This window comes from Nonomuraea sp. B208, from assembly GCF_057536035.1.
This window is the reverse complement of sequence record NZ_BAAJOU010000007.1, coordinates 1-57,671: the sequence shown is the minus strand read 5'-3', so window position 1 is coordinate 57,671 and position 57,671 is coordinate 1. Positions and strand designations below refer to the sequence as shown.

At 69.7% G+C, this 57,671-nt stretch carries 48 protein-coding genes and 1 pseudogene (1 of these 49 running past the window's edge); 26 read left to right on the top strand and 23 right to left on the bottom strand.

Annotation, left to right across the window (positions count from 1 at the left end; all coding sequences use genetic code 11):
• Positions 1-1,085: the 3' portion of a proline--tRNA ligase gene (locus tag AC27IY_RS03565; RefSeq protein WP_364450551.1), read on the top strand. The gene continues 661 nt to the left of window position 1, outside the view; 1,085 of the gene's 1,746 nt are visible here — the last part of the coding sequence; its start codon lies off the left edge, out of view; it ends in the stop codon at positions 1,083-1,085.
• 37 nt (positions 1,086-1,122) lie between these two features.
• Here AC27IY_RS03565 and AC27IY_RS03560 read toward each other — a convergent pair whose 3' ends face one another.
• Both AC27IY_RS03560 and AC27IY_RS03555 read right to left on the bottom strand, forming a co-directional pair.
• Positions 1,123-1,581 (bottom strand): ferritin-like domain-containing protein, encoded by a 459-nt coding sequence (locus AC27IY_RS03560; RefSeq protein WP_449942929.1) that lies wholly within the window; start codon positions 1,579-1,581, stop codon positions 1,123-1,125.
• A 26-nt stretch (positions 1,582-1,607) separates the two neighbouring features.
• Positions 1,608-2,111 (bottom strand): hypothetical protein, encoded by a 504-nt coding sequence (locus tag AC27IY_RS03555; RefSeq protein WP_449942931.1) that lies wholly within the window; start codon positions 2,109-2,111, stop codon positions 1,608-1,610.
• A gap of 222 nt (positions 2,112-2,333) precedes the next feature.
• Here AC27IY_RS03555 and rimP point away from each other — a divergent pair, with 222 nt between their 5' ends.
• From rimP to truB, 8 genes are all read left to right on the top strand, one after another.
• Complete coding sequence (gene rimP / locus AC27IY_RS03550; RefSeq protein WP_344205075.1) at positions 2,334-2,819, top strand: ribosome maturation factor RimP; 486 nt, start codon at positions 2,334-2,336, stop codon at positions 2,817-2,819.
• A 12-nt stretch (positions 2,820-2,831) separates the two neighbouring features.
• A complete protein-coding gene (gene nusA, locus AC27IY_RS03545; protein WP_091092351.1) occupies positions 2,832-3,836 on the top strand; it encodes a transcription termination factor NusA in 1,005 nt (334 codons plus the stop codon).
• On the top strand, positions 3,820-4,128 hold the full coding sequence (locus tag AC27IY_RS03540; protein WP_364450561.1) for a YlxR family protein: 309 nt from the start codon (positions 3,820-3,822) through the stop codon (positions 4,126-4,128). Before nusA ends, AC27IY_RS03540 begins: the two co-directional genes overlap by 17 nt.
• 112 nt (positions 4,129-4,240) lie before the next feature.
• Positions 4,241-7,381, top strand: coding sequence for a translation initiation factor IF-2 (gene infB, locus AC27IY_RS03535; RefSeq protein ID WP_423445356.1), 3,141 nt, complete (start codon positions 4,241-4,243; stop codon positions 7,379-7,381).
• 120 nt (positions 7,382-7,501) lie between these two features.
• A complete protein-coding gene (locus AC27IY_RS03530) occupies positions 7,502-7,798 on the top strand; it encodes a DUF503 domain-containing protein (RefSeq protein ID WP_329583269.1) in 297 nt (98 codons plus the stop codon).
• A gap of 40 nt (positions 7,799-7,838) precedes the next feature.
• Positions 7,839-8,324, top strand: a complete 486-nt coding sequence (rbfA, locus tag AC27IY_RS03525; RefSeq protein WP_364450568.1) for a 30S ribosome-binding factor RbfA — start codon at positions 7,839-7,841, stop codon at positions 8,322-8,324.
• Entirely contained in the window at positions 8,321-9,352 is a 1,032-nt protein-coding gene (locus AC27IY_RS03520) for a DHH family phosphoesterase (RefSeq protein ID WP_344205070.1), read from the top strand. The genes rbfA and AC27IY_RS03520 overlap by 4 nt, the downstream gene beginning before the upstream one ends.
• Positions 9,353-10,222: a tRNA pseudouridine(55) synthase TruB gene (truB, locus tag AC27IY_RS03515; protein WP_364450572.1), complete on the top strand. Its 870-nt coding sequence runs from the start codon at positions 9,353-9,355 to the stop codon at positions 10,220-10,222.
• Positions 10,223-10,233: 11 nt separating this feature from the next.
• Here truB and AC27IY_RS03510 read toward each other — a convergent pair whose 3' ends face one another.
• Positions 10,234-11,265 carry a TRM11 family SAM-dependent methyltransferase gene (locus tag AC27IY_RS03510; RefSeq protein ID WP_423473692.1) on the bottom strand — a complete coding sequence of 344 codons (1,032 nt, stop codon included), beginning with the start codon at positions 11,263-11,265 and terminating at the stop codon, positions 10,234-10,236.
• Between the two features lie 81 nt (positions 11,266-11,346).
• Here AC27IY_RS03510 and AC27IY_RS03505 point away from each other — a divergent pair, with 81 nt between their 5' ends.
• The 6 genes from AC27IY_RS03505 to AC27IY_RS03480 all read left to right on the top strand — a co-directional run bounded on the left by AC27IY_RS03505 (position 11,347) and on the right by AC27IY_RS03480 (position 18,161).
• The gene (locus AC27IY_RS03505; protein ID WP_449942947.1) at positions 11,347-12,273 is read left to right on the top strand and encodes a bifunctional riboflavin kinase/FAD synthetase; all 927 of its coding nucleotides are present in this window, start codon (positions 11,347-11,349) and stop codon (positions 12,271-12,273) included.
• Between the two features lie 180 nt (positions 12,274-12,453).
• Positions 12,454-12,723 (top strand): 30S ribosomal protein S15, encoded by a 270-nt coding sequence (rpsO, locus tag AC27IY_RS03500; protein ID WP_091092336.1) that lies wholly within the window; start codon positions 12,454-12,456, stop codon positions 12,721-12,723.
• Positions 12,724-13,015: 292 nt separating this feature from the next.
• On the top strand, positions 13,016-15,364 hold the full coding sequence (locus AC27IY_RS03495) for a polyribonucleotide nucleotidyltransferase (RefSeq protein WP_364450581.1): 2,349 nt from the start codon (positions 13,016-13,018) through the stop codon (positions 15,362-15,364).
• Positions 15,361-16,671 (top strand): M16 family metallopeptidase, encoded by a 1,311-nt coding sequence (locus AC27IY_RS03490; RefSeq protein ID WP_487177100.1) that lies wholly within the window; start codon positions 15,361-15,363, stop codon positions 16,669-16,671. The genes AC27IY_RS03495 and AC27IY_RS03490 overlap by 4 nt, the downstream gene beginning before the upstream one ends.
• Positions 16,672-16,760: 89 nt before the next feature.
• Positions 16,761-17,498 (top strand): 4-hydroxy-tetrahydrodipicolinate reductase, encoded by a 738-nt coding sequence (gene dapB, locus AC27IY_RS03485; protein WP_487177099.1) that lies wholly within the window; start codon positions 16,761-16,763, stop codon positions 17,496-17,498.
• A 180-nt stretch (positions 17,499-17,678) separates the two neighbouring features.
• Positions 17,679-18,161, top strand: coding sequence for a GNAT family N-acetyltransferase (locus tag AC27IY_RS03480; RefSeq protein WP_423445341.1), 483 nt, complete (start codon positions 17,679-17,681; stop codon positions 18,159-18,161).
• A 283-nt stretch (positions 18,162-18,444) separates the two neighbouring features.
• Here the strand turns inward: AC27IY_RS03480 and AC27IY_RS03475 are convergent, their stop codons facing one another.
• Positions 18,445-19,167 (bottom strand): AAC(3) family N-acetyltransferase, encoded by a 723-nt coding sequence (locus AC27IY_RS03475; RefSeq protein WP_487177098.1) that lies wholly within the window; start codon positions 19,165-19,167, stop codon positions 18,445-18,447.
• Between the two features lie 410 nt (positions 19,168-19,577).
• Between AC27IY_RS03475 and AC27IY_RS03470 the strand changes: the two genes are divergently transcribed.
• On the top strand, positions 19,578-20,861 hold the full coding sequence (locus AC27IY_RS03470; protein WP_364450596.1) for an MFS transporter: 1,284 nt from the start codon (positions 19,578-19,580) through the stop codon (positions 20,859-20,861).
• A gap of 51 nt (positions 20,862-20,912) precedes the next feature.
• Here AC27IY_RS03470 and fxsA read toward each other — a convergent pair whose 3' ends face one another.
• Positions 20,913-21,098, bottom strand: a complete 186-nt coding sequence (gene fxsA / locus AC27IY_RS03465; RefSeq protein ID WP_344205055.1) for an FxSxx-COOH cyclophane-containing RiPP peptide — start codon at positions 21,096-21,098, stop codon at positions 20,913-20,915.
• Between the two features lie 162 nt (positions 21,099-21,260).
• On the opposite strand from fxsA, the gene fxsT reads away from it, so the two are divergent.
• Positions 21,261-23,774 carry an FxSxx-COOH system tetratricopeptide repeat protein gene (gene fxsT, locus AC27IY_RS03460; RefSeq protein ID WP_371252461.1) on the top strand — a complete coding sequence of 838 codons (2,514 nt, stop codon included), beginning with the start codon at positions 21,261-21,263 and terminating at the stop codon, positions 23,772-23,774.
• 6 nt (positions 23,775-23,780) lie between these two features.
• Here the strand turns inward: fxsT and AC27IY_RS03455 are convergent, their stop codons facing one another.
• The 8 genes from AC27IY_RS03455 to AC27IY_RS03420 form a co-directional block, all read right to left on the bottom strand.
• A complete protein-coding gene (locus AC27IY_RS03455) occupies positions 23,781-25,025 on the bottom strand; it encodes an aKG-HExxH-type peptide beta-hydroxylase (RefSeq protein ID WP_487177097.1) in 1,245 nt (414 codons plus the stop codon).
• Positions 25,022-26,254: an FxsB family cyclophane-forming radical SAM/SPASM peptide maturase gene (locus AC27IY_RS03450; protein WP_344205050.1), complete on the bottom strand. Its 1,233-nt coding sequence runs from the start codon at positions 26,252-26,254 to the stop codon at positions 25,022-25,024. Before AC27IY_RS03450 ends, AC27IY_RS03455 begins: the two co-directional genes overlap by 4 nt.
• Before the next feature lie 157 nt (positions 26,255-26,411).
• On the bottom strand, positions 26,412-27,128 hold the full coding sequence (locus AC27IY_RS03445; protein WP_487177096.1) for a GAF and ANTAR domain-containing protein: 717 nt from the start codon (positions 27,126-27,128) through the stop codon (positions 26,412-26,414).
• Between the two features lie 78 nt (positions 27,129-27,206).
• Positions 27,207-28,217 (bottom strand): adenosine deaminase, encoded by a 1,011-nt coding sequence (locus tag AC27IY_RS03440; protein ID WP_487177095.1) that lies wholly within the window; start codon positions 28,215-28,217, stop codon positions 27,207-27,209.
• 23 nt (positions 28,218-28,240) lie between these two features.
• Entirely contained in the window at positions 28,241-29,116 is an 876-nt protein-coding gene (locus AC27IY_RS03435; RefSeq protein WP_487177094.1) for a 1,4-dihydroxy-2-naphthoate polyprenyltransferase, read from the bottom strand.
• 21 nt (positions 29,117-29,137) lie between these two features.
• Positions 29,138-29,626, bottom strand: coding sequence for a GNAT family N-acetyltransferase (locus tag AC27IY_RS03430; RefSeq protein ID WP_020545748.1), 489 nt, complete (start codon positions 29,624-29,626; stop codon positions 29,138-29,140).
• Positions 29,627-29,790: 164 nt separating this feature from the next.
• Positions 29,791-30,306, bottom strand: a complete 516-nt coding sequence (locus tag AC27IY_RS03425) for a CGNR zinc finger domain-containing protein (protein ID WP_487177093.1) — start codon at positions 30,304-30,306, stop codon at positions 29,791-29,793.
• A gap of 67 nt (positions 30,307-30,373) precedes the next feature.
• A complete protein-coding gene (locus tag AC27IY_RS03420) occupies positions 30,374-31,792 on the bottom strand; it encodes an aminotransferase-like domain-containing protein (RefSeq protein ID WP_487177092.1) in 1,419 nt (472 codons plus the stop codon).
• Between the two features lie 118 nt (positions 31,793-31,910).
• On the opposite strand from AC27IY_RS03420, the gene AC27IY_RS03415 reads away from it, so the two are divergent.
• The 3 genes from AC27IY_RS03415 to AC27IY_RS03405 are packed head-to-tail and all read left to right on the top strand — an operon-like array spanning position 31,911 to position 34,343.
• Positions 31,911-32,843, top strand: a complete 933-nt coding sequence (locus tag AC27IY_RS03415) for a DMT family transporter (protein WP_487177104.1) — start codon at positions 31,911-31,913, stop codon at positions 32,841-32,843.
• Between the two features lie 48 nt (positions 32,844-32,891).
• Positions 32,892-33,914, top strand: coding sequence for a hypothetical protein (locus tag AC27IY_RS03410; RefSeq protein WP_423473678.1), 1,023 nt, complete (start codon positions 32,892-32,894; stop codon positions 33,912-33,914).
• 27 nt (positions 33,915-33,941) lie between these two features.
• Positions 33,942-34,343 (top strand): ASCH domain-containing protein, encoded by a 402-nt coding sequence (locus tag AC27IY_RS03405; RefSeq protein WP_344205039.1) that lies wholly within the window; start codon positions 33,942-33,944, stop codon positions 34,341-34,343.
• Positions 34,344-35,146: 803 nt separating this feature from the next.
• On the opposite strand, the gene AC27IY_RS03400 is transcribed toward AC27IY_RS03405, so the two are convergent.
• The 4 genes from AC27IY_RS03400 to AC27IY_RS03385 form a co-directional block, all read right to left on the bottom strand.
• Positions 35,147-35,632: a GntR family transcriptional regulator gene (locus AC27IY_RS03400; protein ID WP_344205038.1), complete on the bottom strand. Its 486-nt coding sequence runs from the start codon at positions 35,630-35,632 to the stop codon at positions 35,147-35,149.
• Between the two features lie 41 nt (positions 35,633-35,673).
• The gene (locus AC27IY_RS03395) at positions 35,674-36,150 is read right to left on the bottom strand and encodes a GntR family transcriptional regulator (protein WP_344205036.1); all 477 of its coding nucleotides are present in this window, start codon (positions 36,148-36,150) and stop codon (positions 35,674-35,676) included.
• A gap of 1,592 nt (positions 36,151-37,742) precedes the next feature.
• Positions 37,743-38,399 (bottom strand): RadC family protein, encoded by a 657-nt coding sequence (radC, locus tag AC27IY_RS03390; protein ID WP_364450901.1) that lies wholly within the window; start codon positions 38,397-38,399, stop codon positions 37,743-37,745.
• A gap of 926 nt (positions 38,400-39,325) precedes the next feature.
• On the bottom strand, positions 39,326-40,042 hold the full coding sequence (locus tag AC27IY_RS03385; protein ID WP_344205032.1) for a GntR family transcriptional regulator: 717 nt from the start codon (positions 40,040-40,042) through the stop codon (positions 39,326-39,328).
• A 1,778-nt stretch (positions 40,043-41,820) separates the two neighbouring features.
• Here AC27IY_RS03385 and dapA point away from each other — a divergent pair.
• Both dapA and AC27IY_RS03375 read left to right on the top strand, forming a co-directional pair.
• Positions 41,821-42,738 carry a 4-hydroxy-tetrahydrodipicolinate synthase gene (dapA, locus tag AC27IY_RS03380; RefSeq protein WP_344205030.1) on the top strand — a complete coding sequence of 306 codons (918 nt, stop codon included), beginning with the start codon at positions 41,821-41,823 and terminating at the stop codon, positions 42,736-42,738.
• A 54-nt stretch (positions 42,739-42,792) separates the two neighbouring features.
• A complete protein-coding gene (locus AC27IY_RS03375; RefSeq protein WP_364450909.1) occupies positions 42,793-44,478 on the top strand; it encodes a ribonuclease J in 1,686 nt (561 codons plus the stop codon).
• Positions 44,479-45,322: 844 nt separating this feature from the next.
• Here AC27IY_RS03375 and AC27IY_RS03370 read toward each other — a convergent pair.
• The 3 genes and pseudogenes from AC27IY_RS03370 to AC27IY_RS03360 all read right to left on the bottom strand — a co-directional run.
• A complete protein-coding gene (locus AC27IY_RS03370; protein ID WP_423473673.1) occupies positions 45,323-46,099 on the bottom strand; it encodes an ABC-2 transporter permease in 777 nt (258 codons plus the stop codon).
• A 606-nt stretch (positions 46,100-46,705) separates the two neighbouring features.
• Positions 46,706-46,870, bottom strand: a complete 165-nt coding sequence (locus tag AC27IY_RS03365; protein WP_487177091.1) for a hypothetical protein — start codon at positions 46,868-46,870, stop codon at positions 46,706-46,708.
• Positions 46,871-47,014: 144 nt separating this feature from the next.
• Positions 47,015-47,668 (bottom strand): annotated as a pseudogene (locus AC27IY_RS03360) (ABC transporter ATP-binding protein); the annotation flags it as partial.
• A 113-nt stretch (positions 47,669-47,781) separates the two neighbouring features.
• Here AC27IY_RS03360 and AC27IY_RS03355 point away from each other — a divergent pair.
• Together AC27IY_RS03355 and AC27IY_RS03350 are read left to right on the top strand one after the other, a co-directional pair.
• Positions 47,782-49,596: a sensor histidine kinase gene (locus AC27IY_RS03355; protein WP_487177090.1), complete on the top strand. Its 1,815-nt coding sequence runs from the start codon at positions 47,782-47,784 to the stop codon at positions 49,594-49,596.
• Positions 49,593-50,234 (top strand): response regulator, encoded by a 642-nt coding sequence (locus AC27IY_RS03350; RefSeq protein ID WP_364450921.1) that lies wholly within the window; start codon positions 49,593-49,595, stop codon positions 50,232-50,234. Before AC27IY_RS03355 ends, AC27IY_RS03350 begins: the two co-directional genes overlap by 4 nt.
• Positions 50,235-50,470: 236 nt before the next feature.
• Here the strand turns inward: AC27IY_RS03350 and AC27IY_RS03345 are convergent, their stop codons facing one another.
• Entirely contained in the window at positions 50,471-50,785 is a 315-nt protein-coding gene (locus AC27IY_RS03345; RefSeq protein ID WP_344205020.1) for a hypothetical protein, read from the bottom strand.
• A gap of 703 nt (positions 50,786-51,488) precedes the next feature.
• Here AC27IY_RS03345 and AC27IY_RS03340 point away from each other — a divergent pair.
• Positions 51,489-51,962, top strand: coding sequence for a TspO/MBR family protein (locus AC27IY_RS03340; protein WP_344205019.1), 474 nt, complete (start codon positions 51,489-51,491; stop codon positions 51,960-51,962).
• A gap of 544 nt (positions 51,963-52,506) precedes the next feature.
• Here the strand turns inward: AC27IY_RS03340 and AC27IY_RS03335 are convergent.
• Both AC27IY_RS03335 and AC27IY_RS03330 read right to left on the bottom strand, forming a co-directional pair.
• Entirely contained in the window at positions 52,507-53,634 is a 1,128-nt protein-coding gene (locus tag AC27IY_RS03335) for a hypothetical protein (RefSeq protein ID WP_487177089.1), read from the bottom strand.
• Positions 53,635-54,305: 671 nt separating this feature from the next.
• Entirely contained in the window at positions 54,306-55,562 is a 1,257-nt protein-coding gene (locus tag AC27IY_RS03330; RefSeq protein WP_487177088.1) for a glucarate dehydratase family protein, read from the bottom strand.
• 105 nt (positions 55,563-55,667) lie between these two features.
• Here AC27IY_RS03330 and AC27IY_RS03325 point away from each other — a divergent pair, with 105 nt between their 5' ends.
• Entirely contained in the window at positions 55,668-57,143 is a 1,476-nt protein-coding gene (locus tag AC27IY_RS03325; RefSeq protein ID WP_487177087.1) for an aldehyde dehydrogenase (NADP(+)), read from the top strand.
• Positions 57,144-57,671 lie beyond the last annotated feature (528 nt).

Here is a 57,671-nt window from a genome sequence, read left to right as displayed (position 1 = left end):
ACACCTTCGTGGCCTGCCACTCCTGCGGCTACGCCGCCAACGCCGAGGCCGTCACCACGACCGCGCCCGCCGCCCGCGCCTACGACGACCTGCCCCCGCTCACCGTCATGGACACGCCCGACACCCCGACCATCGAGTCGCTGGTGTCGTACGTCAACGAGCACCACGGCCTCTCCGTCACCGCCGCCGACACCCTGAAGAACGTCGTCGTCAAGGTCACCACCCCCGGCTCCGACAAGACCGAGACGCTCGTCATCGGCGTCCCCGGCGACCGCGAGGTCGACTTCAAGCGCCTGGAGGCCGCGCTCGCCCCCGGCGAGCCCGCCATCTTCGAGGCCGCCGACTTCGCCAGGCACCCCGGCCTCGTCCGCGGCTACATCGGCCCGCAGATCCTGCGCGAGCTCGGCATCCGCTACCTCGTCGACCCGCGCGTGGCCACCGGCACCTCCTGGGTGACCGGCGCCAACGAGCCCGGCAAGCACGCCGCCAACGTCGTCGCGGGCCGCGACTTCACCCCCGACGGCACCATCGAGGCCGCCGAGATCCGCGCCGGCGACCCCTGCCCCCGCTGCGGCGCCGAGCTGTCCATCGACCGCGGCATCGAGATCGGCCACATCTTCCAGCTCGGCCGCAAATACGCCGACGCCGCCGGCCTCGACGCCCTCGGCCCCGACGGCAAGCCCATCCGCATCACCATGGGCTCCTACGGCATCGGCGTCTCGCGCGCCGTCGCCGTCATCGCCGAGCAGGCCCACGACCAGCTCGGCCTGGTCTGGCCGCGCGAGGTGGCGCCCGCCGACGTGCACATCGTCGGCACCGGCAAGGACAACCAGGTGGAGGCCGCCCTGGAGCTGGCCGGCGAGCTGGAGTCGCGCGGCCTGCGCGTGCTCGTGGACGACCGGCCGCAGGTCTCGCCCGGCGTCAAGTTCAAGGACGCCGAGCTGCTGGGCGTCCCGACCATCGTGGTCATCGGCCGCGGCCTCGCCCAGGGCGTCATCGAGCTGCGCGACCGCGTGAGCGGCGAGAAGGCGGAGATCCCCCTCGCCGAGGCCGCCGACCGCATCGTCGCGACCGCCACCGCCTGACCGTCGCCGTGAGGTGCCCTGCCGGTCAGGGCACCTCTCAGCTGCCGCCCTGGGCGGTGGGCGTGGCGGGCGCGGGAGCCGCCGGCATGCCGGGGAACGCGGCCGGCTGGGCCGGGCGGAAGGCGTACGAACGGGTGACGGCCTGCTGCATGGCCAGAGCGGCGAACCTGCGCAGCGCGGCGTCCTCGGCCGCCACCAGTTCGAGGTAGGCGGCCGTCACCCCGCCTTCGAGGTGTTCCGCCAGCCGGGCCGCCAGCTTCGCGTCGGAGGGGAAGAACGGCAGCGCGTACGACGCCTCCGCCTCCACCGGCTTGCCGCCGCGCGCCGTGATGAGCGAGCGGACCTGGTCGCGCCGCGCCCGATGGGCGTCGTAGGCCGCGCTCATCCGCTCCCTGAGCTCCCCCGACGTCCGCGCCCCCAGCAGCCCGTACGCGAACAGCGCGGCGTGCTCGGCCGCCAGCGCCTTGCGCAGCTTCTCCAGATCGTCCCCGTTCACCGCCACCCCGTTCACAGCGACCCCGTTCACAGTGACTTCGGCAGGGCGACGACGTGCGCGGCCTCGCAGGCGCCGATGCTGGCGATGAGCTGCGCCATCCCGGGGGAGATGCCCGCGAGCTGCTTGGGCCGCAGCGCCGCCGCCTTGCGCTCCAGCTCGCGCAGCCGCGACAGCGACGGCTTGTCCGGCTCGGCCGAGCCGGAGGGAGCGGGCGAGCCCGAGGGGGCGGGGGAGCCGGACGGGCCAGGGGCGGGGGTGCCGAGGCCGGTGACGTGCTTGCGCAGCTCGTCCAGGTGCGCCTGGTGACGGTCGCGGAAGGGCGCGAGCCGCTCGCCGCCGTCGGCGATCACTGCCGAGTAGAGCGCGATCGTCCGCTCCTTCTCCGCGATCAACTGCTTCACGAGAACCGTCTCGGGCGAGTCGGGGGCGGGCGTGGCCGGCTGCCGGGCCGGCCCGGAGGCGCTGCAGCCGGCGAGCGCGGCCACTCCGCCCGCCAGCAGGCCACGACGGGAGAGGTGACGCGGGCGCACGAGCGGGAACCTCCTGTTGTCACTGACGCAGATAGCATCGTACGGTCTGAGCCCGCGAACGCCGCCAGGCGACGCTCCGCCATTCGGCCGTGACGAGTGGCGCTCTTTCTGTGCCCTCGTACGGATAGGGTGTCAACTGTCGTCGCTGGCCCGAGCGGCCGGGCGACGGGGAGCCAGTGGCGAGGTCCGCCCGGCTGAGACTTGACAATAGGGGAGGTCGATATGGGCAGCGCATCACCCCGCGACCACCTGATGAAGCTCCTGGAGCCCGTGGTCAGCGCGGAGGGCCTCGATCTGGAGGACATCACGGTCACCCAGGCGGGCAGGAGACGCGTGCTGCGCGTGATCGTCGACCGCGACGGCGGCGTGAGCCTCGACGACATCGCCGACGTGAGCCAGGCCGTCTCCGAGGCGCTGGACGACGACGACGCGATGGGGCAGGCGGCGTACACGCTGGAGGTCTCCTCGCCGGGCGTCGACCGCCCCCTCACCGAGCCGCGCCACTGGCGTCGCGCGGCCAGGCGTCTGGTGAAGGCGGAGCTGCGCGACGGCAGCGTGGTGGAGGGCCGGATCACGGCCGCGGACGACGCCGGCGTCGATCTCGACGTCGAGGGCGCGCCGCGCCGGCTTGAGTACGAGGACCTGGCCCGCGGACGGGTGCAGGTGGAGTTCCGCCGCATCGACGACGTCGACGGCGACGAAGGCTAAGGGGGAGCCGTCGTGGACATCGACATGAGCGTCCTGCGCAGCCTCGAACGGGAGAAGGACATCTCCTTCGACCTGGTGGTCAAGGCGATCGAGGACGCGCTGCTGATCGCGTACTTCCGGACCGAGGGCGCGGCCTCGAAGGCGCGGGCCGAGCTCGACCGCGCCAGCGGTCACGTCACGATCTGGGCCGCGGAGCTCGGCGACGAGGGCGAGGTGGTCAGGGAGTTCGACGACACCCCTGGCAACTTCAGCAGGATCGCCGCCACCACCGCCAAGCAGGTCATCCTGCAGCAGCTCCGCGACGCCGAGGACGAGATCAACTTCGGCGAGTTCGCCAGCCGTGAGGGTGAGCTGGTCTCGGGCGTCATCCAGCAGGGCAAGGACCCTCGCGTGGTGCTGGTCGACCTCGGCAAGATCGAGGCCGTCCTGCCGCACGCCGAGCAGGTGCCCGGCGAGGACTACGTGCACGGCGAGCGCATCCGCGCCTACGTCGTGCAGGTGAAGAAGGGCCACAAGGGCCCCTCCGTCACCCTCTCGCGCACGCACCCCGGCCTGGTGAAGAAGCTGTTCGCGCTGGAGGTGCCGGAGATCGCCGACGGCACCGTGGAGATCGCCGCCGTGGCCCGCGAGGCCGGCCACCGCACCAAGATCGCGGTACGGTCGCGCAAGCCCGGCGTCAACGCCAAGGGCGCCTGCATCGGCCCGATGGGCTCGCGGGTGCGCAACGTGATGACCGAGCTCCACGGCGAGAAGATCGACATCATCGACTGGTCCGAGGATCCCGCCGAGTTCGTGGGGAATGCCCTGTCTCCCGCGCGTGTTTCCCATGTCGAGGTTCTCGATCTCGACGGCCGGGTCGCGCGGGTGACCGTGCCCGACTACCAGCTTTCCCTGGCCATCGGCAAAGAGGGGCAGAACGCCCGGCTCGCGGCGAGGCTCACGGGCTGGCGGATCGACATCCGGCCTGACACCCAGGCGGAGGATGCCGCCGGTTCCGTAGATGCGTCAAAGCGGTAAGCTGGAATATGGTGGCCGTAGGGGTCCTCAGCGCACGTGTGTGGGCTGCAGGGTTCGCACGGCCAAGTCCGAGCTGCTCCGCCTGGTGCTGGTCGGAGACCACGTGGTCCCCGACCTGCGAGGACGGCTTCCAGGCCGAGGTGCGTCGCTGCATCCGGCCTTGAGCTGTCTGGAGCTCGCCGAGCGGCGGCGGGCGTTCCTGCGCGCGTTTCGCGTGCCGGGTCCGCTCGACGTCTCGCCCGTGCGGGCACACCTGGAGGAGAACCCCATGTCATGTAGGACGCCGAGTTGATGGGCGGAGTCAGATTGCTATGAGCGCCTGATGAGCACGCGGCGATGAAGACGTCAAGGTAGCGACGGTCCGGACGGCACAGCCAGCCTCCCGGGCCGAGTAAGGGAGTGCAGTGGCGAAGGTCCGGGTATACGAGCTCGCTAAGGAGTTCGGCGTCGAGAGCAAGGTCGTCATGGCCAAGCTCCAGGAAATGGGGGAGTTCGTCCGTTCGGCGTCCTCCACCATCGAGGCGCCGGTGGTCCGCAGGCTCACCGAAGCTCTGGGCGCATCGAAGGGTGGGCCCTCCAGGGGCGGCGGACAGCCGTCCAACAGGCCGCAGCCGCCAAGGGCTGCGCACCGGCCGGCCGAAGGCCAGGCCGGCAACGGCACGGGGCAGGCTCCGGTGCCTGCTCCTCCGCGTCCGGGCCCGCGGCCCGGTCCGCGTCCGGGTCCGCAGAGCGGCCCGCAGGTTCCTCAGGCTCCGCAGGGGCCCCAGGGCCCGCAAGGTCCGCAGGGCCCGCAAGGTCCTCAGGGCGGTCAGTCCCGCCCGCCGGTTCCCATGCCTCACCAGCAGCAGCCGCAGGCCGCGCGCGGTGAGGCGTCCCAGGCTCCGCAGGCGCGCTTCGAGAGTGGCGCGCCGGCTCGGCCGACCCCGGGTCCGCGTCCCGGCCCGGCTCCGCGCCCGGCTCCCGGCCCCAAGCCGGGTCCGCGTCCCGCCCAGCAGGGCGGTGGCGGTGCGCAGGCGCCGCGTCCCGGCGCGCCCGCAGGCGGCGGCCCGCGTCCCGGCCCCAAGCCGGGCCCGCGCGGCCCGCGTCCCGGCAACAACCCGTTCTCGTCCAACGCCAGCGGCATGGGCCAGGCGCCCAGGCCGCCGCGTCCGGGCGGCGGCCAGCGTGACGGGGGCCCCGGCCCGCGTGGCGACCGCCGTGACGGCCCGCCGCGCGACGGCGCGATGCCGCGTCCCCCGCAGGGCCGCGGCGGCGACCGGCCCACTCCCGGCCCGCGTCCCGGTCCGCCCCCCGGCGGTCCGCGTCCGGGTCCCGGCGCCGGTGGCGCCGGTGGTCCGCGTCCCGGTGGTCCGCGTCCCAACCCGATGATGATGCCGCAGGGCCGTCCTGCCGGTCCCGGCGCCGGCCGTCCCGGCGGTGGCCCTGGCGGCGGCGGCGGTCGTCCCGGTGGCGGCGGTGGCCGTCCCGGTGGCGGCGGCGGTCGTCCCGGCGGCGGCGGGTTCGCCGGCCGTCCCGGCGGCGGTGGCGCGGGTCCGCGCACCGGCACCGGTGGTCCCGGTGGCGGCGGCGGTGGCTTCGGCGGCCGTCCCGGCGGCGGTGGCCGTGGTCGTGGCGGCGGCACCGCTGGTGCCTTCGGCCGTCCCGGTGGCCGTCCGGCCCGCGGGCGCAAGTCGAAGCGGCAGAGGCGCCAGGAGTTCGACAACATGTCGGCGCCGTCGATCGGCGGCGTGCAGGTCGCGCGCGGCAACGGCGCGACGATCCGCCTCCCGCGCGGCGCGTCGCTGTCCGACTTCGCCGACCGCATCGGCGCCAACCCCGCCTCGCTCGTGCAGATCATGCTGCACCTCGGCGAGATGGTGACCGCCACGCAGTCGGTCAACGAGGAGACGCTGCAGCTGCTCGGCGCCGAGCTCGACTACGACATCCAGGTCGTGAGCCCGGAGGAGGAGGACCGCGAGCTTCTCGAGGCCTTCGACATCGAGTTCGGCGAGAACGAGGGCGACGAGGACGACCTCGCCGCGCGTCCGCCGGTCGTGACCGTCATGGGTCACGTCGACCACGGTAAGACCAGGCTGCTCGACGCCATCCGCAACACGAACGTGGTGGCGCGCGAGGCGGGTGGCATCACCCAGCACATCGGCGCTTACCAGGTCGCCGCCGAGCACGAGGGCGAAGAGCGCAAGATCACCTTCATCGACACCCCGGGTCACGAGGCGTTCACCGCCATGCGTGCCCGAGGCGCGAAGTCGACCGACATCGCGGTGCTGGTGGTCGCGGCCGACGACGGCGTCAAGCCGCAGACGATCGAGGCGCTCAACCACGCCCAGGCGGCCGACGTGCCGGTCGTGGTCGCGGTCAACAAGATCGACAAGGAGGGGGCCGACCCCAACAAGGTGCGGGCCCAGCTCACCGAATACGGCCTGGTCGCCGAGGAATACGGCGGCAGCACGCTGTTCGTCGACATCTCGGCGAAGAACGGCATCGGCATCGAGAACCTCCTCGAGGCGATCCTGCTGACCGCCGACGCCGAGCTCGACCTGCGGGCCAACCCGACGATGGACGCCCAGGGCATCGCCATCGAGGCGCACCTCGACAAGGGCCGCGGCCCGGTCGCGACCGTCCTGGTCCAGCGCGGCACGCTGCGCGTCGGCGACTCGATCGTCTGTGGCGAGGCCTTCGGCCGCGTCCGGGCGATGCTCGACGACACCGGCGAGCCGGTCGACGAGGCCACGCCGTCGCGTCCGGTCCTGGTGATGGGTCTGACGGCCGTGCCGAGCGCCGGTGACAACTTCATCGTCGTCACCGACGACCGGATGGCCCGGCAGATCGCCCAGCAGCGCGCGGCGCGCAAGCGCAGCGCCGAGATGGCGAAGTCGAGCCGTCGCCGCACCCTCGAGGAGCTGTTCAGCGACCTCGAGAAGGGCCGCGTCGACGAGCTCAAGCTCATCATCAAGGGTGACGTGTCCGGTTCGGTGGAGGCCCTGGAAGACGCCCTGCTCAAGATCGACGTCGGCGACGAGGTCAGGCTCCGTGTCCTGCACCGCGCGGTCGGCGCCATCACCGAGTACGACGTCAACCTGGCGGTCGCCGACGACAACGCGGTCATCATCGGCTTCAACGTGCGGCCCGAGCCGCGGGCACGCGACCTGGCCGAGCGCGAGGGCGTCGACATCCGCTACTACTCGGTCATCTACCAGGCGATCGAGGAGATCGAGGCGGCCCTCAAGGGCATGCTCAAGCCGGAGTTCGAAGAGGTCCAGATGGGCACCGCCGAAGTCCGCGAGGTCTTCAAGGTGCCGAAGATCGGCAACATCGCCGGTGCTCTGGTCCGCTCCGGTCTGATCGTCCGCAACAGCAAGGCCAGGGTGATCCGCGATGGCGTCGTCATCGCCGACAACCTGACCGTCTCGTCCCTGCGTCGCTTCAAGGATGACGCGACCGAGGTCCGCGAGGGCTTCGAGTGCGGCATCGGTGTCGGCTACAACGACATCAGGATCGACGACGTGATCGAGACGTTCGAGATGCGGGAGAAGCCGCGCGTGTGACACGCGGCCGGGCGCCCGGCGGGACCTCCGCCGGGCGCCTCTCGCGCGCCCTGGCCTGCTCCCCACCGCAGCAGGACGGGCGCGCGCTCAGCACACCAGGCCAAGCGGTGGTGACCAACGATGTATGTGGGTGCTCTGACCCTGGACATCCTGCTCGGCGACGTGCGCTCGCTGAAGCAGAAGCGCTCCGTCGTACGGCCGCTGATCGCCGAGCTGCGACGCCGTTACCCCGCCATCGCGGTCGCCGAGACCGGGTGCCACGATCTTCATCGCAGAGCCGAGGTCGGCATAGCGGTGCTTTCCGCCTCCGCGGGTAACTGCAAAGAGGTGATGGACGCCTGCGAGCGGATGGTGGCCTTCCGTCCGGAGATCGAGCTGCTGTCGGCCAGGCAGCGTCTGTACCACGACGAGGATTGAACGACTAGCACGGCCAGATCGTGCGTGAGGGGGAGCCAACATGGTGGATGCCGCACGAGCGCGTAAGCTCGCCGACCGCATCCAGCAGATCGTCGCCGAGATGCTGGAGCGACGGATCAAGGACCCGCGTCTCGGCTTCGTCACCGTGACCGACACGCGCGTCACCGCTGACCTGCGCGAGGCGACGGTCTTCTACACGGTCTTCGGCTCCGAGGCCGAGCGGGCCGACAGCGCGGCCGCCCTGGAGAGCGCCAAGGGGATCATCCGTTCCGAGGTGGGCCGCCAGACCGGTGTGCGCTTCGCCCCGACGCTGACCTTCAAGCACGACCCGCTGCCCGACAGCGCCCGCCACCTGGACGACCTCATCAACGCGGCGCGGGCGCGCGACGCCGAGGTGGCCAGGCAGGCGCAGGGCGCCTCCTACGCCGGCGAGCCCGACCCCTACCGCAAGCCCGACGAGGAGGACGACGACGAGCTCGCCGACCTCCAGGGGAGCGAGCGCGCGGCCGGGGACGACCAGGCGTGACGCCGGACGTACGCGACCGGGCCGAGCGGCCGCCGCGGGCCCGGGCGGGCGCGGGCCACGGCATCCCCGAGAGCGCGTGGAAGCGCGCGCTGCGGCTGATCGACTCGGCCGACGAGATCGGGCTGGCCTGCCACGTCACGCCCGACGGCGACGCGCTCGGCTCCATGCTGGCCGTGGCGTTCACGCTGCGCGCGATGGGCAAGCGGGTGCGGGCGTCGTTCGGCGACCGGCACTTCGCGGTGCCGCGCCTGCTGCGGTTCCTGCCGGGGCAGGAGATGCTGGTGCCGCCGGCCGAGTTCCCTGCCGCGCCCGAGCTGGTGATCACCTTCGACTCCTCGACGTTCGAGCGGCTGGGGCTGCTCAGCGGCAACACCGCGCGGGCGGCCGAGGTCATCGTGGTCGACCACCACCCGGCCGGCGCCGGGTTCGGCACGCTGGGGCTCATCGACGCCCACGCGGCCGCCACGGCGATGCTGGCCGAGCAGCTCATCTACCGGCTCGGCGGGCGGCTCGACCGCGACATCGCCACGTGCCTCTACGCCGGCCTGGTCACCGACACCGGCTCGTTCCGCTACTCCTCCACGACGCCCGCCGTGCACGAGATGGCGGCCCGGCTGGTGGCGACGGGGCTGCGCACCGACGAGATCGCCCGCGAGCTGTGGGACCGCTCACCGTTCGGCTACCTCAAGGTGCTGGCGGCGGCGCTCGACCGGGTGCGGCTGGAGGACGGCCTGGTCTGGACGTACGTCACGCGGGTCGACCGGGCCGCGCACGGCCTCCCGTACGCCGAGATCGAGGGCATCATCGACGTCGTGCGCCGCACCGACGAGGCCGAGGTGGCGGTCGTGCTCAAGGAGGACGACGAGGGCGCCTGGCAGGTGTCCACCAGGTCCAAGGGCGCCGTCGACGTGGGCGCCGCGTGCGCGGCCCTGGGCGGCGGCGGCCATCACAACGCGGCCGGCTACACCTCGCACGACGGCGTCGAGGACACCATGGCCGCACTCAGGAGAGAGCTGGGAAAGGCGTAGATGGCCGAGAGCGGTCTGATCATCGTCGACAAGCCGGGCGAGTGGACCTCGCACGACGTGGTGGCCAGGATGCGGCGCCTCGCGGGCACCCGCCGCGTGGGCCACGCCGGCACGCTCGACCCCATGGCGACGGGCGTGCTGGTGGTCGGCGTGGAGAAGGCCACGCGGCTGCTCGGCCACCTGACGCTGACCGAGAAGGTGTACGAGGCCACCATCCGGCTCGGCGTCACCACCAACACCGACGACGCCGAGGGCGAGGTCACCGCGACCGCCTCGGCGGCCGGCGTCACCGCCGAGGAGATCCGCAAGGGCGTCGAGGCGCTGACGGGCGCCATCATGCAGGTGCCGCCGCAGGTCAGCGCCATCAAGGTCAACGGTCAGCGGGCCTACAAGAAGGCCCGCGCGGGCGAGGAGGTCGAGCTGGCCGCCCGGCCCGTCACGGTGCGGGCCTTCGATGTGCTCGGCGTGCACGCCCATGACGACGTGGTGGACGTGGACGCCGTCGTCACCTGCTCCAGCGGCACCTACATCCGCTCGCTGGCCCGCGACCTCGGGGCCGCGCTCGGCGTCGGCGGCCACCTGACGCGGCTGCGCCGCACCCGCGTCGGCCCGTACGACCTGTCGCTGGCCAGGACGCTCGACGAGCTCGCCGAGCGGTGCGTGATCCTGCCCATCGGGGAGGCGGTCGCCGCGGCGTTCCCGCGCAGGGACGTCACCGCCGAGGAGGCGAGGATCATCGGCCACGGCGGGCGGCTGCCCGCGGCCGGGCTGGGGGAGGGGCCGATCGGCGTGTTCGGACCGGACGGCACGCTGCTGGCGCTGGTCGAGGAGCAGGGCCGGACGGCCAGGCCGCTCGCGGTCTTCGTCTAGGCCGGCTGCGTCTAGGCGGGCTTGCTCGCGACGATGACGTCGCGCACGATCGCCTGGTCCACCCAGTGCTCGAAGTCGGGGTAGTCCACGACCTCCAGGCCGGCGGCGGTCAGGACGGCGGCGAGCTCCTCGCGCTTGCCGCCGTAGGTGTTCCAGGCGATGCCCATGGCCCCGCCGGGCCGCAGCAGCTCCGCCCAGATCGGCACCGCCCGGCGCAGCAGCTCCAGCGGGCTGCGCGACAGCCCCGAGCCGCCCTTGCTGCCGTGCTGGACGCCGTAGGGCGCGTCGGTCACCACCAGGTCGAACGAGCGCGGCTTGAAGAACTCCCTGCTGCGCAGCGTGTCGCCGTTGACCACGGCGAGGTGCTGCACGTCGCCGGCCTTGACCGCCTCCTTCGACGTCCCGAACGTGACGTTGAGCCGCCGCCCGGCGAGCGCCCGCTCCCGGCGCACCGGCACGGTCTCGGCGGTGTGCTTGAGCCGCTTGTTGCGCAGCCAGGTCTTGATGAAGCCGGTGTAGGCCTCGAAGTCCTTGGCGTCGACGTCGAGGCCGTAGGCGTCGTAGCCGTACATGAGGGCCTGGTTGAGCGTGGTCCCCCGGCCGCAGAGCGGGTCGAACACCGACAGCCGCTCGCCGAGGCCCTTGGCCGAGGCCAGCGCGGTGACGTTGAGCAGCAGCTTGGTGAAGTGCTCGTTGGTCTTGCCGGCGTATTTCTGGATGGTGATGAGGTCGCTGCTCAGCCGGTCGAGCGGCCGTACGGGCAGCGGGCGCAGCAGCGGCTCCTCGCCCTCACCTTCGACGCCGAAGAGCGCGTAGACCGACGACAGGTTGGACAGCAGCGCCACGTCCCGCTCCGCCAGCGGCGCGGCCGTCTCGAACGTCACGTAGGGGACGCCGCCGAACACGTGCTCCTCGCTCCCGGAGAGCTCCGCCCGCAGCCCGCGCGCGCCGAAGACGGCCAGCTCGCTCCTCGTCAGCCGGACGGAGCTGTCGGCGTAGACCCGGTTGAACGCAGGCAGGATCAGAAGCGCGTATCGAGGCATGATGGCCGAGTGTAGCCCCCTCGATTGGAGGTCACGGCCAGGCGCGTGGCAGGCTTGTGTGGTTCGATCCGCGACGAGCGAATGGGGTCCGGCGTGCAGGGTTCGGGTAGGTCTGTCGTCACCGTCGGCGTGTACGACGGAGTGCACCGGGGCCACCAGCGTGTCCTCGGGCGGGCCGTCGCCGTCGCGCGCGAGCGGGGGCTCCCCGCCGTGGCCGTCACCTTCGAGCCGCATCCCGACGAGGTCGTGCGTCCAGGCACGCATCCGGCCCGGCTGACCGGTCCCCGGCGGCGCGCCGAGCTGCTGCGCGCGCTCGGCGTGGACGAGGTCGAGGTCCTGCCGTTCACGCTGGAGCTGTCGCGCGTCGACGCGGCCGAGTTCGCGCGGACGGTGCTGGCCGAGCGGCTGCGGGCGGCGGCCGTGATCGTGGGGGAGGGGTTCACCTTCGGGCGGGACGCCGGCGGCGATGTCGAGACATTGCGAGCGCTGGGCGACAAGTACGACTTCACGGTGGAGGTCCTGCCCCCGGTGGCCGGGGTGTCCTCGACCGCCGTCCGCGAGCACATCGTGGCCGGCGACGTCGAGGGCGCGGCGGCGCTGCTCGGCCGCCCGCACCGGGTGGAGGGCGTGGTCGTGCGCGGCTACCAGCGCGGCCGTCAGCTCGGCTTCCCCACCGCCAACGTCGAGACGCCCCCGCACACCGCGATCCCGGCCGACGGCGTCTACGCCGGCTGGCTGGAGTGCGTGCCCGTGGCCAACCTGCCCGCCCTTTACCCCGGCGAGCGGTGGCCCGCGGCCATCTCGGTCGGCACCAACCCGACGTTCGAGGGGGTGCCGCGCACGGTGGAGGCGTACGCGTTGGACCGCGACGACCTGGAGCTCTACGGCGCGCACGTGGCGGTCGACTTCGCCGCCCGGCTGCGCGGCAACACCCGCTTCGAGTCGATCGAGGCGCTGATCGAGCAGATCCAGGCCGACGTCGAGGCCGCCCGCCGGCTGACCGCGTGAGGCCCCGGCGCGGCGCTCGCCCGAGCACCGCGCGCGGGATGGTAACCTTGCATGTCGGCTCTGTGACGGCAGCGCTTTCGCGCCTTCGCCCACGTCGGCCATTCTCGCGGCGACTGTAGGCACGCACGGTCGTTCGCGCTTTTGTCACATCCACGCGTGTCCGTAGTCAGAAGGAGAGCCGTGTCCCTCGACACCGCTGCCAAGAAGAACATCATCAGCGAGTACGCCACCGCCGAAGGCGACACCGGCTCGCCCGAGGTGCAGATCGCGCTGCTCAGCAAGCGCATCAGCGAGCTGACCGAGCACCTCAAGACGCACAAGCACGACCACCACAGCCGCCGCGGCCTGCTGCTGCTCGTCGGCCGTCGCCGTCGTCTGCTGAAGTACCTGCAGAAGGTCGACATCCAGCGTTACCGGACGCTCATCGAGCGCCTCGGTCTGCGCCGATAACATGGAAAGGGAGCGGCGCAGGCCGCTCCCTTCTTCATATGGGTAGAGCAACAGCGTGAGGCGCGTGGCGAGGTGAAATCAGCCCCGCGCCTGACGTACAACTGAAGATCCGAGACACACAGCCCCCGCGTCCGCTCAGCACCATGCGACCCGCGACGCCTGCGGGCCGGTCCTCGGTAGTGGCTTCCGGTAAGAACGCACGTGACCGGGCGCTTCGATCGAAGACCGGCGCTGCACCTAACGAGGGTGCCGGTGAAAAGGGCGCGGGAGACCGACCACAAGGAGGTCCCCCGTGGAGGGTGTCCACACCGCTGAAGCCGTCATCGACAACGGCTCTTTCGGCACGCGCACGATCCGGTTCGAGACCGGTCGTCTGGCGCGGCAGGCGGCCGGTTCCGCGGTCGCCTATCTCGACAACGAGACCATGGTCCTGTCGGCCACCACGGCTTCCAAGACCCCCAAGGAGCAGTTCGACTTCTTCCCGCTGACGGTGGACGTCGAGGAGCGCATGTACGCGGCGGGCCGCATCCCCGGCTCGTTCTTCCGCCGTGAGGGCCGGCCGTCCGAGGACGCCATCCTCACCTGCCGCCTCATCGACCGGCCGCTGCGCCCGTCGTTCGTCAAGGGCCTGCGCAACGAGGTGCAGGTCGTCGCCACCGTCATGGCGCTGCACCCCGACCACCTCTACGACGTGGTCGCCATCAACGCCGCGTCGCTGTCCACGCAGCTCGCCGGGCTGCCGTTCTCCGGCCCGATCGGCGGCGTGCGCGTCGCGCTGATCGACGGCCAGTGGGTGGCCTTCCCGACGCACCCCGAGCTGGAGCGGGCCACGTTCGACATGGTCGTGGCCGGCCGGGTGCTGGCCGACGGCGACGTCGCCATCATGATGGTCGAGGCCGAGTCCACCAAGGACACGCTCAAGCTGGTCTCCGAGGGCGCGGTCGCGCCCACCGAGGAGACCGTGGCGCAGGGCCTGGAGGCCGCGAAGCCGTTCATCAAGGTGCTGTGCGAGGCGCAGTCGCGCATCGCGCAGGTCGCGGCCAAGGAGACGGCCGAATACCCGGTCTTCCTCGACTACCAGGACGACACCTACGCCGCCGTCGAGGCCGCGATCAAGACCGAGCTGGCCGCCGCGCTGTCCATCGCCGGCAAGCAGGAGCGCGAGAACGAGCTCGACAAGGTCAAGGCGCTGGCCGCGGAGAAGCTGCTGCCCGAGTTCGAGGGCCGCGAGAAGGAGATCAGCGCCGCCTTCCGCGCCGTGATGAAGAAGCTCATGCGCGCCCGCGTCATCAGCGAGGGCGTACGCATCGACGGCCGCGGCACCAAGGACATCCGCGAGCTGTCCGCCGAGGTCCACGTGGTGCCCCGGGTGCACGGCTCGGCGCTGTTCGAGCGTGGCGAGACCCAGATCATGGGCATCACCACCCTCAACATGCTGCGCATGGAGCAGGTCATCGACACGCTCAACCCCGACCGCACCAAGCGCTACATGCACAACTACAACTTCCCGCCCTACTCCACGGGCGAGACCGGCCGCGTGGGCTCGCCCAAGCGGCGCGAGATCGGCCACGGCGCGCTGGCCGAGCGGGCGCTGATCCCCGTGCTTCCCACGCGCGAGGAGTTCCCGTACGCCATCCGCCAGGTCTCCGAGGCGCTCAGCTCCAACGGCTCGACCTCGATGGGCTCGGTCTGCGCCTCGACGATGTCGCTGCTGGACGCCGGCGTGCCGCTCAAGGAGATGGTCGCGGGCATCGCGATGGGCCTGATCGGCGAGGGCGACGACTACGTCACCCTCACCGACATCCTCGGCGCCGAGGACGCCATGGGCGACATGGACTTCAAGGTCGCCGGCACCCGTGACGTCATCACCGCCCTGCAGCTCGACACCAAGCTCGACGGCATCCCCGCCTCCGTGCTGGCCGGCGCGCTCAAGCAGGCCAAGGGCGCCCGCCTGGCGATCCTCGACGTCATGCAGGAGGCCATCGACCGGCCGGCCGAGATGAACCCGACCGCGCCGCGCATCATCACGATCAAGGTCCCGGTCGACAAGATCGGCGAGGTCATCGGCCCGAAGGGCAAGATGATCAACCAGATCCAGGACGACACGGGCGCCGAGATCACCATCGAGGACGACGGCACGATCTACATCGGCGCCACCGACGGCCCGTCCGCCGAGGCCGCCCGGTCGGCGATCAACGCCATCGCCAACCCGCACATGCCGGAGGTCGGCGAGCGCTACCTGGGCACGGTCGTCAAGATCGCCGCCTTCGGCGCGTTCGTCTCGCTCATGCCCGGCAAGGACGGCCTGCTGCACGTCTCGCAGATCCGCAAGCTGCACGGCGGCAAGCGGATCGAGAACGTCGAGGACGTCATGGGCGTCGGCGAGAAGATCCAGGTCGAGATCGCCGAGATCGACGGCCGGGGCAAGCTGTCCCTGGTGCCGGTCGAGGTCATCGAGAAGGAGGCCGCCGAGCGCGAGGCCAAGGCCGCCACGGCCGGCGAGGGCGACGAGGGCGAGGCCCCGCAGGCCGACGCCGACGCCGCGCCGGCCGAGGAGCGTTCGGAGCGCCCGCGCCGCACCCGCACCCGCGTGCGCACCCGCGGCTCGGCCAACGGCGAGGGGGACGACCGCAACTCGTGAACACCACCACGCTGCACCCCGGTAAGGACGGAGCCGGGGAAGTCAAGCGCACCGTCCTCCCCGGTGGGCTGCGTGTGGTGACCGAGACCATGCCGACCGTGCGTAGCGTCGCGGTCGGCATGTGGGTCGGCATCGGCTCGCGGGACGAGGCCCCCGAGCACATGGGCGCCACCCACTTCCTCGAACACCTGCTGTTCAAGGGCACCCCCACGCGGGACGCGATGGAGATCTCGGCCTCCGTCGAGGGCATCGGCGGCGAGATCAACGCCTTCACCGCGAAGGAATACACCTGCTACTACGCGCGGGTGCTCGACGAGGACCTGCCGATCGCGGTCGACGTCCTCGCCGACGTGGTGACCAGCTCGCTGGTGACCGAGGACGACGTGGAGTCCGAGCGCGGCGTGATCCTGGAGGAGATCGCCATGCACGACGACGACCCGTCGGACGTCGTGCACGAGCAGTTCGCCGCGGCGCTCTACGGCGACTCGCCGATCGGCCGGCCCATCCTCGGCACGGTCGAGTCGATCAACGCGCTCGGGCGCGAGCGCATCGCCGAGTACTACCACCGCTACTACCGGCCGCGCCGGACCGTCGTCTCCGTCGCCGGCAACATCCGGCACGAGGAGGTCGTCGAGCTGGTCGCGCGGGCGTACGAGCGGGCCGGCGCGCTGAGCGGCCCCGCCGAGTACGAACCGCCGCGCACCAGCGGCCCCGGCGCCGGGCCGCGTCCCGGCGTCCGGGTGCTCGACCGGCCCACCGAGCAGGCCAACCTGGTGCTCGGCACCACCGGCCTGTCCCGCACCGACGACCGCCGCTTCGCGCTGGGCGTGCTCAACGCGGCGCTCGGCGGCGGCATGTCGTCGCGGCTGTTCCAGGAGATCAGGGAGAAGCGCGGGCTGGCGTACTCCGCCTACAGCTACACCTCCGCCTACGCCGACACCGGGCAGTTCGGCATCTACGTCGGCTGCCTGCCGACGAAGATCGACGACGTGCTCAAGATCTGCCGGGACGAGGTGGCCCGGGTGGTCGCCGAAGGGCTGAGCGAGGAGGAGATCGGGCGCGGCAAGGGCCAGATGCGCGGCGGCCTCGTGCTCGGGCTGGAGGACACCGGCTCGCGCATGTCCAGGATCGGCAAGAACGAGCTCGTCTACGAGGAGCTCATGTCGGTGGACGAGGTGCTGGCCCGCATCGAGGCGGTCACCTCCGAGGAGATCGACGAGATCGCCCTCGACGTGCTCAACCGGCCGCTCACGCTCGCCGTGATCGGCCCCTACGGTGACAAGGACTTCACCGAAGCGATCCGCTGAACGGGCGGCCTGACGGCGGCTTGACGGCGGTGGACGGCCCTCGCGCCCGGCGCGGGGGCCGTTCGCGTGCCTTGGGGTAGGGTTGCCCTGTGATCAGGGTAGGTGTGCTGGGCGCGCTCGGGCGCGTGGGCGTCGAGGTGTGCAAGGCGGTCGAGGCGGCTCCCGACATGGAGCTGGTGGCCGCGCTCGACAAGGACGATCCCCTCGAAGGGCTCACGGGCGCGGAGGTGGTGGTCGACTTCACCCATCCCGACGTCGTCATGGACAACCTCGAATGGGCGATCTCGCACGGCATCCATCCCGTGGTGGGCACGACGGGGTTCGACGAGGGGCGGCTGGCGACCGTACGCGCTTGGCTGGGCGAGAACCCCGGCACCAACTGCCTGATCGCCCCCAACTTCGGCATCGCCGCGGTGCTCATGATGCACTTCGCGCAGCAGGCGGCCCGCTATTTCGAGTCGGTCGAGATCGTCGAGCTGCACCATCCCAACAAGGCCGACGCCCCGTCCGGCACCGCCCGCCGTACGGCGGAGCTGGTGGCCGAGGCCCGGGCCAAGGCCGGGGCGGGCGCGATGCCCGACGCGACCAGCACCTCTCTTGACGGCGCCCGTGGGGCCGACGTCGGCGGCGTGCACGTCCACGCGGTGCGCCTGGCCGGCCTGATCGCCCACCAGGAGGTTCTGCTGGGCGGTGACGGCGAGATCCTCACGATCCGGCACGACACGATGAGCCGGTCGGCGTTCACGCCGGGGGTTCTGCTGGGCGTGCGCCGGGTGCGCGAGCTGCCCGGCCTCACGATCGGCCTGGAGCCCCTGCTCGACCTGTGATCGGCTCGACCTGTGATCGGCTCGACCTTGCGATCGGCACGGCCGCACGACGTGCCCACCAGGCGGTGGGCCGGTGGGCACGCCGTGAGGAGAGGGTCCCGGCTCCGCACAGCCGGGCCTACGATCACCCACACTAATAACGGCGTGCGCGATCGGCCCGAAGGATGAGATCGTGTCGGCGTGGTGCGATGGGCTGATCCTGAGGAACTCCCCGGTCTGGTGGCGGTCGAGCTGGCGGCCGACCGGCTCTTCGAGCAGGTCGGCATCACGTTCCCGCCGGGCACGACGATGATCGAGGAGGCCGGCGACCCCGGCCTGGTCCTGGTCGAGGGCGAGCCGCCGGCCGGGTTCGCGCTGATGGGCCAGGTGGACGGGCACCTCCATCTCGACCAGCTCGCCGTGCATCCCGAGAGCATGCGCCGCGGCATCGGCGGCCGGCTCGTGACGGCCGTCCTCGACCACGCCCGCGCCGTCGGGGTTCCGCGCGTGACGCTGACCACCTATCGCGACGTTCCGTGGAACGCCCCCTGGTACGCCCGTCACGGCTTCGCCGTCCTCCCGCCCGAGGAGTGGGGGCCGGAGCTGCGGGCGCTGGTGGAGCACGAGCGCGCGCTGGGCCTGGAGGTCGCGCCGCGCGTGGTGATGAGCGCCGCCACTGGCTGAGTGCCGCGGGCGCGTGATGGCGGGCGTTTCATGGCTGGGCCGAGGGTGTCTGGCGGCGAGGCCGGTGGGTTCTGACGGCAGGCCGGTGGGGCCTGGCGGCGAGGCCGGTGGATCTGAAGGCGGGGCCGGTGGGGCCTGGCGGCGGGGCCGGTGGGGCCTGGCGGCAGGCCGGTGGGGCCCTAACGGTGACCCCGTGGCGTGGGCCCTGACGCTGACGTTCGTGGGCCCTGACGGTGGCGTCCGTGGGCGTCTGAGGGTGGGAGCGGCGAGGCCCGTGGGCGGGCTAAGGGCGGGGGCGGTGGGTGGCGAGCCAGTCGGTGGCGTGGTCCACAGCCGCTCGTAGGTAGAACAGGCGTGCCTCGGCCGCCCCCACGCGTCCCCGTCGCACGGCGCCCGTCTGCTCGAACGCGGTCCCCACTGCGGGGAAGTCGCTCGCGTCCAGCTTCACGTCCTCGAACTCGGTCCACCGTCGCCCGTCCCCGTCGTCCACCACCGCCCGGTAGGTGCGCCGCGGCGGACGCTCGGCGCAGCGGTACTCGGCCAGGTGGAAGGCGGTGCACCGGTCGTAGCCGACGCCGAGCAGCAGGACCTGGGCGTCGGCGTCGTACAGGCGGGCGAGAGGGGAGCGCTCGCCGAGCAGGCAGTCCCGTGCGTGCCCGTCGGTGATCTCCGCCGCCCTGGGCCCGACGGCGGCGATCGAGGTGTGCGGGTGGGCGCTGCGCCGCGCTCCCGGCAGCGTGCGTACGTGCTCGGCGATCATCCCCATGCCCTGCGACGGCGTGGTGGCGGGATCGAAGGCCGGCATGCGCTCGCGGTAGGCGGTGACCTCCTCGGGCGTCATCCCGGCCACGGCCGCGCGGTAGAGGGGGGAGGTGTCGGAGTTCCCGGCGGTGCCGGCGGGGACGGCGAGCGTGCCGTCGTCGCCGAGCACCCCGCGCAGGGCCGCGACAACGGTGGCGGCGCCGCCTTCGGTGGGGCCGACCTGGCGCAGCGAGGAGTGCAGCATCACTACCTGGCCGCAAGCCACACCAAGAGCTGAAAAATCATGACTCAAGGCATTAAAGGTGTATATCGGGCACTTAAGGCTCTTAGTCGTCACAAGATCATCCGATCAGGCGCAGGGGGTACTGTCGAGGCTCTTCAGTCATTCTTCGCCGTTCTGTTGATCATGGCGGCATAAATGCCACGCCGACGACGGTATAGTGACGGACCAGAAAGAGTGCCGGATGCGTATGCCAGGGTGTTGTCCCCTATACTGCAACGGGTCGCGGCTGGTAAATACCTGGTAAGTAGTCCCATCCCCCACGTAAGAGGCGGCTTGTGTCATGCTCGACCGCTTATGACCGAAAGGTCGGGTTCGAAAAGGCAGGGGGCGTGGACGAGACGGCTGACCACCCGCGGCATAAAGCGGCAAAAATGCCGATAAAGGCCGGGTTTGGTCCGATCTGGGCTGGTTCGGCCATTTCGACAGTCGGCACGCGCACGCTCGGCGTCGCCTATCCGCTTCTCGCCCTGGTGCAGACGTCCTCACCCGCCGCCGCAGGCTGGGCCGGGTTCGCGCTCACCCTCCCCATCCTGCTCTTCTACGTGCCCGGCGGCTTTCTGGTCGACCGGATCTCACCTCGCCGGGTGATCCTGTGGGTGGAGGCCGGTCGCCTGCTCAGCGTGGCCTCCGTGCTGGTCGCCATGATGTTCGGCGGCCCGTCGCTCACGCATCTCCTGCTGGCCGCCGCGGTCGAGGGCAGCCTCTGGGTGCTCTACACCCTGGCGGAGTCGGCCCTGCTGCCCGCGATGGTGCAACCGGCCAGGATGCACAGCGCGCTCGCCAAGAGCGAGGCCGCGAGCCACTTCGCCTCGCTGGCCGGCCGGCCGCTCGGCGGCTATCTCTTCGGGGTCGGCCGGTTCGTTCCCTTCGTGGTCAACTCGGTCCTCTTCGCGGTCTCCTACGCCCTGTTCTTCGGCTGGGGGCGCGACACGGGCCGGCACCCCAACCGGCCGTCACGGCTGCGCGACCTGGCCGAGGGCTTCCGCGAGCTCACCAAGCTGCCGTTCCTGGGCGGCTCGATCGTGGTGACGACGTTCACCAACCTCATGGTCAACACCCTGATCATGATCTACGTCGCGGGGTCGGGAGACATGTCCTCGCTCAAGGTCGGGATCGTGCTCGCGGCGGGAGGAGTGGGAGGCGTGCTGGGCTCGGCCCTGTCGTTCGTCCTGCCGCCCGTGCGCGGCGTGCTGCGGCTGCACCTGTGGATCTGGGCGTTCGCGCTCGTGCTGGCGGCGTTCGGCACGTACGTGAGCCTGCCGTCCTATTTCTTCGCCCTGGCCCTGGTGGCCACGGGCATCGGCGGCGCGCTGAGCAACGTGGCGATCAGGTCGGTGGAGGTCCACAAGGTCGATCCGGCGACCCTGGCCAGGGTCGTCGGCGTGTCGCGCCTGTCCTCGTACGGCGCGTTCTGCTTCGCCGCGCCCCTGGGCGGCTTCATGGTGGCCTGGGGCGACGTGCAGGGCGGCTCGGCGGTGCTGTGCCTGCTCATGCTGGCCGCGGCGGGGCTGAGCTTCTGGCCGCCGATAGGCGCGCGGCTGACCCCGCTGCTGCCGCCCGACCTGCCGAGGCCCGAACTGCCGAGACTGCCGAGGATGCTCGGGGCGCACCGCCTGTCCCGGGACCTCGTGCCCTCACCCGGCGTTGAAAGGTGAGTTTCGCGGCCATTCATCAGGAAAGGCCGGTTGCGACAATTTCGCGTGCCGTCATCGTCCGTGGCGGTCGGTGGACAGCCCCGCCAGGGAGTTGCCGAAGGCCGCGACGTCTCCTCCCTCGTCGAGACAGGACGTCATCGCCGCCCGGAGCGCCGCGCTTTCCACCGACAGCATGTCCGCCAAGGAAAGAGCGCTGACATCGATCAACGTGCCCTGCTTCTGATGCCCGTCACGCATGGCGCACTCCATCCGTTTCGGTCGCCCGCATATGAACCGATGCGCGAGCGCGTTCTTCATTGTGGCTATTTAGCATTCTGTGACAGCGCGGTGCGCTAATCAACCTCTAGTATGGAGTTCTACGGTTGCCTCACCTCTTCGGATATGAAGCGGAGGACCGACGTGACGGAGAATTTCCTGCCGCCGCAGAGCTCGCAGGTCTGGGAACGCGTGCCCAATCGCAATCCGAACTTCACCGGCCGCAAGGACCTCCTCACGGCACTGAGAAAAAGCATCAACACCGTCACGGCGGTCGTCGCGCAGCCGCGGGCGCTGCAGGGACTCGGCGGGGTCGGCAAGACGCAGCTGGCCATCGAGTACGCCTGGCAATACCGCGCCCACTACGACCTGGTCCTCTGGGTCTCCGCCGACCAGCCCCTGCTGGTGCCCTCGACGCTGGCGGACATGGCGCCGAAGCTCGGCTTGCCCCCCGCGAGCAGCACGGGCGTGGAGAAGACCGCCCAGGAGGTCATCCGCGCGCTGGAGAGCGGGTCGCCGTACCGCGGCTGGCTGGTGATCTTCGACAACGCGGAGGAGCCCGAATACGTCAAGGAGTTCATCCCGCGGGGCCCCGGCCACGTCATCATCACCTCGCGCAACTCGCGCTGGAGCGACCACGAGCCCACCATCCAGGTGGACGTGTTCAGGCGCGAGGAGAGCGTGGCCTTCCTCCGCAGGCGGCTGAGCGAGACGGTCAGCCTCGACGAGGCCGACCGCATCGCCGAGCAGCTCGGAGACCTGCCGATCGCGCTCGAACAGGCCGCGGCCCTGCTGGTCCGCACCCTGATGCCGGTCGAGGACTACCTGGAGCTGCTGCAGGAGCAGACCAGCAGGCTGCTGGAGCTGGAGAAGTCGCCCACCTACCCGACCTCGATGACGGCGGCCTGGCGTCTGTCGGTCGACCAGTTGCAGAAGACCCTTCCCGCGGCCGTCGAGGTGCTGCGCTGCTGCGCGTTCTTCGGCCCCGAGCCCATCCCGCGCGACGTCTTCCGCCGGGGCAACCGCGCGGTCGGCCCGCGTCTCGGGCCCATCCTCTCCGACCCGATCACGCTCACCAACGCGCTGAGCCAGCTGGAGCGGCTGGCCCTGGTCAAGGTGGAGCCGTCCGTACGCACCCTCCAGGTCCACCGGCTCAACCAGGCCCTGCTGCGCGACGAGACCCCGGAGAAGGACCGCGCCGAGCTGCGCCACGAGGTCCACCTGCTGCTGTCGGGCACCGCTCCCGCCGATCCCGACGACACGGTCAACTGGCCCCGCTACGAGGAGCTGGCCGCGCACCTGGAGCCGTCCGGGCTGATCGACTGCACGGTGCCGGCCGTGCGCAGGTTCGCCCTCGACCTGGTGCGCTACCTGTACGTACGCGGCAGCTACCGCCAGGCGCAGGCGCTGATCAACGAGTACGTCACCAAGTGGACGCAGGTCGACGGCGTCGACCACAAGGACGTGCTGGTCGCCCGCGTCCACCTGTCCAACGTCTACCTGCAGCTCGCCCAGTACACCAAGGCCGTCCAGCTCGTCTCCGAGACCTTCGGCCTGATGACCGACACGCTCGGCCCCGACCACTCCGAGACGTTGTGGGCCAAGATCGGTTACGCCGGAGCCCTGCGCGGCCGGGGCGAGTTCTCCCAGGCTCAGAAACTGGACGCGGAGGCGTCCGAAACCTACGAGCGCCTCTACGGCGACAGCGACCCGCTGACCCTGCGCGCCCGCCACAGCCTGGCCCTTGACTACACCCTGACCAGCGACTACGGCCGGGCCAGCGAGCTGCTGCAGGACGTCTATCTCAAGCAGAGCAGCATGGAGGGCATCGGCCGCCGGGTGCTGCTGCTCACGTGGACCAACCTCAGCCGGGCCGTCCGGCTGAACGGCCAGTTCGAGGTGGCCACCGACCTGGCCGAGGAGGCCTACTCCTACGGCGTGGCGAGCCTGGGCGAGGACCACCCGAGCACGCTGCTCGCGGCCAAGGACTTCGCGGTCTGCCTGCGCCGCGTGGGCCGGCTGCCCGAGGCCCTGCAGCTCATGCGCGACACCTACATCCGCTCGCGCCGCCTGTTCGGCGAGGAGCACGCCTACACCCTGGCCGCCGCCTTCGGCCTGGCCAACGTGCTGCGCGCCGTCGGGGAGCTGGACGAGGCGCTGGAGATCACCGAGCGGGCCCTGCGGCTCTACCCGGCGGTGTTCGGCGACGAGCACCCCTTCACCCAGGCGGCGCGGATCAACCAAGCCCTCCTCCTGCGCCTCACGGGCGACCCCGAGGCGGCGCTCGCGCTGGACGAGCGGGCGCTGGCCGGGCTCACCGCCCGGGTCGGCCGCGACCACGACTACACCGTGAGCTGCGCGATCAACCTGCAGAACGACCTCGCCGCCCTCGGCAGGCACGAGGACGCCCGGGCCGTCGGCGAGGAGAACCTGCGGGTCATCCAGGCCGGCTTCTCCGCCGACCACTACCTCAGCCTCATCTGCGCCGCCAACCTCTGCCTCGACCTGGAGGCGGTCGGCGCGAGCGAGGAGTCCAAACGGCTGCTCGCCGAGACGACGCAGCGCTTCGAGCTGGCCATGGGGCGCGAGCATCCCGACGCGCTGGGGCTGCTCGCGGGCGAGCGGCTCAACTGTGACTTCGACCCGCCGCCCATTTAACCCGCCTCACCCGGGGCTGTGGGACTGCCGGTGTGCCTCGGCCATCAGGCGGGCCCGCTCGGCCGCGCCCGCGCTCACCGGCTGGCCGTCCAGGCTCGCGAGCGTGTTGCGCAGCGTGCCGACGAAGCGCGTCCCCTCCTCGGTGAGGCCGCCGCTGTCCAGCAGCGTCGCCGTGACCTGCGTGGAAGCCTCGCGCCAGCGGGCGAACTCCACCTCGGCCTTCGCCCCGTGCTCCGGGTCGGCGAGGTGCCGCCGCCAGAAGGCCGCGACGGCGGCATGCGCGTACGCGCCGTGCAGCAGCCCGTGCAGCGGGCGCGGATCGGGCCGCCAGGGGGCGTAGAAGCGGCGGCCGTCGTCCGGCAGGGTGAGCGTGACGAGGTCGGTCAGCGCGTACAGCTTGATGTGCTGGAGCTCGTGCGCCAGGGTGAGCGCCATGCCGATCCCGTCCACGGGGTCGGACAGGGCGATCGTGCCGAAGAGGTCGCGCGCGGAGGCGCTGCGCTGCTCCACGGCGGTGCCGAGGATCGGCGTGAGCACCGAGACGGCCGCGCCGACCTCCTCGGCCACCGTGGCGTGGCGTGTCCGCAGGATCTCCCACGCCTGGCCGAGGCAGGTGCTCCAGCGCCGCCGCCGCGCCGGGGACAGGCGGCCGGCCACGTCGTCGCCCAGCCACCGATGGGGGTCGAGGTCGTCCACGGTCATGGTGGTGTCCGGGCCGAACGACATCCGGTGCAGGGCCTGCCAGTCCCGCCCGTCGCGGCCGGGACGCACCAGGAAGGCCCGCCCCCCGGCGTGTATGCGCGCGCCGCCGTCCGCCGGCTCGACGGTGGCCATGACCCGTTCCTGGCCGTCGGGCGGCAGGGTCAGCAGGCCGAGGGAGGGCAGCACGAGCCGGCCGCAGGGCACCGGGACCTCCAGCCGGCACGCCGCGCCGGCCCGCACCGCCGCGGCCAGCGCGACCGCCGCCAGCCGGCCGGGGTCGGCCTGGCCGCGGCAGGCCCGCAGCGCCCACGCGCCCACCGCGGGATGGCGCAGGCAGTCGCTCACCTCGCCGGGCGCGCCCGCCTCCAGCTCGGCCAGCGTCTCGTAGGCGCGGGCGGCGGTGCCGGATTCCTCGGCGGCCAGGCGTACGAGGAGGCGGTGTTTGCTCGTCTGGGCGGCGCGCAGCTCGGCCAGGGCGGCCGCGCCGCCACCGCCCGTGGCCAGCTCGGCGAACGCGGCGGCGGACAGCCGGTGCGTGACGGGTCTCATCGCCCTGCTCTCAGCCGGGCCACGTCCCGCCCGCAGCGCGCCCCGATGTGGCTGATCAACCGGTAGAGGTCGGGGCAGTAGACCGACGGCTCGGCGAAGCCGGTGAGCGGGCTGTAGCGGTGGGCGTACTGGCCGCCGCCGCAGACCGAGACGAGGTCGCAGCGGCGGCAGGTGGACGACAACGCCAGCTCGCCGATCTGGCGGGCGGCGATGGCGGGCTGCAGCAGGGCGTGGTCCAGGGGATCGCGCAGCACGTGCAGCGGGGTCCTGGCCGCGCCCTGGAAGGCGCTCTTCAGGCTGTCGGACTGCTCGATGCCGCCGTCGGTCTCGATGACGACCATGCGCACCGGGGACAGGCCCACGTTCTCCGCGCGCGAGTGGCCGCCCATGAGCAGCCGCATGATCTCCCTGAACAGGCGTACGTCGGTCTGCAGCACCGGGCTGTCGTACCAGCGGTCGAAGATCTGGATCAGCCAGTCGGCGTAGGGGGTGGCGGGGGAGCCCGGCTCGCGGAACGGCGGCGGCTCGGCCCAGTTGCCGTGCGGCAGCAGGAAGTCGACCGCCGGGGGGTCGAACTCCAGCAGCGCCTCGTAGGTGCGGATCGGGTCGTTGCGCACGTCCACGGTGCAGAGGAGGCCGCTGAACAGATGGTGGTAGGGGCCCTCGCTCAGGCGTCGCAGCGACTCGCTGACCAGGGCGTGGCTGCCGCGTCCGTCGGCGAAGCGGCGGTGGCGGTCCTGGCCCTCCGCGTCGCCGTCCAGGCTGACCCCGATCCGGATCTCCAGCGACTCGAACAGGCGCAGGTAGTCGTCGTGCAACCGTACGCCGTTCGTCTGGATGTGGGCGTTGACCCGGGTGCCCGTGGCCACCGCGCCGCGCACCCCTCGTACGATGCGGGAGATGAGCTCGGGGCCGGCCAGCAGCGGCTCGCCGCCGTGCAGGATGACGTCGATCTCGCCGAGGTCGTGGGCGGCGGCGTGCTCGGCGATGCGCTCGATCGCGCGGTCGGCGATCGCGTCGGACATCCTGCGCGGCTGCTCGCGCCAGCTCTGGTCGGCCATCTCGTACACGTAGCAGTGGCGGCAGGCCAGGTCGCAGCGGCTGTGGACCTTCAGGATGAACTGCTGGAAGGCGAGCGGGCGCCAGCCTCCGGCCAATAACGCGTCGACGTCGAGGAGGTCCGGGAACCCTGTGGCGTGCGAGAGTTCCGGCTCAGGGCTGAGTGACAACGGCTACCTCTTAGCGTCGTGATGCACCCCGCTCCATCTTTACCCACTTTGCGGCCCAGTCAAGATTCACGACGTCAAGAAAAGAATGTGCGCCGGGTTATGGCGCAATTTCCGGAAAAGTCGATAAATATCGTGGATTTTCGGGGCGGGACGGTGGTCACCGCGTCCGGGGGCGCACCCGCGGCGGCGGATCCTCGAAACGGGGCCGCTGCGGAGCCTCCCCCGTCACCTTCCGTACGATGCCCGCCGCCACCTGGTAGACCTTGACGTTGCGGTCCTGGGAGACGTGCCGCAGCATCTCGAACGCCTGCTGCGAGGTGCAGCGCCGCTGCGCCATCACGATGCCGAGCGCCTGGTCGATCACCGCCCGCGTGTTGAGCGCCTCCTTGAGCTGCGCGGCCACCTCCTTCAACCGGGCCGCGCCGAGAGCGGTGCGGAACAGCACGCCGATGTGCTCGGCCGTGACCCGCGCCGTCACGCGCGTCGCCTCCGCGAAGCCGCCGCGCTCGCCCGAGTAGAGCGTCAGGACGCCCAGCAGCAGGCCCTCGGACTTCAGCGGCTCGGCGTGCAGGCTGCGCAGCCCGGCCTCGGCGGTGAACCGCGACCAGCGGGGGTCGGCCGCCAGGTCGGCCGAGGTGACCGGCTCGCCCGTGTCGAGCGCGTCCACGCAGGGCCCCTGACCGGTGACCGACTGCAGCTCGTCGAGCAGCTCGGCGCGCGCGTCGGTGCAGGCGACCGTACGCAGCCCGCCCTCGGCGCGCAGCGCGATGCTCATCATGGGGGAATCGGGCATGGCGCGGGTGGCGATGGACAGGCAGTCGCCGAGCGCCCGTTCGAACTCCTCGATGTCCGTGAGGACACTAGGCCGGTTCAACGAAGATCCCTCGCCCTCGGTTGTCCGGACCGTCCGCAACGATAAGACTGCCCTGCGGCAGGGGCGTTACGCCACCCTTCAGCGGGCCCGGGAGGCGAGATAGGCGTCCACTTCCGAGAGGTAGGCGTCCTTGACCGGACGGGGGAGCCAGGTCACCTCGAACGCGTTGCGCTCCAGCCCCGCCAGCTCCTCCTCGCTGAGCTGCAGCGCCTCCTGCAGCGCGATCAGGTTCTCCTGTACGTAGCCGTCGAAGTACGCCGGGTCGTCGGAGTTGACCGTCACCCGCACGCCCAGGTCCATCAGTTTGCGGATGCCCTCGGCCTTCATCGAGTCGGTGACGAAGCCGTTGGAGATCGGGCAGCAGGTGAGCCCCATGCCCCGCGCCAGCACCAGCTCCACCAGCCGCTGGTCCTCCAGGATGTTGACGCCGTGGTCGATCCGGTCGACGCCGATGTCCTCGATCGCCTGGCGGATGTGCTCGACCGCGTCGTCCTGGTCGACGTCGCAGTGCATGGTCAGCAGGTAGCCCTCGGCGCGGGCGCGGGCGTAGACCTCGGCGAACTTCGCCGGCGGGTTGCCCTTCTCGTCGGAGTCCAGGCCGACGCCGGCGATCCACTCCTTGTACGGCAGCGACTCCAGCAGCGTCGCCATCGCGTACTCGGCCTGGAAGTCGCGCAGGAAGCACATGATGAGCTGCGCCCGCACCCCGAGCTGCGCCTCGGCGTCCATCAGCGCCCGCCGCAGCCCTCGGATCACCACGTCGAACGGCACCCCGCGCCCGGTGTGCGCCTGCGGATCGAAGAAGATCTCCGCGTAGCGGACGTTCTGCGCGGCGGCCTTGCGGAGGTAGGCCATGGCCAGGTCGTAGAAGTCGGGCTCGGTGCGCAGCACCCGCATGCCCTCGTAGTAGACGGTGAGGAAGGACGGCAGGCTGTCGAAGGAGTAGGCCGCGCGCATCTCCTCGGCCGACGCGTAGGGCAGCGCGAGCCCGTTGCGGGCGGCCAGCTCGAACTTGAGCTCCGGCTCCAGCGTTCCTTCGATGTGCAGGTGGAGCTCGCACTTGGGCAGCCCGGCGATGAAGTCCTTCATCTGCCCAGACTAGAACGCCGGCCTCAGAAGACCAGAGCGAGACCCACCGCGAACAGCAACCCGTACGCCATCTGCAGCTTGCCCGTCTGCTGCAGCACCGCGATCAGCGCGGGCCCGACGGCCCTGCCCAGCACGGTACGGATCGGCGTCACCGCCAGTGGCGCCGCCAGCAGCGTCAGCGCCGCCCACGGCGTGACCACCGTCATGGCCAGCGCCACCACGAACGGCAGCACCTGGCAGGCCACGTACAGGGCCCGCGTGCGCTGCGCGCCCAGCACGACCGCCAGCGTCCGCTTGCCCGACTGCCCGTCGGTGCCCACGTCGCGCAGGTTGTTGACGACGAGCATCGAGCACGACAGCAGGCCCACCGGGATCGACGCGAGCAGCGCCACCCAGCTCAGCGACGCGGTCTGCACGTACGTCGTGCCCACCACCGGCACCACGCCGAAGAACACGAACACGGCCAGCTCGCCCAGCCCGCGGTAGCCGTACGGGCGTTTGCCGCCGGTGTAGAACCAGGCGGCGGCGATGCAGGCCGCGCCCACCAGCAGGATCCACCAGGCCCGGGTGACCACCACCAGCGCCAGCCCCAGCACCGCGGCGACGGCGAAGCAGCTCAGCGCGGCCGTCAGCACCTGGCGCGGGGTGGCCGCGCGCGAGCCCACGAGCCGCATCGGGCCGACCCGCTGGTCGTCGGTGCCGCGGATGCCGTCGCTGTAGTCGTTGGCGTAGTTGACGCCGATCTGCAGCGCGAGCGCCACGAACAGCGCCAGCACGGCCCGCCACCACACGAAGCCGCCCTCACCGATCGCCACGCCGGTGCCCACCATGACGGGGACGACGGCGTTGGGGAGTGTGCGGGGCCGCGCGCCGGCGATCCATTGGCCGGGTGTTGCCATGTCCTCTGCCTCGTCCTCTGCCTAACTGATGTCCGTGGTGAGCCTCACCATGCGGATGGGACGGCCCATGTCGAGAACGCGCTCCGCCATGTCCTCGCCCCAGCCGGCCGACTCCAGGAAGCCGAGCACCGCGTAGTTGTCGGCGAACACCCAGGTGACAATCTGCCGGAAGCCGTCATCGCGCAGGTAGTCGACGGTGGCGTTGAGCAGCCGGCTGCCGTGCCCGCGACGGACGAAGTCGGGGTCGACCAGCAGCGTCAGCATCTCGGCCACGACGCTGGGATCGAGGTCGGGGTCCTCGGCGGGGGCGTGCGAGGCCAGGCCGACCACGCGCTCGCCGCCGCGCGGCGTGACGAGCGCGGCACTGCCGCCCGCGCCCAGGGCGGGGAAGCCCTCGGTGTCGAGGATGGTCTCCACCGCGACCAGCACCCGGTGCATGGGGCTGGGCGGGGCGACGATCGCCTCGTCCCACTGGCGCAGCCACATCTTCTCGGCCGCGGGGCCCGTCATCTGCTCAAGCGGCCCCTCCGGGAGAAAGTCCCGGTAGCCGTAGCGCCAGGCGCGAACCTGACAATTCGCAACCTGGAGCACATCCTCGCGCCGGGCCGCCCGGACGCCTACGTCTGCCATCTCGGCCCGCTCCTTCGCCTGCCGTTCATGCCACAAGGCACGAGTTACACCGTATCGGTGTTTGAGGCTTGGAGACGACGCGAACCCCGCTTCCTCGCCCGGTAAGCCCGTGTCTTGGTGCGGTTGCCGCATACACGCATAGAACACCACGAGCGGGAACGGTTTCTGGACGAGTCGATGAACGCCCGCTGACACGTTCCCTCCGCGCACACCTTCAGCCGGTCCCACGCGGTGCCGAGCGTCGCGGCCGCGATCGCGGCCAGCCCGCCGGCGACGCCCGCCCCGGCCGGCACCAGCTCCGGCTCACCACTCGCTCCCACCCTGACCTGCAGCGGCAGGCCGGGCAGAGTGGCCGGCTCGCGCCGCAGCGCCGCCCGCATGCCCTCACGAAGGGCGTGCGCGGTGTGCAGGTCGTCGTCGGTGGCCCGCTCGCGCGGGCCGGTCAGGCCGCGCTCGCGCAGCCAGACGGCCAGCTCGGCGGGGGAGGACAGCTCGTCGGTGTCGGTTGCGACGTCGTAGGTGTTCACGAAGTCTCGGACGAGCTCCGCGGGGGACGACATGGCTCCACTCTAGCGGTCGATCATGAACCTCTTGATCGCGCCTCCGTCCCGTACGAGGTCCTGGGCGTTACGCGTCCGGGCGGGCGAGGTCCTGGAACGCCCGGGCCAGGCGGCGTACCCCCTCGTCCAGCTCCGCCAGGTGCGCCGCGGCGGCATGCGTCAGCCTGAGCCGCGGCCCCGGCGGCTCGGACGGGTAGTACATCCGCCCCGGGCTCACCAGCACGCCATGCCGCCGCGCGCCCTCCACCAAGGCGTCCTCGTCCAGACCGGCGGTGAGGCGCAGCCACAGGTGCATGCCGCCCGCGGGCAGCAGGTGCAGCTCGGCCTCCTCCGGCAGGCGGGCGGCGAGCGCGGCGGCCAGAGCGTCCCTGCGCAGGCGCAGCTCGGCATGGACCGTCGCGAGATGGCGCCGCCAGGCCGGCGAGCCCACCAGCTCCAGCGCCGTCTCCTGCAGCGGCCGGGCCACGAAGAACGACTCCACGAGCTGCCCGGCCCGCAGCCGGTGCGCGGCCGGGCCCCGGGCGATCACCGCGGCCACCCGCATGCTGGGGGAGAGGATCTTTGTCAGGGACCGGACATGGACCACCGTGCCGTGCTCGTCCATGGAGGCCAGCGTGGGCGGGGGCTGCTCGATGAGGTAATGGGCGTAATCGTCCTCGATCACGAACGCGCCCGCCGCCCGCGCCACCTCCAGCACCTGCCGGCGGCGTTCGGCAGGAAGGGTGGCGCCGGTGGGGTTGTGCAGCGTGGGCTGGCAGAAGAAGACGCGGGCCCCGGTCACCGCGAACGCCTCCGCCAGCAGCTCCGGACGGACGCCGGACGCGTCCACGGGCACGGCCGTCGCCCGCAGCCCCGCCGCCTTCGCCGCGGCCAGCGCCCCCGGGTACGTCGGCGTCTCCACCAGCACCGGCGTCCCCGGAGCCGCCAGCGCGCGGAAGGCGTGCGTGAGCGCGGCCTGGCCGCCGCTGACGACCAGCGCGTCGGCCGCGGTCACGTCCCCGCCCGTCTGGTCGGCGAACCAGCGCCGCAGCTCGGCGAGACCGGCGAGCGGCGGCTTGGCCCAGGCGTCCGGACGGCGTACGGCGCGCGCCGCGGCCGCCGCGAGATGCCGGTCGGGGCGCAGACCGGGCGGCAGGTAGCCGCCGGTCAGCGGGACCACGCCGTCGGGGGCCTCGGCCAGGAGCGCGGCGACGGGACCCTCGTCCACGACGCGGTCGCCGAGCGCGACCGTCTGCCAGGAGAGGTCCGCCGCCTCCCGGCCGCCGGCCGTCTTCTGGGGGTGGGCGACGAAGGCCCCGCTCCCCGGTCTGGTGACCACCCGGCCCTCGGCGGCCAGCTGGCCGATCGCGCGGGAGACGGTGACGGGGGAGACGTTGTGGGTGCGCATGATCTCCCGGCTGGAGGGGAGACGGGCGCCGGGGCCGAGGCGGGCGGCCTCTTCGCGCAGTATCGCGGCGATGTGGGCGATACTGCTATCGTTGGTCATGAAGAATGATGATAGCGCTACTGTTGCGGATGGAGTAGCGGTCTCCTCCGATGCGCCCGTTCTGCCAGGCGCATCGGCTGCTTCAGTGGTCGGTGGTTCTGGGCCCGACACTCGGGGCCTGGAGGCTCACGATCTGGACGCTCGGGACCTCGGCACTCAGGCCGCGGACGCTCGTCGTCGGACCCGCACCAGGGGGACCCTTCTCGCCTTTCTCGGGGTGCTCGCCTTCTCCGGCTCGTTCCCCGGCACCGTCTACGCCATGGAGGGCTTCAACCCGTGGCTGGTGGCCATCGGCCGGGCCGCCGTAGCCGGTCTGCTCGCCGTCGTCTGCCTGCGAGCCGCCCGCCGCCCCCTTCTCCCGCCGCGCCACCTCTGGGGCCCGTACGCGCTGATCTCCCTCGGCGTCGTCTTCGGCTTCCCCGTCTTCAGCGGCCTGGCCCTGGCTCTGGGCTCCAGCACGTCCCATGCCGCCGTGATCACCGCGCTCCTCCCGGCCGCCACCGCCGCCTGCGCCGTGCTGCGCGCCGGTGAACGCCCGCGCCGGCTGTTCTGGGCGGCCTGCCTGTCGGGCGCGGCCGCCGTGACCGCCTTCACCCTCCTCCAGCAGGAAGGTACGGCTGCCGCGGCCTGGCCCGACCTGCTCCTCCTGGCCGCGCTGGGCTCCGCCGCGATCGGCTACACCGAGGGCGGCCGGCTGGCCCGCGACACCCCCGGCTGGCAGGTGATCTCCCACGCCCTCGTGCTGTCCCTGCCCGTCACCGCCCCCGTCACGGCCGCGCTGACCGTGCTCACGCCCGTCACCGTCACCCCCGGGGCGCTCGCCGGTTTCGCCTACGTCGCGGTCATCTCCATGTTCCTGGGCTTCTTCCCCTGGTACGCGGGCCTCGCCAAGGGCGGCATCGCCCGCGCCGGCCAGACCCAGCTCACCCAGCCGCTCCTCACCCTGATCTGGGCGTGGTTCCTCATGGGCGAACGATTCGGCCCGGTGACGGTGGCCGCCGCGCTCGCCGTACTCGTCTGCGTCGCCATCACCCAGCGCGCCCGTACTTGAAAGCCGTGACGCCTCCGCGCAGGATTGGAGGAGGAGGTGTCACAAACTATGGCGGACCTCACGATCCCTGAAGGCGGCTTCTGGCCCGCGCCGGAAATCCCGCAGCCCAACATCTATCCGATGGAGTGGCGCGTCGAGACGGAGAAACTCGCCGCGATCTACGAGAAGTCCAAGCGCATGGTCTGGAACCCTGCCGACCTGCCCTGGGACCAGCTCAAGCCCGAGGACTTCAGCCGTGAGCAGCGCCTCGGGATCATGTACTGGTTCGCCGTCCTGGCCAACTTCGACGCCTCGGGGCCCGCCGTCTTCGCCCGCGCCACCATCAGCGCCTTCGAGAAGCACGAGGAAGACCCCGTCAGGAAGTGCTTCTTCTCGATCACCCGCGACGAGATGAACCACGAGGAGTGCTGCCAGCGCTCCATCGCCAAGCTCTGGCCCGGCGGCCCTCTCGACTGGACCCCGTCCGACGACCTGGAACACGCCGCCCACAACAACATCGGCTGGCTCTACCACAACGGCGGCCGCTACTGGAACGGCTACAACTCCGCTGTCGGCAAGTACTCGCTGCCGGTTCTGTTCACCAGCTTCATGATGGGCGAGATGGCCGCCTCGACCCTGTTCAGGGGTATGTCGTCGGGTACGCAGCACCCGGTCTTCAGCGAGATGTTCCAGCGCATCGGACGCGACGAGTCCCGCCATCTCCAGATCTGCATGACGATCCTGGAGAACGAATGGCCCGGCCTCACCGACGACACGCGCAGCCTCATCACGCGCCAGCTCCGGGCGGGCTTCGTCTTCCTCAGCATGATCCTCTGGGAGCCGCCCGGGGGCTTCTGGGAGCTGCCGCCGTACTTCCTGCACAACCACCGCGTCCTCATGGACTACGCGAGGGAGGCGGGGCTGGGGGTGCTGTCGTACGAGGAGCAGGCGGACAACTGGCGCGTCGCCATGGCCCACGTCCGCGCGATCGTCGAGCGGTGGGGCATCGCCTTTCCCGCCATCCCCGAACTGGACCTGGAGGGGGTCGAGGTCGACTTCCTCGACCCGGAGGACATCATCCCGGTCTTCTGACCGGTACGTTCCCGTACGGTGTTACCCATGTGGCCTCGACTCGACGGGCTCCGGACGCTCGAACTCGGCACTCCGGGCGAACTCCGCACCCGGCTCACCAACCTGGCTCTCATCGGCCGCAAGACCGCGACGGCCGGCCTCCTCGCCCTGGACTACGAAGCCGAGGGCGAGGAGGTCGAGCACGTCGGCGAACGCCTGATCCTGCTGACCGACGCCGGGGAGCGGGCGGCCGAACTGGAGGTCACCCGAGTCGACCTCGTACCGTTCGCGGAGGTCCCCTGGGACTTCGCCCACGCGGAAGGCGAGGGCTTCACCTCGATCGAGAACTGGCGTGAGGTCCACCGCGCCTACTGGGCGTCACAGGGCTTCGACGTCGATGACACCACCATCATCGTCTGCCTACGCTTCCATCTCGTCGACGCTCCGTAGACGAGCACCCCGCCGCAGCGGGCGCGCCGCCGGAACGAGCACGGGTGCCAGCGAGTACGGAGTGTGCGAGCGCATCACCGAAGCGACCGCGCTGTTGAAGCAAGCGCCGCTCCACAGGCCGCCAACGGCACCCGCCACCACCGTCAGTGCCAAATGCCATCGGCAGTCGCCAGTGTCACGGGCACTGGCACTGGCCTTAAGAACCCGCGCCTCTCCTCGGTCCCCTCGCCCGTCCTGCGTCCAGCGACCCGTCACGGCGTCCACCGATCCGTCACGACGTCCACCGACCCGCCCTGTGTCTCCGACCCGGCGTGTGTCTCCGACCCGGCGTGTGTCTCCGACCCGCCCTGTGTCTCCGACCCCTCCGACCCGCCGTGTGTCCCCGACCCGCCCTGCGTCCACCACTTTGTCCTGCGTCCCTCGACCTCAACTCGCCCCATAAACTCCTAGGCCAGCCCGCAGTCTCTCGAAGGGCGCACTCTCGAAGGAGCAACTCCCGCGAGAAGCGCACTCTCCGGAGGAGCGCGCTGCCCGCAGGTTGCAGCCGATCCCCGACAAGCGAGAACCAGACGAGAAGAGCCGAGCGCCCGATCGCCGCCCCGCCCCAACCCGCCGCACGATGCCTTCTTCGGCCGACGAAGCGGCCGTTGAACAAGACCTGACAGACAGGCACTCCCGAAGTCCGCGCTCGACGACGTTCGCCGAGCGAGCCTCAGCCCTGGTGCCCGGTCGTCAAGCCGACCCCTGCGGCGCCACCGAGCCCGACCGACGACTGTCAGCGCTAGACGACCACTGCTAGACGATCAGCGCCATTCGACCGGCCACTCCTCCCGAGCCGACACGAAGGTCCCGTGCTGCGGCACCGTGAACACCCAGCCACACTCCCGCAGCCGTGCCACAGCCTTGCGCGCCGTGACCTTGGCAACCCCATGCCGCCGCATCAACGACTCCTCGCTCGGAATCGCCCGGTGGGGCCGCAGCTCACCCCGCCGAATGCGAAGCACGATCTCGTCCGCGATCCGCACGTAGATGGCCCTCGAACGCTTCCGCAACGGCACCCCGGGCGGCCCCACGAACGTGCCCTCTCCCCGAACGGTGTGGACCAGCCGGCGCCTGCGAAGCTCCCGCGCCACGTTGCGAGCGGTGGTGCGCGCGATCTCGAACTCCACCTCCATGGCAGCCTCACTCGGCACGGCGTCGCCATGCGTCAGCTCACCGCTGGCGATCCATTCCTCGATGATCTCGGCGACCTGGATGTAGAGCGGGACAGGCCCGTCGCGGTCGAGCACGTTCCCAGCGTAGACGTCTCGATACAAGCAGTTGAGTGAGATCAAGCCTGGGGCCACGACTCTTTCGGTGAGACATAACTGCCACGCTGCGCAACGGTGTAAATCCAGCCCTGCTCTCGCAGGAGCGCCATGGCCCGTCGCACAGTCTCACGAGCAACGCCGTACTGGCTCACCAAGGCAGCCTCGCCCGGGATGGGACGCCGTGGGCTGAACTCACCTGACTTGATCTGTTCCGCGATGTCCGAGGCGATCTGCTGGTACAGCGGTACTTTTCGCTTCTTGCGAGGAGCTTCGTCGGGTGTGCCGACGAACGCCCCTTCGCCCTGAACGGTATAGACAAGACCCTCTTCGCGCAGAACGTGAATCGCCCGCCTGGCCGTGGTCCTCGCCACGCCGAACTCCTGCTGGATGTCGGCCTCGCTGGGCACCGGATGTCCGGAGGAGAGCCCGGCAACGCGCCGCCGGATGATGTCGGCGATCTGGAGGTAGATGTGGGTGTCGCCGTCGTAGTCGAGCACACAGGAAACATAGGCGAAGAGGTACAAGACCTGGCATATCATGCTGTCCGTTTAGACAGATGCTCCTTACTGCTTCCATGAGAAGATACAACTAGACGTACTATTTGGTCATGACCGAGCTCGCCCTCGCGCCGCGAGTCACCTGTCTCGCCGCTCATGTCCCTCGCCCCCACCCCGGCCACGCCGCTCTGCATTGGGCACCCCCTCGTCCACTCACGGGACGTGTACGCGTGCGCGACTACACGTGTACCTGCCAGCTCGTCTCCTACGAGCTCTGCCAAGCCGGCGGCCTCTTCTTCATCCGCAGAACGCGCAGAGGCGGCGGAAGCACCCTGATCGATGAGAGCCCTCGATTCAGACCTGCCGCCGTAAAGACGATATGGATGCGGCTTCTGCACGGCGGAATGACCTAACTTATCCCCGCATCAAACTTAAAAATCCGCCCCCGACACCAGATCATTGTGTATCAACTGACACCTTTGGCACCGAAAACCTTTTGCCCCGAGAACCTTTGTGTCGAAATCTATGCGTCGACCTTTGCCTCGACCTCTCGCGCCACCTCGGCATCTTCCGCCACCTCGGCATCTTGCGTCGGCATCATCTACGCCCGAATCGAGATGACCCCCGCCGTTCGGAACCACTTAAGTGCGCACCCTGCACCCTGTGAACCGCTATGCCCGTGAAGAACCCGGGCCTCCCGAACGGCCCAAGGTCCCTGCCTGACTGAACTTCTGGGTCATCTCGAACGGAATCCCCGCTTCCCGGCTCGCCTGCCGCCGCCGAGCCGGGTCTGACACGACATCCGTATCAGGGATATCAAGGTGCTCAGGATGTCGTGTTCCACGGCCGCGGGTACGACCGCGCCCGTTGAGCGGACAGGTGAACTCCGCTCACCTGTCCCGTACACGGCAGGTGTTCCCTCTGCACCGCACCTGCCGTCGGCCGTGTCCACGACCACGAGACCGGGCACCGCCTGGAAAAGTATCTCAACGTTCGGTGGAGCTTCGTCGACGCTACTCGCGATCACGTCCTCCCCTCAAAGGGACGTCACCAAGAGCAAGCCGCCACGAGATTCCACCCGGTGCAGGTCCGACAGCACCGGCCCCGGCTGACTGGCGAGGACCGACGCCGCCGAGGTGAATATCGCCCTATCGGAGGCTGGGATCGTACTGAATTCTTTGCTGCCGGCACTGACGAAAGAGGCCTGCCGGCACTGGCCGGTAGGTGTTGGCAGAGGGCCCGTATTCCAAGCCGAAGCCGCGGACCCGGAATACGGGCACCTCTGCCGGGCGCGCGTGAAGACGCCACCTTCACGCGCTGCGCGCCTTCGCGCCGCAACCCCAGGCGGAACGCCCCGGTCAGAAAACCATCGACGCGACCGAGAACGCTTCGCCTGAGATCGGCGCGGAAGCATGGATATGACCCTCGCCCCAGGAGGCGGAGGACCACACCCACGACGAGCACTGGCCGGCTGACGTCCATAACGGCCTACCCGCGGCATTAGATTCTCATGGGCCGAGCTTGGGCAACGGCTGTTCGACGCTATACACAAGATGATTCCCTTTGGCGCGCGGTGGGTGAGTGGACGGCATTTACGTTGGGATTCGCCGCCAAGCGGTGTCCGTGATGATCAGGTGGTCGAGCAGCCGCAATCCGACTGTTTCGGCAGCCTCGACGAGGCGGGCGGTCGCTTCCAGATCGGCGCTGCTCGGATCCAGGGAGCCGCTTGGATGGTTGTGCGCGAGGCCGAACATCGCGCCGCCCGTGGTGAGCACCTCAATGATCATCTCGCGAACCGGCATCGCCGTGTGATCGGCGCCGCCTTCGGTGACGACGGACCGTTTCAGCACCCGTCCGCCCGTATCACACACGACCATGACCAGGCGTTCCTGTGTGTGTCCGCGGAGGAGAGGGGCGCAATGGCCGGCCAACTCGGTGGTGCTGGTGATGCGTTCGCGCTCGGGCTCGGCCTCGGCCCGCCGGGCGAGGTGGAAGGCAGCCGCGACTCTCGCCGCCTTGGCGGGGCCGATGCCCGGTACGGTGAGCAGCCGATGCGGGTCGGAACGGCCCAGTCTGTCGAGGTCTCCGCAGTGATCGATGACTTGTGAGGCCAGATCCAGGGCACTGGAGCCGCGGAACCCCGAGCCGAGGAGCACGGCCAGCAGCTCCCGGTCCGCCAGGGCATTCGCACCCCTGGACATAAGGCGTTCGCGGGGCCGGTCTTGCTTGGACAAGTCTTTGAGACGCATCGGCAACCTCCGCGACTGTTCTATCAACGACCGCCGACAATTCCCGGTCTGCTTCTGCTAGCCGTTGATCGCCTACAGGAGAGATATCGGGTAAAGCGGCTAAATGCCGGCTGGCTTCGCAACGAGCACACAACGCTTACTTCCGAGACATAGATGATTGCTGCTGGTGTGCCTTCTCAAGACGCATTTATCGCCATTTTTCCGCGAGGTGGCCCGAATGCCCACGGTTTGGGTGATCTCGTCTACGGTGGGGAGCCCGAAGTTGTGTTGCTCGGATCAGAACGACCCGAGCGTTGTACAGCAGCACGCCCTCTCATCCCGGAGGGCGCTGGTCACGATGGACGTGCGCAGAAACGGTCGCGCATGGGCGGAGGCTCACGACAAGACGACAGTCGACCGAGAGCCGATGCCTCAACCGGAAGTCTCACTGCTGTCTCAACACTGCCGGGTTTCCCTGCGGACAGGCACTCGCCACCCGACCGTCCGCCTCGATCAGGTCACGCAACTCGCGCAGCCGGACAGACGGACCTCTTGCTGCCCCCCGTACCCGAGCTCTGGTCGCGGGCGGAGGGTGTGACCGCAGCCAGCTTCAACTCCGTGACCTGCCGCTCACGGAGGCACCGCGACGCGACCTCGCGCCGCGGAACCCCTGGCGATCGCATGGGCGCCCCTCCCGCCGGCGCGGCAATCAACCGTCTACAGCGGAAGCTGAGACCCGCGGGCATGTCGCGCCGCCGACACTCGCTGACGAAGAGCGTCCTCGGCGCTGCGACATCACAGGCGACGAATAGGCGGGGTGGGGGTGATGACTGCCTTGCTCGCCTTGGGCTTCGACGTACTGATGCGGAGTATGGATGGTGGAAGGCTCCGGGCGAGGAAATGGTGGGGCTCGCCCGGAGCCTTTCCAGGGGTCGGCTGAGCAGCTCCTACGCAGGCATGCTGTACGTGACCCGGAACCGGTCCCCGGGAATGACGATGTCGCTCGTCTCAACGGGACGATCGCCCGCCCAATGCGTACGCTCCACGTGCAGCACGTGCACCCCCGCCGACAGGTCAAGCGCGTCGCTCTCGGCTGGGCGGGGAACGCGGGTGCTGACGCTCTCGACGACCTCGGTGACCTTGATGCCGTGTGCGTACAGCCTTGCGAACAGGCTGCGCCGCTCCTCCTCGGTATGCGGCGCGAAGTCCATCGGTTCGTACGAGGTGGCGATTTGGAGCGGTCTGCCGTCGCCGCGGAAGACATAGTGCGTCTTGGTCAGCGTCGTGGTCTCCCTGATGCGGAGGCGGCGAGCGATCTCGGGCCCCGCCTCGGCCGGCTCGCTGTGCCATTCCCAGGTCACGCGTCTGCCCTGAGACTGCAGATCGGCCGCTATCGGGGCCGGATGGTCGAGGTAACGCCAACGGTGGAGAGGAGTCAGAACGGGGCGTTCCCTGACGTAATGGCCAGAGCCGACGCGGCCGATGATGAGACCCTCGCTCGCGAGCACACGCAGCGCATGACGAGCGGCTGTCTCGCCCACCCCGTATTTGCGGGTCAACTGCGCCCGCGACGGAATGGGCGCACCGGGGGGAAGGGTGCCGTCGGTGATCTGTCGCCGAATGTCTTCGACGACACGCAGGTAGACCGGATCTGAGGTGGCCACTAGTCCATCCCTGGGGGGTTCGTGTGAGGCGATGCCCCATGTTGCCGTATTCGGCAGGTAACCGACCGTCATCGAAGGCTGCTGGAGCCCCAACTTTGCGATGGCGGAAAATTATCGAAGAAACTCTGTAACGCAGCCGTAAGGGCTCCCGATTCCCCGGTAGAGGTCGTCGATGTGTGTACCCCCGAGCACATATCGGCGGCCTCTTCCATTGCTCGTCCTGTGTGGCTGATCGACGCAACCTGCTGTGACCTCGTGGAACGCGACGACTACCTGCTCAACGACCGGCCCGGCAACCGTCTGCGCGGAACGGCCCGCGGTAATGTTCTGGTCCCGACATGTCCTCCTCGTTCGTATGAAGAGGGGAAGCGTTCGACTCGATCTCATGGTCGAGAGAGCATTGCCTGAGAAGCCTGATTCGTCCTTGTTTGCTCCAACTGCACCTATATGACTCTCCGTGAAGTCCGGGCCGGTAACGCTCAGCCTGCGCAACGTCCTTCCTGGTGCCTGTGATGCCGAGGAGGGACTGTCCGCATCGGACATCCATCTGTATAGACGGTGCAAGCCGGACGAGACGTAAGCCAGGATCGGGGTGTTTCAGGCCGGCATCCGAGGCGCCCTTCGGGATTTCGGGGCGGGGTCGGAGGGGGAGCTGAGCCGGGGCATTGAGGAGGCCCGCGAGGCTGGTCTGTGGCCTCTCCACGGGACGCACAGGCGGCTGATGCCGACGGGCGGCCTGCACGGCCCGTTAAAGGGTCGGAGATGCGAGGCCAGGACATGAGACCTGCTCTCTTCGTGGAGGGGCGATCGAAGGGGCGCGGAACAGGCTTGTCCTGGGACTCGCGCAACACCAACACCGTCGCCCGGCCCGCGCGGTACCCCAGCCCCGGCGCGGTGCAGCCCGGCCGACCCCGGCTCGGCCCAGCACGGTACAGTCCGGCACGGCGCGGTGCAGCACGGCCGACCCCGGCTCATTTCGGCCCAGCCGGCTCCACCCGGTACATCCCGGCCTAGCTCGGTAGAGTCCGGCACGGCACGGCACGGCACGGCGCGGTGCAGGCCCGGCCCAAACGGGGCGCAGCCCCGGCCCGGTCAGTGCGGCCCGGTCCGCCAGCCCGACAGCAGCGCAGCGCGATCGGCCCGTCCCGGCGCGCTGCAGCCCGGCCCAGATGGGGTGCGGCCCAGCCCAGCTCAACCCTGCCCAGCCCAGCCCGACCGTGGCTCCTCGACCACGGCCCGGCCCGACCGTGGCTCCTCGACCACGGCCCAGCCCGACCGTGGCTCCTCGACCACGGCCCAGCCCGACCGTGGCTCCTCGACCACGGCCCAGCCCGACCATGGCCCCCGACCACGGCCCAGCCCGACCGCGCGCAGCCCGGCCAAGGCCCAGCCCGACCGCGCGCAGGCTGGCCCGGCCCACCAGGGCCCGGCGCGACGACGGCGCAGAGCGGTCCGGCGCGGCCCGATGCGGCCCGATGCAGTGCAATGCGGCCCCGGGAAGGTGCGACCCGCCGCCGGCGCACCTCTATGAGGGGGCGGCCGAAGTCCGGCGCTACGGCAACCCTTGGACCGACCGGTTGGGATAGTGGATCGACCTGTTGGGGTAGCCCGGTTCGTACGGAGTCAGGAGCGGATTGCCCGAGCCGGGTGGTTTGTGAGCCGAGCCTCGGGGGAGCGTCCGCTGAAATGCCCGCGAAAGCGGGCAAAAAGCGGTTCCAGGCAGGCAAAGCGGGGTGGCGGCGTCCAATGGATTTCCGAATCCAGGTAGCGTTCGCACTATGGCATCGCCAACTGGAACCACCGATGCGCCCTTCGGCCGCATGCTGACCGCCATGGTCACGCCGTTCACCGCGGACGGCGAAGTCGATTACGGTGCTGTGCGTCGGCTCGCCACCTACCTGGTGGACGAGCAGCGCAACGACGGTTTGATCGTCAACGGGACGACCGGGGAATCCCCCACCACCTCGGACGAGGAGAAGCAGCGCATCGTCAGCGCCGTCCTCGACGCGGTCGGCGACCGCGCGGCCGTGGTGGCGGGAGCGGGCACGAACGACACCCGCCACAGCGTCGAGCTTGCCAAACAGGCAGCCCGCGCCGGTGCGCACGGGTTGCTCGTGGTGACGCCTTACTACAACAAGCCTCCGCAGGAAGGGCTCTACCGGCACTTCACCGCCGTCGCCGACGCGACCGACCTTCCCGTGATGCTCTATGACATCCCGGGCCGCAGCGGTGTGCCGATCAAGACGGAGACGCTCATCCGGCTCGCGCAACACGAGCGCATCGTGGCCGTGAAGGACGCCAAGGGCGACCTGTTCGCCGCCAGCCAGGTGATGACGGCGACCGATCTCGCCTTCTACTCCGGCGACGATCTGCTCAACCTCGCCTGGCTCTCGCTCGGCGCTGCCGGGTTCGTCAGCGTGGTGGGACACGTGGTGGGTGCCGAGCTGGCACGGATGATCCGCCTGCACAAGAGCGGTGACATCACGGGGGCTCTGGCCGTTCACACCCAGGTCGCGCCCGTGGTGGACGGCATTATGCTGCGCGCGGGTGGCGCGATCATGGCAAAGGCGGCACTGAGCATGGTCGGCGTGCCGGTGGGCCCGGTACGGCTGCCGCTCGTGGACGCCACAGAACAGCAAATCGCCGAGCTGCGTGCTTGCCTGGTGGCCGGCGGGGTGAAGTTGACAGACGTATAGGAACGGGGAGGAACTGGCAGTTTTGTACAGACCATTTGATAGTGGGGGCCATGCATGAGCCATCCGCATCCTGAGCTTGGCCCCCCGCCGGCGCTGCCTGAAGGCGGCCTGCGCATCGTCGCGCTCGGCGGGCTGGGAGAGATCGGCCGCAACATGGCCGTATTCGAATACGACGGCCGCCTGCTGATCGTCGACTGCGGGGTCTTGTTCCCCGAACCCGACCAGCCGGGCGTCGACCTCATCCTGCCCGACTTCGAGTACATCAGGGACCGCCTCGACGACATCGAGGCCATGGTGCTGACACACGCCCACGAGGACCACATCGGGGCGGTGCCGTACCTGTTGCGTGAACGACGCAACATCCCTCTGATCGGTTCCAAGCTCACTCTGGCCCTGATCGAGGCCAAACTCAGCGAGCACCGGATCCAGCCGAACAAGCTGGAGGTCGTCGAAGGCGAACGGCACGTCTTCGGGCCGTTCGACTGCGAGTTCCTCGCGGTCAACCATTCGATCCCGGACGCACTGGCCGTGGCGATCAGGACACCGGCCGGCATCGTCCTGCACACCGGCGACTTCCGCATGGACCAGCTGCCGAGCGATGGCCGGCTCACCGACCTCGGCGGCTTCGCCAGGCTCGGCAGCGAGGGCGTCGACCTGCTGATGTCCGACTCCACCAACGCCGAGGTGCCCGGATTCGTCACGAGTGAGCGAGAGATCGCGCCGGTCATCGACGAGGTGATTCGCACCTCCGAGCAACGAGTCATCGTCGCCAGCTTCGCCTCTCACGTGCACCGCATCCAGCAGGTCATGGACGCCGCCGCAAAGCACGGCCGCAAGGTCGCCCTGGTCGGCCGATCCATGGTGCGCAACATGGGCGTGGCCCGCGATCTCGGCTACCTCAAGGTGCCACCGGAGCTGATCGTCGACTCCCGGGACATCGAGGAGTGGCCGCCGCAGGACGTGGTGCTCATCTGCACCGGTTCGCAGGGCGAGCCCATGGCGGCGTTGTCGCGGATGGCCAATCGCGATCACCCGATCCGCATCGCCCAGGGTGACACCGTGCTGCTGGCCTCCTCGCTCGTGCCCGGGAACGAGACAGCGGTCAACAAGGTGATCAACGGGCTGACCAGGTGGGGCGCCCGGGTCATTCACAAGGGCAACGCGAAGGTGCACGTCTCCGGCCATGCGGCCGCCGGCGAGCTCCTGTACGTGCTGAACCTGACCCGCCCCTCGAACTTCATGCCCGTGCACGGGGAGTGGCGCCACCTGCGCGCTCACGCCAAGCTGGCCGCCCTCACCGGCGTTCCCGACGACCACATCGTCATCGCCGAGGACGGGGTCGTGGTCGACCTGGTCGACGGCAGGGCGAGGATCGCCGGCGCGGTGCATGCCGGCTACGTGTACGTGGACGGCACCTCCGTGGGAGAGATCACCGACACCTCGCTCAAGGACCGCAGGATTCTCGGCGACGAGGGATTTATCTCCGTGGTCGTGGTCGTCGACTCGGCCACCGGCAAACTCACCGCCGGCCCCGAGATCCACGCTCGCGGCTCGGGTATTGATCCTGCGCAGTTCGACGAGTTCATCCCGCAGATCGAGCGGGCGCTCGAGGAGAAGGCCGCCGATGGCGTGGTGGACATGCAGGAGATCCGCCGCGTGGTCCGGCGTACGGTGGGACGCTGGGTGAGCGACACCTACCGGCGCCGACCGATGATCATTCCTGTGGTGGTCGAAGTCTGACCACCCTGGCGGTACGGCAGACGTCACTCTCGTCTGCCGTACCGAGGTCATCCGCCTTCGTCGCACTGACCGGACACTCGTCCACCGCACTGACGCCACTCGATTCTGTCGCAGCGACGACCTACGCCTCTGTCGTACGGACGTCACTCGCTCTTGCCGTACCGAGGGCAGGCCTTCGCCGCCATCCAGTGCTGATGGAGGTGTGCCGTCAAGGCCGGCGGACGACACAGCGGCTCTGCCACAGTTGGTCACGGCTGTGCAGGCATCGTGGGCGACCGTACCTGAGGCCCCATCACCTGCGGTGGGCAGCGCAGTTCTGCTGCCTGGGGCCGACGGCGCGGTACTGCTTACCGCGGGCAATGCCCTCGCGCTGCTGTTCGTGAGCAGCGACAGGTTTTCATCCCGGTACGAGAGCGCCGGCCGAACCTCAGTGTGCTGAACCCTCCTCCGTCGCTCATGCTGTCGTGATCGCCGAGGCCTTTGCCGAACCCTGCGGGGACGCCACCGCGGCTGCGGCTGTCGGAGAACCAGCGAAACGACGCCTTGGCCAGGGGCCTGGATACGTCCGAGAGGTGGCTTCCGCCAGGCGCAAGCTGTCCACAGCAATCCCAGGAGACGCCGAAGGCCGCGCCAAACGCCCTGAACGCAGCGGTGCGCGGTTCCGGGTAGGGAGGACGGCCCCGCGCTCGCTGCCGGCTCTGGACGGCGGCGCGCGCCCGCTTCCCGGGGCATGTGGCTGGGAAGCGGGTACGGCCGCGAGGATGGTGGGTGCATGCAAAACCTCCCTTCGACGTCACCTCAGACGTTCGCTTCGATATCCCGCGAAGAGGCGCCCCGGCCCAGGTCAGACGTCCCTCCGGCGAATCGCCCAAGTGGCGGCGAGGAGGGGCAGGACCGCATAGGCGAGCAGGACTGTGGTGGCGGTCGCGGGTGACAGGAGAGAGCCGAACACCGAGGAGGCATTGCCGTCGCCGGTGATCTGCCGGGGGAGAGCGCCGATCATGACCGAACCGAGCCGTTCACTCCATGGCTCGGGGATGTTGCCGATGATCATCGGGATCACGTAGACGAGGCCGACGATGACCGCGATCGATCCGGCGGTGGAGCGGAGCAGAGCGCCCAGACCGAGCCCGAGCAGTGCGAACACCGGAACCGTGAGGCTGAGAACGGCCAGGATGGGCATCCTGTCCACGAACGGGCCGGCGTACGCACCGGAGAATCGGTCGCCGAGCACCGCCCGGGACACGGCGTAAGTGCCGAAGACAGCGATCGGACCGATGATCAGGCCCACTGTGCCGACGGTGGCCGCTTTGGCACCGAGAACCGGCCAACGCCGAGGGACGACCGCGAGGCTCGTTCTGATGAGCCCCGTCGCGTACTCGGAGGTCACGGCCAACGCACCCAGGATGCCCAGGCACAGTTGAGGCACGATCACCAGGACTTCTTCAAGATCTGCGATGCGTGCGTCCGGGCGCTTGTCCACTGGCGCGCTGTCGTACATCCCTGCGGCCATCACGGCGAGCGCGAGGCCCAGGAGGATGGTCCCCAGGCTCATGCCGAGGATCACGTAGGTGGAGCGGACTGAGCGGACTTTCAACCATTCGGCGGAAAGGACACTCATGACGCCGCTCCCTGGCAGGCGGTGAGACGGGTGCGGTGCTCAAAGCCGTGTGCGGCTGTACAGGGGGCCGAGCGGCGGTCTTTCGCGGGGATCATGAGTTTCTTCTCCTGAAACAGGTGATGGCCGACGGGAAGGGCGACGTCGGGATAGGCGATGAGGACGGCGAGGGCGGCCCACGGCGGGAGGAAGCCGCCGCCGAAGCGGATCGAGAGGCGTTCGCCGGCCAGTTGCGGGATGAGGCTGGGCAGCAGGAATGTGGCGACGCGGGTGTTCCAGGGCGAGGGAAGGAAGCCACGATGCCAGGAGGACGAGGAACACCGCCGCGACGGAGGCGACGACGTCTGCCTTCGACCTCAGGGCAGTGCCGATGGCCAGCTCGGTGAGGGCCGGGGCGGTGACCGACATCCCCGATGCCAGCAGCATCAGAAGATCGTCGGAGTGGAGGCCGAGTTGAACACGAGGTAGCGCCGGTCCGCGATCACCAGTTCAGCGCATGGATCCTCAGGAGGGCCACGCTCGCCGACACGAAGCTCCCCAGACCGGCGAGAGCGTTGTTGGTCAGGAATGACCTAGTGCCGTGCGGAACTGTGCCGGGGATTGTGCGGATCATGTCAGCGCGTACTCGCTGGGCACGGCCAGCATGCCCAGGACCGCCAGGCTGATCTGGATGCGTGACAGGAGGCCCTCTTCCGGGTTCGGGGGCGTGCAGAACCCAGGGTGGTCGGCCAGGTTGCTGAGGTGCAACGTCCACGCCGGGCCCAGAACCACCATGAGGACCGCCGTGCCTAGGACCTGACAGAGGGAAAGGCAGTGGACGCGGCTTGAGCCGCTCGGCGGAGAGGGCGGCCCTCATCTGGCTGCTCCGTACTGGATGCTGTCGGCCGTCAGGGCCATGTAGGCGTCCTCCAGGGACGGATAGCGACTGGTCAGGTCGGCGACCGTGGCCTCGGTGATGAGCCGGCCTCGGCCGATGATGACGATGCGTTCGGCGGTGAGGGCCATCTCGCTCATCAGATGGCTGGACAGCAGGATCGTCCGGCCCTCGGCGGCCAGGGAACGCATGAGGTCGCGGATCCAGCGCACACCGTCAGGGTCGAGGCCGTTGACCGGCTCGTCGAACATCAGCACACCGGGATCCCCCAGCAGCGCGGCGGCGATGCCCAGCCGTTGCTTCATCCCGAGGGAGAAACCGGCCACGCGTTTTCGCGCCACACCAGCCAGGCCTACCTCCTCCAATACATGGGCTACACGCCTCGGGGCGATGTCGTTGGTGCGGGCCAGGGCGAGCAGGTGGTTGTAGGCACTGCGGCCACCCTGCACCGCGCCGGCGTCCAGCAGAGCGCCGACCTCGTGCATAGGCTTGCGCAACGAGGTGTAGCGGTGGCCGTTGATCAGCGCCTCCCCGGAAGTGGGGGCGTCCAGGCCCAATATCAGGCGCATCGTCGTCGACTTGCCTGCGCCGTTGGGGCCCAGAAAACCGGTCACATGGCCGGGCTCGACGTTGAAGGTCAGGTTGTCGACGGCGAGAGTGCCGCCATAACGCTTGGTGAGGTGCTGAAGCTCGATCACGGCGTGAAGCTTGCCGGACGGCGGGCGGCAAGCGCGTCGGACCACGGTCCGAACTTCAAGGTCAGACCCCGGGTTGATGTGCGCACGCCGCCGCAGCGGCTACGGTTCCTCGCGTGGACGAGAACCCCGACAGGGTGAGCAGCAAGGACCGCGGCCCCTTCTTCGCCAGAGCCCTGGGGCGCGGGCAGTTGGTCATGCTCGACCTGGTGGCGGGGATCGTCATCGCCTTCGTGTTCCTCACGTCCGCGGCCGCTGCGGCGCACCTTCCACCGTGGGCGAAGGTCGCACTGCCGCTCGGGCTCGGGTTGCCCTTGGCGTTGCGGAGGGTGTGGCCCATGCCTGTCTTCCTGTTCACGCTGGCGCTCGCGGTCGTAGCTCAGATCACGGGCGCCGTCACGTTCTCCTACTTCGCACCCGCGTACGCGCTCTACGTGGTCGCGCTGAATGAGCGAGCCGGCAGCCTGGTGCCGGTCTCGGCCATCGGGTCGCTGAGTCTGTTCACCGTCGCGGGGTTGGTGGTGGCGGGTACGCCGCAGACCGTCCCCTCATGGGTCGTGAACCTCGACGAGCCGTTGATGGGCATCGCGGCGCTAGGCGGCGCCTGGACGATCGGCAGAGCCGTGTACGAGCGCCGACTGTACGCGGCGCGCAATGCCGAGCGATTGGCTGCGCAGGCGGTGACACAGGAAAGGCTGCGCATTGCCCGAGAACTTCACGACGTCGTCACGCACAACGTGGGCTTGATCGCGGTCAAGGCCGGAGTGGCGAATCACGTGATCGCGACCAGGCCGGAGGAAGCGCGGGACGCCTTGCGCGTGATCGAGACCGCGAGCCGCGGCGCCTTGATCGAGATGCGGCACTTGCTCGGGATGTTGCGATCGACTTCTGATGCGGCGGATCGAACCCCGGCCCCAGGGCTTGCTGGGCTGGACGGTCTTGTCCGACAAGCTCGGTCCGCAGGAATTGAGGTGCAGTTCGAGGCGCGCTTCCACGCTGCCACGGGGAAGAGGGGCGTGATCGGAAGCCCGAGCGAAGACCAGGACGATTCGGATGGACAGCACGTCGGTGGCGATGGGCTTGTCGGTCGAGATGCTTCAGGTCGAGGTGCTGCCGGTCGAGATGACGATGACCGGGGCGTCGAGCGGCCCAACGGCATCGATGGCGTCGACCGTGGCGGTGCGCGGCGTAATGGCGCGGGCCGTCGTAATGGCGCGGGCCGTAACGGCATGAGCGGTGCCACGGCTGGTGGCTCTGTGACTGATGACAGTACGGCTCGTGGCGCTGGTGGAGACGGCGCTTCAGGTGACGGTGGAGGGGCCGAGGGTGTACGGGTCAACGGTGCACCAGCTGGACCCGCGGCTTCCGGACCCGCGGCTTCCGGACCCGCGGCTTTTGGACCCAGGGCTTCTGGACCCAGGGCTTCTGGACCCACGGGTTCCGGACCCACGGGTTCCGGACCCACGGCTTTCGGTACCACGGCTTCTGACACCGCCGCCCTAGGCGCTGGTGCTGATGGCGTAGCTGGTAGTGGTGTTGTGTCTGGCGGCGAGGGCGTTGGTGACCACGGAGTTGGTGGCGGGGGCATTGGTGGCACTACCGCGGCCGCCGGGTCTTCGGTAGCGCGATTGCCTGAAGGGGTCGAGCTGGCTGTGTACCGGATCGTGCAGGAGGCGCTTACCAACGTGATCAAGCATGCCGCGCCGGCACGGTGCCGGGTCTCCGTTCTGGGTGATGGAAGGGACGTGAGGATCGAAGTCGTCGATGACGGACCGGGCAGGAGAACGCTGCCCTCTGCAGGGGCCGGTCATGGGCTGATCGGTATGCGAGAGCGGGTGATGATGTACGGCGGCGCCTTTGAGGCCGGAGGTCTGCCTGGACGAGGATTTCGGGTATTCGCACGCTTGCCGTACGGGGAGGAGGTCACGTGATTCGAGTGGTCATTGCCGACGACCAGGCCTTGCTCCGGGGCAGCTTCAAGGTGCTGGTCGACTCCGAGCCGGACCTCGCTGTGGTCGGAGAGGCGGCCACCGGGGCGGAGGCGGTCGCGGTAGCCCTGAGGCAGAAGCCAGACGTGGTGCTGATGGATGTACGAATGCCGGAGATGGACGGGATTGAGGCCACGCGGCAGGTCAGAGATGTCTCTCGGGTTCTGGTTGTGACCATGTTCGACTTGGATGCGTATGTTTACGATGCTTTGCGCGCAGGGGCGAGCGGGTTCTTGCTCAAGGACACACCTCCCGCCGAGCTGCTGGCTGCCATTCGAATTGTGGCCGGCGGAGAAGCGCTGCTGGCTCCCACGGTCACGCGGCGGTTGATTGAGCAGTTCGCTCGTAGTCCGGTGTTTCCCCAGGTGAAAGGGCTGGATGGGGTCACGGAGCGGGAGCGCGAGGTGCTCCTGCTGATCGCGCGTGGATTGTCGAACGGGGAGATCGCTCTGCATCTGCAAGTGAGCTTGGCGACGGTGAAGACGCACATCACCCGGCTGCTGGCCAAGTTGGAGGCTCGGGATCGGGCGCAATTGGTGATTGCTGCCTACGAGAGTGGGTTGGTCTCTGCCGCGCTATGAGCGGCAGAGGGGTGACGTTGTTAGGGCATGCCGATAGCAAGGCAAGTCTGTCGTAGTAGTCCGGATGCGGCTTGCGGGACCGGTATATCGGTAGTGCTTGGCTGTCGCTGGTATGACCAGGCGTTGGAGTAGTTCGTCGGACTGGCGGCTTTGCGACTTTAGAGCCCTCTATTGATGTATTGGGTGATGGCGCTTTGAGTATGTGCCCCCGATGGGGTCGGGGGCACTGATTTCGGTTAGGATTCGCCGTTTTCCAACAGGCGGTCGAGCCGGATGCCCAGGTCGATCATCTCGCAACGGAGTGAGTCGAGGGCTCGCACGAGGTCGGAGTGCGAAGTTTTGAGATAGTCGTTGAGCTGGCAGCGAACGCCGGCCACCTCGTCGCCCCACGCTGCGAAATCTTCGGCTACGTCGGCTCGGAGTTCGGCGATGTCCGTTCGGAGGGCGGTGATGATACTCACGGTTGCCGTGCGGTCAGTGTCGGCGATCATGCACGCCTCCAGAGCCTCGACACGCAGTTTCAGACCGAGGATCTCCGTCTGCACGTCCACGCATTCCTACCTTTGCGGTAGTCGGGAGAGACGTCGGCCTCTCATGGCCGGGTCTCGCTTGCTGTTATCCATGGTCGCAAGCAGTTGGGGGTGCTGTGGCACGAGCGGTCGGCAGCGGGAGTGGGTTTGTACTTCTGCGTGTTGAGCCGTTCATCCCGGAGCCCCAGCATGTCCGATTTGGCCGGAGTTTCGGGGGGAAGAAAACTGCCCCTGAGGACAGCTGAGTCGTGGCCGTTTTGCCTGTTATGTGTGGAGTGTGAGTATAGGGGTGTGGTGGAAGCGTTCGCCGGGGTTGGCTGCGGATGTGGGAGATGGGGGCCGGGCCGGTGCGAGGGGTTCCGGTAGGGGCGGTTGCCGTCCTGGCGGAGATTGCATCGCTTCTTGATGGAATCTGTGTCTAACGGTTTCAATGATCGATAGCGACGCTAGTTCCCGTGATGGCTCTTGGTGCGTTTGTATACTGGTTCGGGCTGCTGTGGCTGGCTGGTATTCTTGACGCAGAATCGAGTGGTGCCGAAAGGACTCGGAGAATTATCAGTGGGGCCTGATATTTTCCCGGCTTGGCGTAGAGCATAGTCGCAGATAATACGGTTAAGTTCGGCGGTTCTGATGACTGTGGTCACATGTCGGTTGGATCTGGCCATATCCGGTCGATTTGGGTGATGCTGCTTAGTCTGATCCGTGTGGGGCAGGGGCGACTGCTATGGCGATGACGATGAAGAAGGCTCTGCTGCGGACTGGTGTGGCCAGCGCTGTGACAGCGGTCGTGGGATCAATCGGAACGAATCCTCGTACTCGTTGGTATCGGCGGCTGCGGAAGCCTGGCTGGCAGCCACCGGCGCAGGCGTTCCCACTGGTGTGGACGCCGCTCTATGCGCTCATCGCGTTCGGGGGCGCGCGGGCGCTGTCTCAGGGGGACGGGCAGCAGCAGAAGGCGGTCGAGCGGGCTCTGGCTGGAAATTTGGCACTCAACGCGACGTGGTCTGCGATCTTCTTCCGGGCGCGTTCGCCTCGGTGGGCGTTGGCCGAGATAGCGGCGCTCAACGTCTCTAACGTCGTGCTCGTCCGGCAGGCTATGAAGGTCGATCGCGTGGCAGGGATTGTCCTGTTGCCTTATGCGGTGTGGACTCTGTTCGCGACGGCTCTCAACGCTTCCATCGTTCGGCGTAATCGCTGAGTGCTGGTGATGGAGCTGGTGGTCTGACTCGTGCAGGTGCGGCGGGCGGGTTGTCGAAAGCGCCGAGACGGTTGTTGGGGGCCTCGTGTGCGCTGGCGGTGGGATGCCTGCGGGACCGGGCGATTCAGCTAATGTCGGCATCGGGGCTGAGTTCACCTGGGGGGAGCTGACCTGGAGGTGAAGTCGGCTGGGTCTACACAGCCCCGCGGGAATCGGCCTCGCCAGTGGGAACCCGGCCTCGCCAGTGGGAACCCGGCCTCGTCAGTGGGCATCGGGCTCGCAGTGGGCATCGGGCTCTGAGGGGTTGCAGGGCTTGAGGGGTTGCAGGGCTTGAGGGGACAGGGCCTTGTACGGGGGTGCCGGGTTGGGCGGCGGATATGCGGCCCGGTGAGTCGCTTTCTGATCTGATGGGCTGTCGCTGGCGCAGGGCTGTTCTTTGGTGCACATGGGGCCGACTGAAGTCGATGTTCCGGTCTGCCTTTCGGCTGGTGGTGTGGTTGTGGTGTGTCTAGGGGAGTGGCGTCTGGGTACACGGGGGTTTGGGCTAGGTGAGTTGGCGTAGGGCCTCGGTTAGGGCTGCCAGGCGGGTGGGGGAGGCCAAACCTGCGTGGTACAGGTGGAAGTCGGTGGCGCCGGCCTTGGCGTATGTTCTGATGTGGTCGGCCAGGATCGATGCGTCCGCTGGGCGTGGGGGGAGCGCGAGGACGTAGGCGCCTACGCGCTGGGTGGGCGTGGTCAGGGTGGTCAGGTGAGTCAGGCGGGGCGCGTCCTGGCTGGGATCGCCCCAGCAACTGGCTACCAGGACGTCGGCGGCGGGGTCGCCTGACGGGAGAGCGGCGAAGGCGCCGGTTGCCCAGGGGTCCGGGTTGGCGTGCAGGGCGATGGGGATGTTCGGGGCGAGTTCGCGGATGGTCGTCAGGAGGCGGCGGCGCAGGGTTGCGGAGAGAGCGACGCGGGTGGTGCGTACTTCGTCGGCGAGGGGACCGAGGGCTTCTTCCACGGTGAGGAAGTCGGAGGTTGGGAGAGTGCGGTCGAGGACTGCGCGGACTCTCGCTTCGGTGGGCTCCGGGTAACGAGGGGCGCAGGATGTGCAGAAGCAGAGGGAGAGCAGGTCGGAGTCCACGGCGGTCCAGTCGGCGCCGGACGTCTTTTCGTGGACGCTCAGGTGGCTGAAGCCCATCGGGCCACAGGCTTCCAGGATGAAACCGTCAGGCGCGGCGAGTGTGAGGATCTCCCTGACGAGGTGGTCGCAGTAGTCGAGGACGTCTTCGTGGGCGGGGCACAGCGCGTACGGGTACGGGTCGCCGAAGGCGTTCCGGACGATCAGGTCGGGGTTCGCGGCGCCTAGTTGGGAGTTGTGGGTCAGGACCGTCCAGGCGTGAACCTGGAGGCCGACCGCTTTGAGGGCGTTCCTCGCCTGCAGGAAGGCGTCGGCCGGTGTCCAGGTCGGGGACGCCGGGCGTAGGCGGGACCAGGCGGACGGGCGTACCGGGAGGTAGAAGGCGGGATACGGGGCGTCCAGGACGCGGTGTGACGGGTGGTACGGAGTGGCGGCCCGGGTCGAGTGGTAGCTGGCGGCCAGGGCGATCGCGTCCACACCGAGCGCGGCGAGGCGGTCGGGTGCGGACGGGTCGCCGACCACGTCCCAGGGGTAGACATATGCGATGTTCATGGGACCCACTCGGCTCCTGACGGATGAGGCGGCTACTGCTGTTGTTGCGTGGTTACTACTTGGCTTTGGCTGGCTTGGTCTTGAGGGGACGGCCCGGCCCAGGTAGGGCGTTGTGCGGTGCGGCGTTCTGGGTGGTTGTGCACGGCCCTGGTGGGCGGCTGCGTGGGGGTGGTGTGTTGGGAGGGTGTGCGGGGCGGCGTGCTGATCGGTTGTGGGGACGGTGTTTAGGGCGATTGTGCATGCCTTGATGGGCGGCTGTGCGGGCGGTGTGCCGGGAGGTCGTGCTGGGCGGTTGTGGGGGCAGTCGTTGGGCCGCTCTTACTAGGCAGCGCGATGGGCGGCTGTGTTGAGGGGTGGGTGGTGGCCTGGTGGTCGGGGCGCTGCTGTTGAAGCGGTCGTGCGACTGCCTTGGTGGGGCGGTCGTTATCGGTTGATGGTGGTGACGACTGTGGTGGCTGTCTCCTGGTGGTGCTGCCGGTTTCGGGCGCAGGATCGCCGGTCGGTCGGGGCTGCTGTGGCGGGCAGCTTTGATGCGGCGGTTGTTTGGGCTGGGCTGGATGAGTGGAAACGGCGGTGGGGAGGGGCGTTCCGGGCGGGCGGTTTGACAGTTAGAGGTGGGGGAGGGGGGTGGGGAGGAGCAGCGGGGCGGGAGTTGAGTGGGAGGGTGGGGGCTACCAGCGGGGGCGGGTGGCGGAGAAGGTTGGGTCGAAGCGTTGCATGTACGTCGTGTCGTCCCGTGCCACGATTCCGCACTTCTCGTACTGCTCGTGCATGCGGGCCAGTGCGTCCCGGTCGAGTTCCACGCCCAGGCCAGGGGCGGTGGGGACGGGGACGGCGCCGTCGGTGAAGCGGAGTGCGCCGGGGGCGATCACGTCCTGGCCGTCCTGCCAGGGGGTGTGGGTGTCGCAGGCGAACGTGAGGTTCGGCGTGGCGGCGGCGAGGTGGGTCATGGCGGCCAGGCTGATGCCGAGGTGGGAGTTGGAATGCATGGACAGCGACAGGCCGAACGTCGCGCACAGGCTGGCCACGTGGGAGGAGCGGACGAGGCCGCCCCAGTAGTGGTGGTCCAGCAGGAGTACGCCGATCGCGCCGGCGGCGATCGCGGGGGGCAGGTGGTCGGGGGTGACCACGCACATGTTCGTGGCGAGGGGCATGGGGACGGAGGCGGCGACCTCGGCCATGCCGGAGATGTCGGGAGTGGGATCCTCCAGGTACTGGAGCAGGCCGTCGAGTTCGCGGCCGACGCGGATGGAGGTCGCGACGCTCCAGGCGGCGTTGGGGTCAAGGCGGAGCGGCACGCCGGGGAACGCCTCGTGCAGGGCTCTGATTGCGGCGATCTCCTCGTCCGGCGGGTAGACGCCGCCCTTGAGCTTGATCGACTTGAAGCCGTACTCCTTGATGAGGAGGGCGGCCTGCTCGACGATGCCCGCCGGGTCCAGCGCGGCGCCGAAGCGGTCCGGCTGGTCGCCGGGGTGGCCGGCCCACTTGTAGAACAGGTAGGCGCTGTACTCGACGGCGTCGCGGACGCGGCCGCCGAGCAGGTCGACGACGGGCACCCCGGCCGCCTTGCCGCGAATGTCCAGGCAGGCCACCTCGAAGGCGGCGAAGACCCGGTCGACGCTCTTCTCCTTGGTCGCGACGCCGGTCAGGCCGTGCAGGTCGGTGACCACGTCGCCGACGGTGGCGGCCACGCGGGCGTACATTTCGTTCGTGGCGTGGACGTCCAGCCCGACCAGGGCCTGCGCGCACTCGCGCACCTTGCCGAGGTGGCCGAGGTCGCCGTAGGTCTCGCCCAGCCCGGTCAGTCCCTCGTCCGTGACGACCTCGACAATGGTACGGAGGGCCCATGGTTCGTGGACTCCGGCGGCGTTGAGGAGGGGTGGATCCCGGAATGCGACTGGGGTGACGTGGATCTCCCTGATAATCATCTCGACCGCCGTCCATATATGTGAACAAGAGACAGATTTGTGGACAAGTATCCAGAACTGTAAGAATCGGGCTGAAGAAGTGTCAAGACTCCGAAGGGCCATTCGATGATCTACGGACACGACCCCAGGACCGGCCAGACCGTGGGCGACGCCCTGCCAGAGACCGACACCGCCGGGGTCGACCTGGTCGTTTCCGCCGCGGCGGCCGCCGGGCAGGCCTGGCGGGCCACGCCGGCGGCCGAGCGGGCGCAGGCGCTGGAGGCCGTCGCCGACGCCCTCGCCGCGCACGTGGACGAGCTGTGGCAGCTCGCCGACCAGGAGACCGCCCTCGGCGAGGTACGCCTGCGCGGCGAGGTCGCGCGGACGGCGGGGCAGTTCCGGCTCTTCGCCGAGGTGATCAGGGATGGCGGTTACCTGGAGGCGATCATCGATCACGCCGACGCCTCCCTGACCCCGCCGCGGCCCGACATACGGCGGATGAAGCACGCGCTGCCGGGCGTGGTGGCGGTGTTCGCGGCGAGCAACTTCCCGTTCGCGTTCTCGGTGGCCGGGGGCGACACCGCCTCGGCGCTGGCGGCCGGATGCGCGGTGGTCGTCAAGGCGCACCCGGGGCACCCCAACACCTCGGAGCGGGTGGCGAAGATCGTACGGGAGGCGCTGCCGTACCCGGATCTGCTGGGGCTGGTCCAGGGCATGGGGGCCGGGGCGGACCTGGTCCAGCATCCGCTGGTGGTGGCGGCCGGGTTCACCGGGTCGGTGGCCGGGGGCAAGGCGATCCAGCAGCTGATCGACGAACGGGAGACGCCGATCCCGTTCTACGGTGAGCTCGGGAGCGTCAACCCGGTGGTCGTGCTGCCGTCCGCGCCCGTGGACAAGGTGGCGGCCGGGTTCGCGGGGTCGCTGACGCTGGGGGTCGGGCAGTTCTGTACGAACCCGGGGCTGATGTTCGTGCCCGAGGGCGACGAGCTGCGCAAGGCGCTCGTGGAGGCGGTCGAGGGGACGAGCGGCGGGCCGATGCTCGCCGAGCGGATCAGGGACGGTTACCTGGGCGGCGTCCAACGGCTCGGCGAGCTGCAGCTGCTGGCCGAGGGCAAGGCCGGGGAGGGGAGCTGGGCCGTGACGCCGAAGGTGTTCACCGCTGACCTGGCCACCTTCGCGGAGAAGCTGCCGGAGATCGGGGAGGAGTGCTTCGGGCCGGCGTCGATCGTGGTGACGTACCGCGAGGTGGGGGAGTTGCGGGCGGTGCTGGAGCGGCTGGACGGGTCGCTCACGGCCACCGTCCACGGGACCGATCCGGACGAGGCCGGCGAGGTCGTCGAGGTGCTCGGGCGCAAGGCGGGGCGGCTCATCTGGAACGGCTGGCCGACGGGGGTCGCGGTGTGCTGGGCGATGCACCATGGCGGGCCCTGGCCGTCGGCCACCACGGCGTCCACCTCGGTCGGGGCTACGGCGATCGAGCGGTGGCTGGCGCCGACGGCGTACCAGGACTGGCCGGAGGGGTTGCTGCCGGATGAGTTGAAGGATGGCAACCCGCTCGGGATTCCGCGGCGGGTGGATGGGCGGTTGCAGCTCGGCGGCTGACGGCCGGCAACTGCGCGCTGATGGCTGACGGCGCGCTCATGGCTGTTGGCTTAGGTGGTGCCCGGCCCACGCTGGCTCGTGGCTCGTGGTTCGTGGCCGGTGTCGCGCGGCTCGTGGCTCGTGGCTCATGGCTGGTGGCCGGCGGCTGTTGATTCGGGCCCGTGGTGCACGGCTCAGGCCTGAGGGCTGGTGCCATGTGGCTGGTGTCGCGTGGCCGGTGTCGCGCTGGCGTCGCGTGGCCGGTGTCGCGCTGGCGTCGCGTGGCCGGTGTCGCGTGGCCGGTGTCGCGTGGCCGGCGCGCGGCACCTGTCAGCTGACTGGTGCCGACCGGCTCCTGACGGATGACTGGTGTCGGGTGGTTCGTGCCGCAGGGTAGGGGCTCATGGCCCACGGCTCATGGTCCACGGCTCCTGGGGCGGGGCGTGGTGAAGGGCCATGGGTGAGGGCGGTGGCTGATCGCCGGTGGCTGGTGGGACGCGGCTGGTGGTGACAGGGCGGCGGTGGTTGGAAGGGGTGCTGGGGGAAACG

Bases quoted from the DNA above. Each gene is read 5' to 3' on its own strand.
- rimP (WP_344205075.1), top strand. From the start codon at position 2,334: ATGGGCAGCGCATCACCCCGCGACCACCTGATGAAGCTCCTGGAGCCC.
- AC27IY_RS03540 (WP_364450561.1), top strand. From the start codon at position 3,820: ATGCGTCAAAGCGGTAAGCTGGAATATGGTGGCCGTAGGGGTCCTCAG.
- AC27IY_RS03530 (WP_329583269.1), top strand. From the start codon at position 7,502: ATGTATGTGGGTGCTCTGACCCTGGACATCCTGCTCGGCGACGTGCGC.
- rbfA (WP_364450568.1), top strand. From the start codon at position 7,839: ATGGTGGATGCCGCACGAGCGCGTAAGCTCGCCGACCGCATCCAGCAG.
- truB (WP_364450572.1), top strand. From the start codon at position 9,353: ATGGCCGAGAGCGGTCTGATCATCGTCGACAAGCCGGGCGAGTGGACC.
- AC27IY_RS03510 (WP_423473692.1), bottom strand. From the start codon at position 11,265: ATGCCTCGATACGCGCTTCTGATCCTGCCTGCGTTCAACCGGGTCTAC.
- AC27IY_RS03505 (WP_449942947.1), top strand. From the start codon at position 11,347: ATGGGGTCCGGCGTGCAGGGTTCGGGTAGGTCTGTCGTCACCGTCGGC.
- AC27IY_RS03475 (WP_487177098.1), bottom strand. From the start codon at position 19,167: ATGCTGCACTCCTCGCTGCGCCAGGTCGGCCCCACCGAAGGCGGCGCC.
- AC27IY_RS03470 (WP_364450596.1), top strand. From the start codon at position 19,578: ATGCCGATAAAGGCCGGGTTTGGTCCGATCTGGGCTGGTTCGGCCATT.
- fxsA (WP_344205055.1), bottom strand. From the start codon at position 21,098: ATGCGTGACGGGCATCAGAAGCAGGGCACGTTGATCGATGTCAGCGCT.
- AC27IY_RS03455 (WP_487177097.1), bottom strand. From the start codon at position 25,025: ATGAGACCCGTCACGCACCGGCTGTCCGCCGCCGCGTTCGCCGAGCTG.
- AC27IY_RS03440 (WP_487177095.1), bottom strand. From the start codon at position 28,217: ATGAAGGACTTCATCGCCGGGCTGCCCAAGTGCGAGCTCCACCTGCAC.
- AC27IY_RS03435 (WP_487177094.1), bottom strand. From the start codon at position 29,116: ATGGCAACACCCGGCCAATGGATCGCCGGCGCGCGGCCCCGCACACTC.
- AC27IY_RS03430 (WP_020545748.1), bottom strand. From the start codon at position 29,626: ATGACGGGCCCCGCGGCCGAGAAGATGTGGCTGCGCCAGTGGGACGAG.
- AC27IY_RS03425 (WP_487177093.1), bottom strand. From the start codon at position 30,306: ATGTCGTCCCCCGCGGAGCTCGTCCGAGACTTCGTGAACACCTACGAC.
- AC27IY_RS03420 (WP_487177092.1), bottom strand. From the start codon at position 31,792: ATGACCAACGATAGCAGTATCGCCCACATCGCCGCGATACTGCGCGAA.
- AC27IY_RS03410 (WP_423473678.1), top strand. From the start codon at position 32,892: ATGGCGGACCTCACGATCCCTGAAGGCGGCTTCTGGCCCGCGCCGGAA.
- AC27IY_RS03405 (WP_344205039.1), top strand. From the start codon at position 33,942: ATGTGGCCTCGACTCGACGGGCTCCGGACGCTCGAACTCGGCACTCCG.
- radC (WP_364450901.1), bottom strand. From the start codon at position 38,399: ATGCGTCTCAAAGACTTGTCCAAGCAAGACCGGCCCCGCGAACGCCTT.
- dapA (WP_344205030.1), top strand. From the start codon at position 41,821: ATGGCATCGCCAACTGGAACCACCGATGCGCCCTTCGGCCGCATGCTG.
- AC27IY_RS03375 (WP_364450909.1), top strand. From the start codon at position 42,793: ATGAGCCATCCGCATCCTGAGCTTGGCCCCCCGCCGGCGCTGCCTGAA.
- AC27IY_RS03370 (WP_423473673.1), bottom strand. From the start codon at position 46,099: ATGAGTGTCCTTTCCGCCGAATGGTTGAAAGTCCGCTCAGTCCGCTCC.
- AC27IY_RS03365 (WP_487177091.1), bottom strand. From the start codon at position 46,870: ATGGTGGTTCTGGGCCCGGCGTGGACGTTGCACCTCAGCAACCTGGCC.
- AC27IY_RS03340 (WP_344205019.1), top strand. From the start codon at position 51,489: ATGGCGATGACGATGAAGAAGGCTCTGCTGCGGACTGGTGTGGCCAGC.
- AC27IY_RS03335 (WP_487177089.1), bottom strand. From the start codon at position 53,634: ATGAACATCGCATATGTCTACCCCTGGGACGTGGTCGGCGACCCGTCC.
- AC27IY_RS03330 (WP_487177088.1), bottom strand. From the start codon at position 55,562: ATGATTATCAGGGAGATCCACGTCACCCCAGTCGCATTCCGGGATCCA.
- AC27IY_RS03325 (WP_487177087.1), top strand. From the start codon at position 55,668: ATGATCTACGGACACGACCCCAGGACCGGCCAGACCGTGGGCGACGCC.